Annotated in this window: 48 protein-coding genes and 3 pseudogenes (1 of these 51 cut by a window edge); 21 read left to right on the forward strand and 30 right to left on the reverse strand. The window is 62.2% G+C overall.

All coding sequences use genetic code 11. The features are described from left to right. Both B597_RS37685 and B597_RS37690 read left to right on the forward strand, forming a co-directional pair. Positions 1-629, forward strand: a 629-nt coding sequence (locus tag B597_RS37685; RefSeq protein WP_024162177.1) for a formylglycine-generating enzyme family protein, incomplete at its 5' end; no start/stop codon positions are given. A gap of 411 nt (positions 630-1,040) precedes the next feature. Next, positions 1,041-2,024: a formylglycine-generating enzyme family protein gene (locus B597_RS37690; protein ID WP_024162178.1), complete on the forward strand. Its 984-nt coding sequence runs from the start codon at positions 1,041-1,043 to the stop codon at positions 2,022-2,024. 45 nt (positions 2,025-2,069) lie between these two features. Here B597_RS37690 and B597_RS0223500 read toward each other — a convergent pair whose 3' ends face one another. The 4 genes from B597_RS0223500 to B597_RS37705 all read right to left on the reverse strand — a co-directional run bounded on the left by B597_RS0223500 (position 2,070) and on the right by B597_RS37705 (position 8,162). Beyond that, complete coding sequence (locus B597_RS0223500; RefSeq protein WP_003293787.1) at positions 2,070-4,658, reverse strand: LysM peptidoglycan-binding domain-containing protein; 2,589 nt, start codon at positions 4,656-4,658, stop codon at positions 2,070-2,072. A 12-nt stretch (positions 4,659-4,670) separates the two neighbouring features. Next, complete coding sequence (locus B597_RS37695) at positions 4,671-5,525, reverse strand: DUF4123 domain-containing protein (RefSeq protein ID WP_003293788.1); 855 nt, start codon at positions 5,523-5,525, stop codon at positions 4,671-4,673. After that, positions 5,518-7,572: a type VI secretion system Vgr family protein gene (tssI, locus tag B597_RS37700; RefSeq protein ID WP_024162179.1), complete on the reverse strand. Its 2,055-nt coding sequence runs from the start codon at positions 7,570-7,572 to the stop codon at positions 5,518-5,520. The genes B597_RS37695 and tssI overlap by 8 nt, the downstream gene beginning before the upstream one ends. A 161-nt stretch (positions 7,573-7,733) precedes the next feature. Continuing rightward, complete coding sequence (locus B597_RS37705) at positions 7,734-8,162, reverse strand: hypothetical protein (protein ID WP_003293790.1); 429 nt, start codon at positions 8,160-8,162, stop codon at positions 7,734-7,736. A gap of 147 nt (positions 8,163-8,309) precedes the next feature. On the opposite strand from B597_RS37705, the gene B597_RS47070 reads away from it, so the two are divergent. After that, entirely contained in the window at positions 8,310-8,507 is a 198-nt protein-coding gene (locus B597_RS47070) for a hypothetical protein (protein ID WP_003293791.1), read from the forward strand. A gap of 13 nt (positions 8,508-8,520) precedes the next feature. On the opposite strand, the gene B597_RS37710 is transcribed toward B597_RS47070, so the two are convergent. Then, the gene (locus B597_RS37710) at positions 8,521-8,871 is read right to left on the reverse strand and encodes a histone-like nucleoid-structuring protein, MvaT/MvaU family (RefSeq protein ID WP_003293792.1); all 351 of its coding nucleotides are present in this window, start codon (positions 8,869-8,871) and stop codon (positions 8,521-8,523) included. 301 nt (positions 8,872-9,172) lie between these two features. Between B597_RS37710 and B597_RS47380 the strand changes: the two are divergent. Beyond that, positions 9,173-9,265: pseudogene (locus tag B597_RS47380) on the forward strand (DNA-binding response regulator); the annotation flags it as partial. A gap of 611 nt (positions 9,266-9,876) precedes the next feature. On the opposite strand, the gene B597_RS37715 reads toward B597_RS47380, so the two are convergent. The 5 genes and pseudogenes from B597_RS37715 to B597_RS47080 all read right to left on the reverse strand — a co-directional run. Then, entirely contained in the window at positions 9,877-10,287 is a 411-nt protein-coding gene (locus B597_RS37715; RefSeq protein WP_003293793.1) for a VOC family protein, read from the reverse strand. A 342-nt stretch (positions 10,288-10,629) separates the two neighbouring features. Further along, on the reverse strand, positions 10,630-11,607 hold the full coding sequence (locus tag B597_RS37725) for a saccharopine dehydrogenase family protein (RefSeq protein WP_031323541.1): 978 nt from the start codon (positions 11,605-11,607) through the stop codon (positions 10,630-10,632). Beyond that, a complete protein-coding gene (locus B597_RS37730) occupies positions 11,604-12,005 on the reverse strand; it encodes a VOC family protein (protein ID WP_003293797.1) in 402 nt (133 codons plus the stop codon). Before B597_RS37730 ends, B597_RS37725 begins: the two co-directional genes overlap by 4 nt. An 18-nt stretch (positions 12,006-12,023) precedes the next feature. Continuing rightward, positions 12,024-12,291, reverse strand: a pseudogene (locus B597_RS0223515) (SDR family NAD(P)-dependent oxidoreductase); the annotation flags it as partial. Continuing rightward, positions 12,288-12,407, reverse strand: a pseudogene (locus B597_RS47080) (FAD-dependent oxidoreductase); the annotation flags it as partial. The pseudogenes B597_RS0223515 and B597_RS47080, both read right to left, overlap by 4 nt. 99 nt (positions 12,408-12,506) lie before the next feature. Between B597_RS47080 and B597_RS37735 the strand changes: the two are divergent. Continuing rightward, complete coding sequence (locus B597_RS37735; RefSeq protein WP_192939404.1) at positions 12,507-13,205, forward strand: GntR family transcriptional regulator; 699 nt, start codon at positions 12,507-12,509, stop codon at positions 13,203-13,205. A 51-nt stretch (positions 13,206-13,256) separates the two neighbouring features. On the opposite strand, the gene B597_RS47385 is transcribed toward B597_RS37735, so the two are convergent. Then, a complete protein-coding gene (locus B597_RS47385; protein WP_024162183.1) occupies positions 13,257-13,418 on the reverse strand; it encodes a hypothetical protein in 162 nt (53 codons plus the stop codon). A 152-nt stretch (positions 13,419-13,570) separates the two neighbouring features. Between B597_RS47385 and B597_RS37740 the strand changes: the two genes are divergently transcribed. Beyond that, positions 13,571-14,320, forward strand: coding sequence for a cyclic nucleotide-binding domain-containing protein (locus tag B597_RS37740; RefSeq protein ID WP_003293801.1), 750 nt, complete (start codon positions 13,571-13,573; stop codon positions 14,318-14,320). An 80-nt stretch (positions 14,321-14,400) separates the two neighbouring features. On the opposite strand, the gene groL is transcribed toward B597_RS37740, so the two are convergent. After that, the gene (gene groL, locus B597_RS37745; protein WP_003293802.1) at positions 14,401-16,014 is read right to left on the reverse strand and encodes a chaperonin GroEL; all 1,614 of its coding nucleotides are present in this window, start codon (positions 16,012-16,014) and stop codon (positions 14,401-14,403) included. A 156-nt stretch (positions 16,015-16,170) separates the two neighbouring features. On the opposite strand from groL, the gene B597_RS37750 reads away from it, so the two are divergent. Further along, on the forward strand, positions 16,171-16,671 hold the full coding sequence (locus tag B597_RS37750; RefSeq protein ID WP_003293804.1) for a copper chaperone PCu(A)C: 501 nt from the start codon (positions 16,171-16,173) through the stop codon (positions 16,669-16,671). A gap of 45 nt (positions 16,672-16,716) precedes the next feature. Here the strand turns inward: B597_RS37750 and gorA are convergent, their stop codons facing one another. Continuing rightward, entirely contained in the window at positions 16,717-18,075 is a 1,359-nt protein-coding gene (gorA, locus tag B597_RS37755) for a glutathione-disulfide reductase (RefSeq protein WP_003293805.1), read from the reverse strand. A 69-nt stretch (positions 18,076-18,144) separates the two neighbouring features. Here gorA and B597_RS37760 point away from each other — a divergent pair, with 69 nt between their 5' ends. Beyond that, positions 18,145-18,567: a VOC family protein gene (locus B597_RS37760; protein WP_003293807.1), complete on the forward strand. Its 423-nt coding sequence runs from the start codon at positions 18,145-18,147 to the stop codon at positions 18,565-18,567. A 34-nt stretch (positions 18,568-18,601) separates the two neighbouring features. Here B597_RS37760 and galU read toward each other — a convergent pair whose 3' ends face one another. Next, positions 18,602-19,441 carry a UTP--glucose-1-phosphate uridylyltransferase GalU gene (gene galU / locus B597_RS37765; protein ID WP_024162184.1) on the reverse strand — a complete coding sequence of 280 codons (840 nt, stop codon included), beginning with the start codon at positions 19,439-19,441 and terminating at the stop codon, positions 18,602-18,604. A 604-nt stretch (positions 19,442-20,045) separates the two neighbouring features. Between galU and B597_RS37770 the strand changes: the two genes are divergently transcribed. From B597_RS37770 to B597_RS37785, 4 genes are all read left to right on the forward strand, one after another. Next, the gene (locus B597_RS37770; RefSeq protein ID WP_003293808.1) at positions 20,046-21,668 is read left to right on the forward strand and encodes a methyl-accepting chemotaxis protein; all 1,623 of its coding nucleotides are present in this window, start codon (positions 20,046-20,048) and stop codon (positions 21,666-21,668) included. 220 nt (positions 21,669-21,888) lie between these two features. Beyond that, entirely contained in the window at positions 21,889-23,277 is a 1,389-nt protein-coding gene (hemN, locus tag B597_RS37775) for an oxygen-independent coproporphyrinogen III oxidase (RefSeq protein WP_003293809.1), read from the forward strand. Positions 23,278-23,429: 152 nt separating this feature from the next. Further along, a complete protein-coding gene (locus tag B597_RS37780) occupies positions 23,430-25,067 on the forward strand; it encodes a VRR-NUC domain-containing protein (RefSeq protein WP_003293811.1) in 1,638 nt (545 codons plus the stop codon). Continuing rightward, positions 25,064-27,343 carry an ATP-dependent DNA helicase gene (locus B597_RS37785; protein ID WP_003293812.1) on the forward strand — a complete coding sequence of 760 codons (2,280 nt, stop codon included), beginning with the start codon at positions 25,064-25,066 and terminating at the stop codon, positions 27,341-27,343. Before B597_RS37780 ends, B597_RS37785 begins: the two co-directional genes overlap by 4 nt. Before the next feature lie 664 nt (positions 27,344-28,007). Here B597_RS37785 and B597_RS37790 read toward each other — a convergent pair. Genes B597_RS37790 through B597_RS37850 form a run of 13 tightly spaced genes read right to left on the reverse strand, consistent with a single transcriptional unit; the run spans position 28,008 to position 40,319 of the window. Continuing rightward, positions 28,008-28,250 carry a DUF2274 domain-containing protein gene (locus B597_RS37790; RefSeq protein WP_003293813.1) on the reverse strand — a complete coding sequence of 81 codons (243 nt, stop codon included), beginning with the start codon at positions 28,248-28,250 and terminating at the stop codon, positions 28,008-28,010. Continuing rightward, positions 28,247-29,518 carry a TraB/TrbI/VirB10 family type IV secretion system protein gene (locus B597_RS37795; protein WP_024162187.1) on the reverse strand — a complete coding sequence of 424 codons (1,272 nt, stop codon included), beginning with the start codon at positions 29,516-29,518 and terminating at the stop codon, positions 28,247-28,249. Before B597_RS37795 ends, B597_RS37790 begins: the two co-directional genes overlap by 4 nt. 2 nt (positions 29,519-29,520) lie before the next feature. Further along, on the reverse strand, positions 29,521-30,513 hold the full coding sequence (gene trbG / locus B597_RS37800) for a P-type conjugative transfer protein TrbG (protein WP_024162188.1): 993 nt from the start codon (positions 30,511-30,513) through the stop codon (positions 29,521-29,523). Next, positions 30,510-31,214 carry a conjugal transfer protein TrbF gene (gene trbF, locus B597_RS37805; RefSeq protein ID WP_024162189.1) on the reverse strand — a complete coding sequence of 235 codons (705 nt, stop codon included), beginning with the start codon at positions 31,212-31,214 and terminating at the stop codon, positions 30,510-30,512. Before trbF ends, trbG begins: the two co-directional genes overlap by 4 nt. Positions 31,215-31,226: 12 nt before the next feature. Then, positions 31,227-32,612 carry a P-type conjugative transfer protein TrbL gene (gene trbL / locus B597_RS37810; protein WP_024162190.1) on the reverse strand — a complete coding sequence of 462 codons (1,386 nt, stop codon included), beginning with the start codon at positions 32,610-32,612 and terminating at the stop codon, positions 31,227-31,229. Further along, on the reverse strand, positions 32,609-32,929 hold the full coding sequence (locus B597_RS37815; protein WP_024162191.1) for a hypothetical protein: 321 nt from the start codon (positions 32,927-32,929) through the stop codon (positions 32,609-32,611). Before B597_RS37815 ends, trbL begins: the two co-directional genes overlap by 4 nt. 12 nt (positions 32,930-32,941) lie before the next feature. Next, entirely contained in the window at positions 32,942-33,667 is a 726-nt protein-coding gene (gene trbJ, locus B597_RS37820; protein WP_017677040.1) for a P-type conjugative transfer protein TrbJ, read from the reverse strand. Next, on the reverse strand, positions 33,664-36,117 hold the full coding sequence (trbE, locus tag B597_RS37825; protein ID WP_024162192.1) for a conjugal transfer protein TrbE: 2,454 nt from the start codon (positions 36,115-36,117) through the stop codon (positions 33,664-33,666). Before trbE ends, trbJ begins: the two co-directional genes overlap by 4 nt. Positions 36,118-36,132: 15 nt before the next feature. Then, complete coding sequence (locus B597_RS37830) at positions 36,133-36,405, reverse strand: VirB3 family type IV secretion system protein (protein WP_003291752.1); 273 nt, start codon at positions 36,403-36,405, stop codon at positions 36,133-36,135. Then, positions 36,402-36,785: a TrbC/VirB2 family type IV secretion system protein gene (locus B597_RS37835; protein ID WP_003291753.1), complete on the reverse strand. Its 384-nt coding sequence runs from the start codon at positions 36,783-36,785 to the stop codon at positions 36,402-36,404. The genes B597_RS37830 and B597_RS37835 overlap by 4 nt, the downstream gene beginning before the upstream one ends. After that, positions 36,782-37,858, reverse strand: a complete 1,077-nt coding sequence (gene trbB / locus B597_RS37840) for a P-type conjugative transfer ATPase TrbB (protein WP_003291754.1) — start codon at positions 37,856-37,858, stop codon at positions 36,782-36,784. The genes B597_RS37835 and trbB overlap by 4 nt, the downstream gene beginning before the upstream one ends. Then, on the reverse strand, positions 37,855-38,319 hold the full coding sequence (locus B597_RS37845; protein WP_003291756.1) for a ribbon-helix-helix protein, CopG family: 465 nt from the start codon (positions 38,317-38,319) through the stop codon (positions 37,855-37,857). The genes trbB and B597_RS37845 overlap by 4 nt, the downstream gene beginning before the upstream one ends. Further along, positions 38,316-40,319, reverse strand: coding sequence for a conjugal transfer protein TraG (locus tag B597_RS37850; protein ID WP_003291757.1), 2,004 nt, complete (start codon positions 40,317-40,319; stop codon positions 38,316-38,318). The genes B597_RS37845 and B597_RS37850 overlap by 4 nt, the downstream gene beginning before the upstream one ends. On the opposite strand from B597_RS37850, the gene B597_RS47085 reads away from it, so the two are divergent. Further along, the gene (locus B597_RS47085; protein ID WP_152028182.1) at positions 40,314-40,589 is read left to right on the forward strand and encodes a hypothetical protein; all 276 of its coding nucleotides are present in this window, start codon (positions 40,314-40,316) and stop codon (positions 40,587-40,589) included. The genes B597_RS37850 and B597_RS47085 overlap by 6 nt on opposite strands. Here B597_RS47085 and B597_RS37855 read toward each other — a convergent pair. Both B597_RS37855 and B597_RS0223520 read right to left on the reverse strand, forming a co-directional pair. Continuing rightward, the gene (locus B597_RS37855; protein ID WP_003291758.1) at positions 40,556-40,834 is read right to left on the reverse strand and encodes an EexN family lipoprotein; all 279 of its coding nucleotides are present in this window, start codon (positions 40,832-40,834) and stop codon (positions 40,556-40,558) included. The genes B597_RS47085 and B597_RS37855 overlap by 34 nt on opposite strands. Next, positions 40,831-41,775, reverse strand: a complete 945-nt coding sequence (locus B597_RS0223520; RefSeq protein ID WP_003291759.1) for a LysR family transcriptional regulator — start codon at positions 41,773-41,775, stop codon at positions 40,831-40,833. The genes B597_RS37855 and B597_RS0223520 overlap by 4 nt, the downstream gene beginning before the upstream one ends. Before the next feature lie 275 nt (positions 41,776-42,050). Here B597_RS0223520 and B597_RS0223525 point away from each other — a divergent pair, with 275 nt between their 5' ends. The 8 genes from B597_RS0223525 (at position 42,051) to B597_RS37890 (ending at position 56,282) form a co-directional block, all read left to right on the forward strand. Then, positions 42,051-42,305 carry a helix-turn-helix domain-containing protein gene (locus B597_RS0223525; protein WP_051519757.1) on the forward strand — a complete coding sequence of 85 codons (255 nt, stop codon included), beginning with the start codon at positions 42,051-42,053 and terminating at the stop codon, positions 42,303-42,305. Then, entirely contained in the window at positions 42,305-45,052 is a 2,748-nt protein-coding gene (locus B597_RS37860; protein ID WP_024162194.1) for a DUF499 domain-containing protein, read from the forward strand. The genes B597_RS0223525 and B597_RS37860 overlap by 1 nt, the downstream gene beginning before the upstream one ends. Next, on the forward strand, positions 45,052-46,071 hold the full coding sequence (locus B597_RS37865; RefSeq protein WP_003291762.1) for a hypothetical protein: 1,020 nt from the start codon (positions 45,052-45,054) through the stop codon (positions 46,069-46,071). Before B597_RS37860 ends, B597_RS37865 begins: the two co-directional genes overlap by 1 nt. A gap of 34 nt (positions 46,072-46,105) precedes the next feature. Beyond that, positions 46,106-47,134 carry an AAA family ATPase gene (locus tag B597_RS37870; protein ID WP_003291763.1) on the forward strand — a complete coding sequence of 343 codons (1,029 nt, stop codon included), beginning with the start codon at positions 46,106-46,108 and terminating at the stop codon, positions 47,132-47,134. A 125-nt stretch (positions 47,135-47,259) separates the two neighbouring features. Continuing rightward, positions 47,260-49,758 (forward strand): S8 family peptidase, encoded by a 2,499-nt coding sequence (locus B597_RS37875; RefSeq protein ID WP_226924993.1) that lies wholly within the window; start codon positions 47,260-47,262, stop codon positions 49,756-49,758. Continuing rightward, positions 49,759-52,977, forward strand: a complete 3,219-nt coding sequence (locus B597_RS37880; RefSeq protein ID WP_003291766.1) for a DUF1156 domain-containing protein — start codon at positions 49,759-49,761, stop codon at positions 52,975-52,977. Further along, positions 52,974-53,486, forward strand: coding sequence for a hypothetical protein (locus B597_RS37885; RefSeq protein WP_003291767.1), 513 nt, complete (start codon positions 52,974-52,976; stop codon positions 53,484-53,486). Before B597_RS37880 ends, B597_RS37885 begins: the two co-directional genes overlap by 4 nt. A 9-nt stretch (positions 53,487-53,495) precedes the next feature. Beyond that, the gene (locus B597_RS37890) at positions 53,496-56,282 is read left to right on the forward strand and encodes a DEAD/DEAH box helicase (RefSeq protein WP_003291768.1); all 2,787 of its coding nucleotides are present in this window, start codon (positions 53,496-53,498) and stop codon (positions 56,280-56,282) included. A gap of 77 nt (positions 56,283-56,359) precedes the next feature. On the opposite strand, the gene B597_RS37895 is transcribed toward B597_RS37890, so the two are convergent. After that, positions 56,360-57,671, reverse strand: partial view of a relaxase/mobilization nuclease domain-containing protein gene (locus tag B597_RS37895; RefSeq protein ID WP_024162195.1) — the 3' portion only. 671 nt of this gene lie beyond the right edge of the window; only the last 1,312 of its 1,983 coding nucleotides appear in the window; its start codon lies off the right edge, out of view — the gene reads right to left on this strand; the stop codon is at positions 56,360-56,362.

Below are 57,671 nucleotides of genomic sequence, written 5' to 3' on the forward strand. Positions count from 1 at the left end.
AGTATCCGGACCTATCCCAAGCCAGGCGCGACGATATCCTGCGCGTGGTGGTCCGCTCGATGGACGAGATGGTGTTCATCGAGGGTGGCACCTTCGAGATGGGTGACTTCGGATGGAAGTGCGATTTCGACCCCGCCGAGGTCTGTACCTGGCCATGCGGAGCGCCTGAAGACAGGTTATGTAACATAACCATGATGGGCGATGCGTCGCTGCATACCGTAGAGCTTTCCAGTTATTACCTCGCTGCGAAGAAGACTACGCTGGGTGATTTCGACTTGTATCGGTCCGTGAAGGGCCTGCCACCGGTTCGGAGCGACCTACGGGACCGAGAACGACTTAAACATTTATTCGACCCAATGAATCCGGCACCAATAAAGAAATGGCAGGAAGCCAAGGACTATTGCCAGTGGGTTGGAGAACTCAGTGGCTATCCTGTTGACTTGCCGACTGAAGCCCAGTGGGAGTATGCCGCGCGAAGCGGGGGCGAAAAGGTTCTGTACCCCACGAACGACGGAAGCTTGAAGCTCGGCGTAAACTACGCGAAGCCAGGCGGGAAAATGCTAACTGAGCGCGTCGACGCCTACTCCTCGGGCTCTATGCTATGTCGGGTATTGCCACGGAGGTGGTGAATGATTGGTACTCAAAGGATTATTTCCAACGGTCGCCGATCAAGGATCCTCAGGGCCCTGAAGCCGGATCGACAAAGGTGGCTCGAGGGACGAATTCCATAGAGGCCCCTTGGCTTTCAGCCAACACAGTGATCCGACGGAGTCGCCCGCTCGACATCGATAAGCATCTTTTTACTGAGAGCTTTCGGTGTGCGGTTCAGCGAAGCGAGCAGCTCTGACCTATTGTCTCCGTCGGAGATGACGAAGCCACGGACAGCCATAAGCACGTAGTAAGTTGCGCAATGAAACCGCGAGAGCTCCGAGTATGTTCCGTGTGAGTTGCTTCCGACTTTGAGCCATGCTGGCCCTTCCCCACCCTCGCTCCTTGCTAGACTACGCCCCTTGTGACGTGCCGTTTCAAGGACGAATGTGATGAACAAGCCCCGAATACTAGCCCTGTTTATAGGATGCGCTACGGCGGCATCCTGTAGCTCGGCGAACCTTCCCGAAAGCCAGAAGCTCTCCCCTTCGAAGGTCGGCGAAATCGCCGCTCGAATTGACTCACAGTATCCAGACCTATCCCAAGACAAGCAGGACGACGTGCTACGCACAGTGGTCCGCTCGCTCGACGAAATGGTGTTCATCGAGGGTGGCACCTTCGAGATGGGTGACTTCGGATGGAAGTGCGATTTCGACCCCGCCGAGGCCTGCACCTGGCCGTGCGGAGCGCCTGAAGACAATCTCTGCAACATCACCATGACGGGCGATGCGCCGCCGCATACGGTAGAGCTGTCTAGCTACCATTTGGCCGCGAAGAAAACGACGCTGAGCGACTTCGACGCCTATCGAGCCACCCAAAACAAAGAGCCAGTACTAGCCGAGCTGAGACAACGAGACCGTCTCAAATATCTATTTGATCCGAAGCATCCTGCTCCTATTAAGGAATGGCAAGAGGCCAAGGACTACTGTCAATGGCTCGGCAGCCTTAGTGGCTACCCAGTCGACTTGCCTACCGAGGCCCAATGGGAGTTTGCCGCAAGGAACCGCGGGGAGAAGATTCTTTATCCGACGGACGACGGAAGTCTGAAACTCGGGAAAAACTATCCTGACGACGATACCGAGACAATACGCGTCGACGCTTTTCCCCCTAACGCCCTAGGTTTGTACCTGATGACAGCTGGCGCAACCGAGGTAGTCAATGATTGGTATCAAGCGGATTACTTCAAACACTCTCCGTCCAAAAACCCCATCGGACCTAAATCAGGAGTTGGAAAGGTAGCACGCGGAACCAATTACGTGGAGACACCCTGGATCTCAGCTAATACCGTACTCAGAAGAAAGCAGGCTCTATCCATGAACACGCATTTATTCACTGATAGCTTCAGGTGCGCTGTTCACCTCAGTGAACGCATATAGCGAATAAATCAGGGTGGCGACGCCACCCTGACTACCATTGCCGCCTTAAGCGTATCGGCTATAAGACGCAGGTGACCTAGCTGCTGCAGCCAGTATTCGCACTTTATCTTCGCTAAACATGATGGACTGTCGTGTATCCCAAGCATACCTAGCAGCCGGAACGGCGGGCTTTCCATGCACAGCTAGACCATCTAAAAAGTTATTGAAGTCATCCTGTTGCTTATCCAACAGGAAACTGTTTATTCGATTTAGGCTATCTGTCGCTTCAACTTTCTTCCCATTTACCGACATATGCTCCAGCGTTTCGATCATATGCCGCCAACGGCGTATTCTAGATAGCAACTCGACGATCGCCTGCTCCTGTCGGGGGCTATGGGTTACCCCAATATAGCTTTCGGTCAAAATCCAAAGCATAGGACCCAAGGTCTCGGGAGGAAGCCTATCGATCGGCAGCATGCGTCCTTCAAGCAGTACGGCCTTATGCGACAGAATCGATATGGTGAGGGATTCTGCCTCAAGACGTCCCGCCTCTCTTCGCGCCCACCAAGTGCTCAACTCACGCGCACCATGCTCCATTAGTTGCCCGACGGTTTTCCCCGGTGAAAGCGCGGCCCTATAAAGCAACTGATTAATAGCGCTGAACGCATCTTTTTCGATGCCTAATATATGGCGATACTCGATCTCGTTCAGGGTCTGGCAGACCAGCACGACAAGATCCCATACCTTCTCTAGGTCAACGACGGTACCGAAGCCGCCACCAGCCCCCGGTCCGAAGACCAGGTTGGCTTTGCAATGAAGGGAGAACTGATCCAACGTCAGGCTGATTCCGAAGTCCGCTTCGGCGCCAATGCCGAACGCAACGTTTCCTTCCGCCTTGATCTGCGCCAGCGCGTTCCAGTTGGAGTTGCCACTGGTGAGTGCGCCGGGGTTGGTAGAGCCTTTTCCAAAATCGGCTGGCGGCAGCCATTCGACGGCACCACTCAGTGCACCGCCGGCCTCTGCGCCGGCAAACCCTTCGGCTTTTAGACCGGCGCGGCCGCCGGCCTTGCTTGCATCGATCGACGGTGTTCCCAGCAAGGCGAGCGCGCCTGAGGGGCCTTCGGCCGCACCCTTGCCGGTCTTTACGCCCGCCTCGACACCGCCCTTGACGCCCGCGAAGCAGGACAATTCCAGGCTGCCGTTCAGGCGGAAGCTGCCGAACGAGTGCCTTACAGGCTGGCCGACCGCATTGCGGTAGCTGATCTGCAGCGTGCTGCCGGCGCGGTTGGGAAAGTAGGTTGTCGTTGTGACCTTGCCTTCGGCGAGCGAGAAGGCCGCCTCGCATTTGACCCCGACGTCGATCTCGCCCTTCTTCGGATTGAAACTCCTGATGCCGGCACTGGCGCTGGCGGCAAAGCGAAGCGCGTGTGCCTCGGCAGACAGGGCGAACTGGTCATTGTCGCGCTGCGTGGACTCGTACTTGTAGAGCTCCTGGTGCAGCGTGTTGAGCAGGTTGTCGTCCTGGGATTTCCAGAGCGACAGCTTGCCTTCGAGCTTGCCCAGCGGCCCGGCCTTGGCGCTTTCACCAATCTGCTTCTTGATCTCGTCCATCAGCTCCCTGGCCAGCGCCGGACCGAAGGGCTTCTCGCGCATGACTTGGGTGTTGAGCTTGTAGTTCCACCTCGTCGTAACGCGCTCCATGAAACGGGCAGACACGTAGTAGCGGCGGTCCGGCCTGCTGAAGATGATGACTTCCCGGATGCCGTGGCGCGTGGCGCTCCCGCGGCCGGTCTCAACCGAACGGCTTCGCGAGTAGGCGCTGTTTGCATCCGGTTTGCCGCCGCCGGCAAAGGTCTCGGAATCTTTGGGCCCCGTGCTCGCGGGCAACTTTGCCTGCAGTGCTGCAATCTCCGCTTCGATCTGAGCGACCTTTCTTGCACACAGGGTGCGCCAGTTGTTCTCAACCGAGTTATGAATATGGCCGTGCCGGAGCGCCGCAAGCCTGCCGTACTCCTGGAAGAAGTCGCGGGCTTGCTGCAGCTCGGCAATCTGCGCCTGGATTGCTGCCTCCCTCGCATCCGGCACCGCTGGTGGCGGCAGGACCGGCTTTAGTTCGAGCAATCCGGCCTCCTCCGCCTTCTTGGCCCACTCCCGCTTCTTGCAGGCCGCACAGGAACAGGCAGCCTCGGGGTTGGCCGCCGTCTTCAGGCATTGCCCACCGGTGGCCGCGGCGACGATGCCGTGGAACTCGTCCATCAGCGCATGGACGCGATCGACCTCGGTTTTCAGTTCGCGCGATTGGGCTTCGGTGAGCACGAATAGCTGGTTGCCGTCTCCGGTGAAGTGCACCACATCCAGCACTTCGTCCGAACACGGCGGTGCGCCCTTGACCGACGAACTGCTGCAGTCGCCAGCATGTTGCGGTGGTGGCAGGTCGGTGGTCTTTTGCTCCTGGATGGGCGTTGCGGCAGTCATGTTCGCGGAGGCGGACGTTTGACCGGACCCCGGAATGCTCAACTTCCAGCCAGCCTGGATCCTGTCCCGGTCCTGGATAATGGGGTTGGCCGCCTGGATATCGGCGGGGCTCGTGCCGTGGGCCTTGGCGATCGAGCCGAGCGTGTCGCCCGCGCGGACGAGGTAGCTAGTGGTGGTCATGGTGCATGTTCCTTATGCAGTCGTGCGCTCGAGCTCGTCGAGCTTCTCGCCCTTGGCCAGGTCCGGGCGGGTAAGAATCTGTTGGGCGCGGTCCGAGGAAAGCGAGCCGGCCGGCGCCTGAAGCTCCAGTCTCAGCCATCGCTCCTGGGATGCCAGGTCGTCGTAGCCCCACGTGCTCGCCTGCAGCAGGGCCTCGAGCACGCGCTCCTCGGTGGCAGCGGGGTGATACGGCTGGTAGTCGCTTGCGAGCCGGGCGGCGATCAACGGCAAGCGCGCCTGGCCGAGCTGGGCCTGGCGCTCGCCGTCGAGCCAGAACCAGCCGTGCTCCTTGATCTCGCCGCTCCAGGTACCCGCGCGGGAAACCTGGCGCCAGCCGCGCTCGTTGCGCCAGGCAATGGCCGAGAATGGTCCCAGGAAATCGTGCGCCTCATCTTGCGATATGACCGAGAACATCGGCTCGAGCCAGCGCGGCTCATAGAAGCGGAACATGCGTTGCTGGTTGCGCTCGTCACGTGCACTGAGCAGGCTGCGGCAGTGCGCAGCCGCCTGATCGGGATGGATGCCCTCCTCCAGCCACAGCACACAGCCTGCGTCCAGCTGGCCAAGCATGGCCGACGCATAGTCCATCAGCGCCGGATGGTCTTCGCACAGGACGAGGCACGGGCTGGCCTTGTAGAGGTCGGCGTAGGGTGTGTCGATGACCAATGGGTGCCACGTCGGCAGGCCGTCATTGGCCTTGAGATAGATCTGCATGGCCAGATCCTCGTCGAACGCACCGTCGAGGATGGCGAACCGACGAGCGCCGGCAAGCGCCCCGGACTCATCGAACGGCATGGGGATCGGGCGGATCGGCGAGACGTCACGCATAGTGATGTACCTCGCAGGTGCCCTGCGTGCACAGGCTGCAGTTCTTTTCGACGAGCAGGTGGCCGGCCAGCGACTGGGTGCGATAGAAATCGACCGTCGTGCCGGGGCCGATGCCAGGGTCGACGGCCTCGCTGTTGCCCGGCCGGACGGGGTGGGCACCCGGCCCCCGCCCCGGGGCGCCGCCCGAGTTGATCTTGACCTGGGGGCCGACAATGGTGACGCCGCCCGGATCGAGCTTGATAAAGCTGCCGCCTGCCTGGATCGTCAGCTCCGCGCCGGCGTCGATCACGACCTTCTGCCCCGTCGAGAGATGAAACTCCTTGCCGACGCTGACGTACTGCCCGGTACCGATCCTGGTGTGCTGGGCCTTGGCCACCGTCAGGTGATCGTTGGCCTTGAGCTCGACCCTGCGATCCAGGAAGGTCGTACGGTGCTCTTCCTTGCGTAGCTCGGTGTAGCTGTTGGCTTCGACCGTATCGTGTCTCTCATTCCCGACGCGGACGTGCTGGTCGTGCTCGATGTTTTCGTCCCAGTCACGCTGGGCGTGGATGTAGATCTGCTCCTCGCCCTTGCGGTCCTCGATGCGCAGTTCGTTATAGCCGCCACCGCCTGGAGAACTCAGCGTCTTGAACACCGTGCGCGTCTTGTGGGCCGGCAGTTCATACGGCACCTCGTTGACCGCGTGGTACAGACAGCCGGTGATCAGCGGCTGATCCGGGTCACCTTCGAGGAAACTGACGAGCACCTCCATGCCCACCCGCGGTATGGCGATCCCGCCATAGCGCCCACCGGCCCAGCTGCTCGACACACGCAACCAGCAGCTGGTCTTGTCATCGCCCTGGCCCTGCCGATCCCAATGGAACTGGACACGAACCCTACCGTACTGATCGCAGTGGATCTCCTCGCCATGCGGACCGGTCACGACCGCGGTCTGGCTGCCGCTGATAACGCGCTTCGGATGGCGCAGCGCGGGGCGATGATTCACGCTCCAGGGCGTTGCGACGAAAAAGTTGCGGTAGCCCTGCTGGAAATCGGGGTCGCCCTCGTCGGCCGAGGTTATGGACTCCTCCAGGACCTGAGGCTGCCTGCCCTCATGGACCAGTTCGGTCAGCAGCCAGAGGTCGTTCCAGTCGGCCCGAGGATGTTCGGTGAGGGGCATGAAGTGGCCGCAGACCAGGCCGGTAATATCGCTCCGCCCGTCCGCCACATGGTGGTCTGCGCGGTGACGCTCGACGGCGCGGTGACTCAGGTGCTTGCCTCGGGCGCGATCGGCAAAGCGACCGGGATAGTCGTAATCCTCCAGATCGCGCGAAGCGTCGCCCTTGTGGGTGGCCTCCATCAGCAGGCGAGGCGTTTCGAAGTTGTAGTCTCGCCGCGTGACGCGCGAGGTGCGGGTGTTGGACTGGGCCGAGAACGCGCGAACCACACGGTGGTCGGCCACCATCCCGCTGTCCTGCTGGTAGGGCGCATCGGGCAGTCGGGCGAAGCTCGTCTGGTCGTCGCCAAACACCAGCACATGCTCGGTCGCGGCGTGCTCGAAGTGGTAATGGATCCCCTCTTCCTCGCACAGGCGATTAACGAAGTGCAGATCGCTCTCGTCGTACTGGACGCAGTACTCGCGCGGCTCATATGTGACCGAGAGTTTGAATCGGTACTGATCCGAGAGAATGCCGTGATCCTTGAGCACCGCGGCAATGATGTCCGGTACGTTCTGGTGCTGGAAGATGCGCTGATTGTGGCGGTGCGCCAGGTATTGCAGTTGCGGTACGAGCGTGACCCGATACCGTGTCATGCGGCGGCCGGATTCGCCCTGAGCCGCGCTATAGAGCAGCCCGTGGAACCCCGTCCCGCCCGAGTCGATCTCCAGGAATGCGGGCACGTCGCGCAGCGCAGGGTAGTCGAAGTCCGGACGATCGCTGATCAGCTCGATATCGAATGCGTAGGGGCTGTTGATGCCTTCGCGCCCCTTGAACGACAGGACTTGGAAGTCATGGCTGATGCCGAGAATCTTGAGCGCGAACTGTTTCTGGTTGGCCGATGAGAACATCCTGTTTCCTCTGCTTCCTTGCGTCGGGCGGCGAAGCGCCAGCCCGGCGTTCGTTCCAGGCGCGGAGGCTATCGGCAAAGCACTGGCGAATTCTTGCGCACCGCCGAACCAATTCACGTTTGGCGAGAAAACGTCCGAGAAATACGACCGGATTCAAAGTTTCAGGCAGGGGGTTGCGGGCACTTGCCAAGGGCGTCGGTGTCGAGACGTTCATCCGCGAGCAGCTGGGCATACTGACTCTGGTCCTCGCCGTAGCGATCGATTCGGAACGACTTCTTCAGGGGCTTGCCATCGCGCCGTTTGGTCTGGGCGACCCAATACCAATGCTTGCCGATTCGGTAGCGCGATACCCCGGCATGGCCACTCGTATTGGTCTGGCGCAACCGCTGCCTTACCTCTCGACTCAGCTGAGGTGGGTGGAGCAGCATTTGCTCATCTCTATAGGCTTGGGCCTTCGCCAGGGCCTGTAGCTCTCCGCCATGCGAAAGAAACGGGAATTCCTTCTCGACCTGCTTGGCGCCGGCGCGATAAAGCGTGACGCGCCACGCCTTGGCGCCGTTGTAATGCGTAATGGCGGTAATGCCGTACATCCTTACCTGCCCCTTTCTCGACATGAATGCATCGTTTAGTGCAATGCAGCCGATTCGTCAGCTCCCGGCTCCTTGGCCAGGCCAACGCTCCAGGGGCCGCCGCCCTCCTCGATCACTTGCAACAGGTCATAGGTTCTGGTGCAGACGATGATCAATGAGCTGATCAACATCGAGTACTCGTCGCGACAGCGTCGGGACGAGGCAACCATCAAGTTGCTCGGAATGAAGGACCAACTGCCGGCCGCGGAATTGACGGCTCTCGATAGGCTAATCGACTTTATCGCCAGCATGGCGGCGCAGGCCAAGCAAGTTGGCCTGCGTCAGGAGCAACTGTTGGCAAACTAGCAGGAAATTTCGTTCAGGCGACCCAGGACTTCACCGCCTCGGCGCCGTACTGCTTTTTCCAGGCACTGAGGACTTTGTGGTTACCTCCCTTGGTCTCGACCACCTCAGCGGTGTGCGGGTTGGTATAGGTCTTGGTTTCACGGGCACGGCGGCGGCTGACAGGCGCTACATCTTCGGCCGACGTTGGGTCGAGGATATCGAGGACGGTACGGGCATTGAAACCGTACTCGCTGATCAGGGCGTTGAGCTTGTCTTCAAACTCCATTTCCCGTTTCAGTTGGCCATCGATCTTGAGCTTGTCCAGCGCCGCGAGTTGCTCGGCAAGTTGGGCTTCAAGGCGTTTGTACTCGGCGATCTTGCTCATCATTTTCCTCTTCAAAGCCATAAGACATAATTGGCCAGGCGTTATACCGTCGGGCAAACTAACACGACCACGAGCGGATAACCAGAAGGCGCCACGGTAGATCAACTTCCCGCCTGTATTCAGACAAAAACGTAAAAGCGTATTTGCTTTTATCAGCACAATACACGAACGCACAGTTGCGGCTTTGTGCGTATACGAGTTCAGTAATTGCAGTTCTACTGAAATGCGCACTTTCGCTTCTGTTAAAAGTGCATGCGTCGCACCAGCTTGCAGAACATGCGAGCAACATCGATCAATATATCTGCCCGGTTGGCGCCTGGGCGCCGACGACTACGTGGTAAAACCCTTCAACCCGGCCGAGGTCGTGGCGCGGGTGCAGGCCGTATTGCGGCGTACACGGGCCAGTGCCCCCGCCGTCTCGCAGGTGCTGCGCGTCGGTGCATTCCAGATCGACCCTGGACAGCCACTCAGCCAGCGTGCAGGTCGCTGGTCAGGCGCAGAAGCTGGAGCTGACCCTGACTGAGTTCAAGCTCCTAGGTTCTGTACGAAAAGTCGTCGAGCGAAGGTCAGGCGAGGCAAAAACGGGTGAGGAAGCGGAGTTTACGTGCTGTAAATGAACATTCCGAACCGTTTTTAACGAAGCATCACCGAGCGCAGGCACTTTGCGTACAGAGCCTAAGCGTAAGATCCTGCCAGACAGGAAGGCCGTCTGGCCTACCTCGACACCGAACGCACCCTGGTCCCGAAGCCGAGCCGGCCACAGTTTATGAATGGTCGAGTAAATTCGACCCTACGGCTCAATTACTGACCTCGCAACCAAGCCCGGTTACCGATTCGGTAAGGGGTCGATGGTTGCTCTTTTGGCCCGTTCGATGCGTATGCCCTTTCGGCTACCTTCCTCGTTGGCGTCCTGTTTGAATCAAAGCACCCACCGGGTGCTCGTGGTGTGCCTCAACTTAGCTTGCCCAGCAATTGTACGAATGGTTCTGACACGCTCGGCGGTGCTCAGGCTGTCGCTTGGCAAACGGCTTCCAAATTCACCCCGTCAGGCGCCAGTACATAGGCCGCGTAATAACCGGAATGGTAACGAGGCCTGATGCCCGGCGCCCCGTTGTCCTGCCCGCCAGCGGCCATCGCAGCCGCATGGAACGCGTCGACCGCCTCATGACTTTGCGCGATCAGCGCTATATGCGCCCCGTGGCTGGGGACGGGAGCGGCATGCAGCCAGAGGAATGGCTTTCCTGCGGAACCGAACCCCAATCGCCGAGGCGTCGATCGAGGGGAATCGGCCTCAATGCTCATCATCAATGTGATCCCCAGCGGTTCAAGTGCCCGCTCGTAGAATGCGCGCGCATACAAAATGTCCGAAACACCGATGCCCACGTGATCAATTGCCGAACCAGCAAAGTTGCTCATCAGTAACTCCATAAAATGCCGGTCACCCGGCAAGTTCGTAAGGTCTCCATCAACACCGAGCGGCGGTGCCAACCGCGCCGCGTAGTCGTTTCAGGAGCCAGCCAGGTTAATGCGGAGACGACGAAATGAACGAAAAACCCGGCAGCGCCGCCCTGCCTTCGACCGCTAGCAAGGCATAGCCGTCGCACAGGCCCTGCTTCACCCGCATGGCTTCGATGCGATCGGGCTGTCCGATCTGGCCGAGGTCATGAACATCGAGCCGCCGAGCTTCTACGCCGTTCGAGGCAAGCGGCAGCGCTACGGACGCCTGAGCAAGCGCATTTCCGCTATCTCCCAAGCGACTCAGAGATCAGTAATGACCGTACCGGCGATGCTCTCGGCGAATCCGGCTCCCAACAGCTTTGCCGGCGTCTCGAACCCCGGCTGTCGCTCACCACTCGATACGCGGCGTGCGGCCTCCACGGCAGCAAGCGGCGTGTAACTGTAGCCGTTGACGGTCTCGATCACTGAACGCGCAACAGTGCCGTCAGCGCCGGTCACTTCGGCCACTGCTCGGGCGCGATGAGTTTCACGTTGGTGCGCGACCGGGCCCTCGAGAAGCTGTGAGAGGTCTCCTTGCGGGAAGGGATCGCCGGAGAAATGCACAAACATGGCAATGTTGGGAATGCCGGTGGAGTGCCAGCCGGTGACCAGATCGCCAAAAGACAGCGGTGCACACAGCTCCAGGCCGTCGCCAAAATCGAAGTGTCGCGGTTGCGCATCGGGCGTTGCCACAAGCTGCCCATCAATCCGAGCCAGCAGCCCTGCACCAATGATTTCGCCAACACTGCGGGCCGATCCACGCGACATGGAACCCGCGACCTGAAGCGCAATGCTAAGCGACTGCGGATTCTGCACACGGCGAGCAACATGCACCGCGAGGCAGTCTGTGGGCACCACGTCCCAGCCGACCCCAGGCAGCAGCATCACGCCTGAGTCGGCCGCCTCAGCGCCCAATCGCTCGGCCAGCCGGTACACATTGATCTCGGCCGTGATATCCAGATAGTCGACGCCAGCCTTGATACAGGCCTGCATCAAGGCTTCGGCGGTTTGCACGAAGGGTCCGGCGAAGTTCACCAGCACGCCGACCCCTTCAAGGGAATCTGCTGTCGGGGCATCAGGCGTGAACACGCGATAAGGAATGTCCAACTGGGCAGCCAGCACGCGCAGTTTGTCGTGATTGCGCCCGGCAATGACAATCTCCATTCCCTGCGCTACGGCATACTCGGCTGCCATGCGCCCCACGTAGCCGGTTGCGCCATAGATCATTAAGGTCTTCATTGGACGTGCTGCCAGTTCTTGTAGACGAATTCCAGGCTGTAGCCATCTGGATCCAGAACGTTAGCGGCGTAGTAGTTCGGGTCGTAGTGCAGGCGTGCGCCCGGTGCGCCATTATCGACCGCGCCATGGGCCAGCGCGGCCGCATAGGAGGCTTCGACCTGGGCTTTGCTGTTTGCGACAAAACCGACATGCACGGCGCGGCTATCAACGTCACCCTTGCGCAGCCAGAAAAACATGCGGCCGTTGGCGCCGAAGCCTTTCAGGTCTGGATGCCCAGGTGGGCCGTCCTTGCCGTCGTAATCCAGACGCGCGGTGATACCCAGCGGCACCAAGGCCGCTTCGTAGAAACGGATGGAGCGCTCGATGTCGCTCACAGACAGAAAAATGTGATCCAGCATGGCAAGTCCCTCGATTGATCAGATGATGTAGCCGCCCGCGACTTCAATGCTCTGCGCGTTGATCCACGCGCCCTCTTCCGCCAGCAGCATGACGATGATCCGAGCCACATCTTCGGGCTCACCGACCCTGCCCAGCGCCGTTTGCGCAGCCAGCATCGCCTCGAACTCATCATTGAGCCCGCCGCCCAACTCGGTTCGAATCGCTCCAGGGGAAACCGCATTGGCCCGTATACGTCGATCACCGAACTCCTTGGCCATATAGCGTGTAAGCAACCTCTAGCCCACCGTTACAACCCGACAGCCTTGTCGCGCTGCAGTAACCGCGGCGGCGAGACCTGCAGCTCCACCCCCCACAACCAGTACGTCGCAGGAAATGCGCTCTGCCGGACGATGATCTGTTATTTTTGTTTCCACTGTCGCCTCCTGATATGTCAGCTGCCGACAGTTATAATCGTCATAGAATCACTCGTCAAGAACGTAATGATCGGATGGATGCAATCGATGGATAGCAGCGAAGAGCAACAAACTGGCAGCACCACACCGCTAGACGTCCGCTTGGTTGATGTCGCCTTTGAACGGCTGGAGGAAATGATTGTTACTCGTCAACTACCGCCCAATACCATGGTTTCCGAGTTACAGCTGAGCGCCGAGCTGAAAATGGGGCGCACTCCAATTCGCGAAGCCTTGCAGCGACTTCGGCAGATTGGCTTTGTGGAGATGCAGCCTCGTCGAGGAACCATGGTTTGTGGGACGGATATTCGGCAACAGTTGGAACTATTGGAGGTTCGCCGTCCTCTTGAAGAGTTAGTTGCCCGCTGTGCAGCGCTACGCGCCTCCGACGAAGAACGCCGCGGCCTGAGCGAGCTGAGCAAGAACATTCGAAATGCGGCAGCGGAAGGTGATGTGATCAATTACCTGCGAATCAACAGACAGATCCATGAGAAGGAAGTACAAGCCGCACACAACGGAATGTTGACCAATGTCATGGCTGCGAGCCATGCGCAATCCAGGCGCTTCTGGTATCAGAACATCCAACAGAACAAAGCCTTCGATGAAGGCGCTGACTGCCATAGCCGGGTACTTGAAGCAATCATTGCTGGAAACGTAGAGCTCGCGATCGATTCGGTAAGAGATCTGATGCAATTTCTGGAGCGCTTGACGCGGTCAACCTTGGCGGAGTTTTCTAACTCGTCTTGGTAGCCGGCAGGTGTCTATAAAGCGGTCTAGCAGGCCGACCAGGGCGGGCAATCATTAGGTGAGGCGGGTCAGGCGCTCGGCCGATTCGCCGCGAGCGACACGGTGGAACAGGCCAATGAATACCTGAGCCATCCGGCGCAAACGCCACAAGTGCAGGACGATATGCAGGCTTTGCGGATTACGGCTGGGGCCGCAGAGGGTATCAGCTCGGAACAATAAGGCTGCTGATGGTCTCACGGCCGTTGAAGGCGAAGCCTTAAGGTCGTGCTTGAGGTCCTTAACGGACAATCTTCGCTTCGTCCTGGTATTTTTTTGACTACAGTCATGCGGTCAGTCAGGAAAATGCCATGCAACCGAGGGTTACTGTCATGGATGCAAAACCGAAGGTCTGCAGGACCGCTCCGCTGAAGTGCTGCGAATGCTCGCAGCGGCGAATCTGTCTGCCGGCGACGTTGCTGGACGACGAGCTGCGATACCTGCAAGGCAGCATCAGGCACAACCGGTGCCTGGCTAGACAGCAACATCTCTTCCGGGCCAATGAGCCGGCCACTCACGTTTATGCCCTGCGCAGCGGCTCGCTCAAGAGCTATCTGACCGGCATTGGCGGCAAGGAGCTGATAACCGGATTCGTCTTTCCTGGTGAGCTTGTTGGCCTGGATGTCTTCGCTGGCGAGCGGTCTGGCTGCCACGTCGTGGCACTGGAGTCTTCGACGGTATGCGCGATACCGGTCGACGCGCTCGAGGAGTTGCTGAGCAGCAGCGCGCAACTGCGCAGCAATCTGTTCAAATCGATCAGCCACCAATTGCAGGTCGAACAGGCACATCTGCGTCACAGCCGTGAGAGCGCCGACCAACGCTTCATCGCCTTCGTTCTCGACCTCTCCGCCCGCTTCGCTCGACGTGGGCTGTCCCCGACAAGGTTCACGCTACCGATGACCCGAGCCGAAATAGGCAGTTATCTGGGGCTTACCACGGAAACCGTCAGCCGCCTGTTCACCCGCTACCGTCGACTCGGCCTGATCGAAAGCAATGCGCGGGAAATCTGCCTGCTGGATGTCCGCTCGTTGTGGGATGCCCGCGAAGCCTTGCCGCAGCGAGCAGCCAGCCTGGCCGAGTGAAGCGCGCTCCCGCTCGCTGCCGAGCCAGCCATGCGCCTGGAAGATGATGATGGCCGGCCGGCTCCGGCTCGCTGCAGTGCTCAGCCCGGCAACGGCGCCTCACGGTCCTGCTTGTCCGGTATCTCGATCATGGTGGCCTCGGTCAGCAATAGCACGCCGGCAATCGAAACGGCATTCTCTAGCGCAATCCGCACGACCTTGGCGGGATCGATGATGCCCGCTTCGTACATATCGACGTAGCGGTTCGCAGCGGCATCGAAGCCGACGTTTCCTGACTCGGCCAATAGCCGAGCCACCACCACGCCGTCATCCACGGCCGAGTTGTCGGCAATGGTGCGTACCGGCGCTTCCAGTGCGCGGCGCAGGATCTGCAGTCCGGTCCGCTCATCCCCTTCAACGCTGGCTTCTTCGGCACCGATCGCCGCGACCCCACGCAGCAGGGCCAGCCCGCCTCCCGGCACGATACCTTCGGACATGGCAGCCTTGGTAGCGGCGATGGCATCATCGAAAGCATCCTTGCGCGCCTTCATCTCGGATTCGGTCGGGGCGCCGACACGAATGACCGCAACCCCACCGGATAGCTTGGCCAGCCGCTCCTGCAGCTTTTCGCGATCATAGTCACTGCTGCTCTTGTCGATCTGCGTGCGGATCTGCTGCATGCGTGCGTCGATCGCCGGGCGACCGCCGCTGCCTCCGACCAGCGTCGTGTGTTCGCGATCCGCCACCACCCGCTGAACGCGGCCAAGCTGCTCCAGTCCGACCTGTTCCAGCGCCGTGCCGAGGTCCGCCGATACCACCTGGGCACCGGTCAGCACGGCGATGTCCTGCATCATGTCCTTGCGCCGGTCGCCGAAGCCCGGCGCCTTGACCGCCACTACGCGCAGCACGCCGCGGATATGGTTGACGATCAGTGTTGCCAGCGCCTCGCCCTCGATTTCCTCGGCGATCAGCAGCAGCGGCCGGCCGCTCTTGGCGATGGTTTCCAGAACCGGAATCAGATCCTTGAGCAGCCCGACCTTCTGTTCGCAAAGCAGTACGAAGGCGTCCTCCAGCACGGCCTCCATCTTTTCGCTGTCGGTGATGAAGTACGGAGAGACGTAACCGCGGTCGAACTGCATCCCCTCCACGACATCGAGTACCGTTTCGGTCGTCTTGGATTCTTCCACGGTGATGACGCCGTCATCGCCCACCCGCTCCATCGCCTCGGCAACCAGTTCACCCGTGGCGGGATCGTTATGCGCCGAGATGCTGGCGATCTGGGCCTTTTCCTTGCGGCTGTTTATTGCACGCGATTGTTGATGCAGCGACTCGATGGCCACGCGTAGCCCCCTGTCGAGCCCCCTTTTGATATCGATGGCGCTGGCGCCGGCCACCACGTTGCGGATGCCCTCGGTCAGAATGGCGTGGGCCAGGATCGTCGCCGTGCTGGTACCGTCGCCGACGGCATCGCCGGTCCGTTCGGCCGCCTGCCGCAACATCTGCGCACCCAGATTTTCTTCAGGATCCTCGAGATTGACCTGCTTGGCGATCGTCACGCCGTCATTGCAGACCTTGGGCGCGCCATAGGCGCTCTGGATCAGCACCGATTTCGACTTGGGGCCAAGGGTGATTCGGATCGCATCGGCCAGCTGGTTGGCACCGTGCAGCACCTTTTCGCGTGCGGCACTGCGGAACAGAAGCTTGGTGTGGCTCATGAACGCATCCTCCTGTGCAGTCCATGGCAGCTTTGTTCAGGGTGGCGCCGACGTGTTTGATCGTAATCAACGTCCTGGCTGTCCGTGCACCCGAACCTGCCGGACGGCGCCAAGCGGCGTAATATGGCGCTATCCAACCGAAAACGGAGTCTTCACATGCTGCTTCGCTCATTGGCCGCAGGCGTTCTCGCCGCGCTCTGTCTGCCTGCCGTCGCGCAGGAACACAACCATCATGCTCCGGTGCAGGCGGCCGCCAGCGAGCTGGCAGTCAGCCACGCCTGGTCGCGCGCGATGCCGCCAAGCGCGCCGACCGGTGCGGTGTACTTCGTTCTGGAAAATCGCGGTCAACAGCCACAGCGTTTGATCGGCGCGCAAACCCCCAGGGCTGCGAAAGCCGAGCTGCATACGCACGTCCACCATGGCGACATGATGAAGATGCAGCAGGTCGAGGCGGTCGACGTGCCTGCCGCTGGCAAGGTGGAATTCAAGCCCGGCGGCAATCACGTGATGCTGTTCGGGCTCAAGCAGCCGCTGGTGGCGGGCGAAAGCTTCCCGCTCACGCTGCAATTCGAGAATGGAAGCGAGCTCACCTCCGAGGTGAGTATCGAAGAAGATGCCCCGGCCGCCGGTGGTTCGGCGCAAGGGCATCATCACTGACCGAACGCTATGGGCGTGCCGCCATGCGCACGCCCTGTTTTACGTTCAGATCGCCGCTGGCGTGCGCATGGTGACGAATTCTTCCGCCGCCGTAGGGTGGATGCCCAAGGTTTCGTCGAATACCTGCTTGGTCGCGCCGGCCTTCAGCGCCACGGCCAGCCCCTGCATGATTTCGCCGGCATCCGGCCCGGCCATGTGGCAACCCAGCACACGGTCGGTTTCGGCATCCACCACCAGCTTCATCAGGCTGCGCTCCAGGCTATCGGTCATGGTCAGCTTCATCGGCCGAAAACGGCTTTCGTAGACCCTGACCTTGTGGCCCTGCTCGCGTGCCTGTTCTTCGGTCAATCCGACTGTCGCCATGTTCGGCAGGCTGAATACCGCGGTGGGGATGGTCGTGTAGTCGACCTTGCGGTATTGCTCCGGCTTGAACAGACGCCGTGCGACGGCCATGCCTTCGGCGAGTGCGACAGGGGTCAGTTGCACCCGCCCGATCACGTCGCCAATGGCCAGAATCGATGGCACCGAGGCACGGTATTCATCATCGACGGAGATGTAGCCGCGCTTGTCCAGTTCAATGCCGACCTCTGCGAGCCCGAGGTTGTCGAGCATCGGACGGCGTCCGGTGGCGTAGAAAATGCAGTCTGCCTCCAGGGTACGACCGTCCGCCAGCGTCGCCAGCAGGCTGTCGTCGGCCTGCCTGTCGATACGGGCGATGTCGGCGTTGAACTGCAGGTCCACGCCCTTCTTGATCATTTCGTCCTTCAGGTGATCGCGCAGCGAACCGTCGAAACCGCGCAGGAACAGTTCGCCTCGATAGAGCAGCTTGGTATCCGCGCCGCAGCCGTGGAAGATCGAGGCGAACTCGACGGCGATATAGCCTCCGCCCACTACCAGCACCCGGCGCGGCAGCGCTTCGAGATAGAACGCTTCATTGGAGGTGGTAGCGTGCTCGCAACCGGGAATCTCCGGCACATGCGGCCAGCCGCCAGTGGCAATCAGGATATGTTCGGCACTGTAGTGCTTGCCCGCGACTTCGACGGTATGTGCGTCCACCAGCCTGGCATGCGCCTGCAACAGCGTCACGCCACTGTCCAGCAGAATGCTGCGATAGATTCCGTTCAGACGCTGGATTTCACGGTCCTTGTTGGCTATCAGCGTCTTCCAGTCGAAGGTCGCCCCGTCGATGGTCCAGCCGTAGCCCTGTGCCTGTCCGAGGTCTTCGGCGTAATGCGCGCCGTAGACCAGCAGCTTCTTCGGTACGCAACCCACGTTTACGCAGGTACCGCCCAGGTAACGGCTTTCCGCCACCGCTACTCTTGCACCGAAACCGGCCGCGAAGCGTGCCGCACGAACGCCACCGGAGCCTGCGCCGATGACGAATAGATCGAAGTCGTAAGCCATGTAGAGTTGTCTCCTTGTGTAGCGAACAGCATAACCCAGGCTTGCCCCGAATCACCGAAGGAGTGCCGCATGCGCCCCACCCTCACCCACCTGGCTCTGCACGTGCCCGATCTGGAAGCCTGCATCGCCTTCTATAGCGGCTTCTGCAACATGCACGTGTTCCACGAGCGACCCGGCAAGGGCTCGCGAATCGTCTGGATGGCCGAGCCCGGCAAGGAACGCGAATTCATCTTCGTGCTCATGCCTGGCGGCACGGCGCGATCACTGGCGGCGAACGACTACAGCCACTTTGGCTTCGCGCTGGCCAGTCGAGAGGAAGTGGATGCGATTGCCGAACGGGCACGTAACGACGGCTGCCTGATCTGGGAGCCGCGAGACGAACCGTATCCGGTGGGCTATTACTGCGGCTTGCGCGACCCGGCAGGCAACTACGTCGAATTCAGCTATGGACAGCCGCTTGGCCCCGGGGCTGAAGACCTGCCACTGCCTTGAAACGACTGGGCCACCCTGCGGTGGCCCAAGTGGTTCAGAACGCCTTGCCGGTGAGATAGAAGTTCTCGTAGCAGAAATTGGTTGCCTCGATGTAACCCTCGGCACTACCGCAGTCGAAGCGCTGACCCTTGAACTTGTAAGCCAGCACGCAGCCGTCACGCGCCTGCTTCATCAGGGCATCGGTGATCTGGATTTCACCGCCCTTGCCCGGCTCGGTCTGCTCGATCAGCTCGAAGATGTCCGGCGTCAGGATGTAGCGGCCGATGATCGCCAGATTCGAAGGGGCGTCTTCCGGCTTGGGCTTCTCGACCATGTGGCTGACACGGAAAATGTCGTCACGGATCATTTCACCGGCAATCACACCGTATTTGCTGGTTTCTTCCGGCGGCACTTCCTGAATGGCAACGATCGAGCAGCGGAACTGGTTGTACAGCTTGACCATCTGCGCCAGCACCGGATCGCCGTCCAGATTGATGCACAGGTCGTCAGCCAGTACTACTGCGAACGGCTCATCGCCGATCAGCGGACGACCGCTGAGGATGGCATGACCCAGACCCTTCATTTCCACCTGACGGGTATAGGAAAAGCTGCACTCTTCGATCAGGCGGCGGATGCCGACCAGGTACTTTTCCTTGTCGGTGTTGCGGATCTGGTGCTCGAGCTCGTAGCTGATATCGAAGTGGTCCTCCAGGGAGCGCTTGCCGCGACCGGTAACCATGGCGATCTGCGTCAGCCCTGCGGCCAGCGCTTCCTCTACCCCGTACTGGATCAGGGGCTTGTTCACCACCGGCAGCATTTCCTTGGGCATGGCCTTGGTTGCAGGGAGAAAACGCGTGCCATATCCGGCGGCAGGAAAAAGGCATTTCTTGATCATGTGAGTCCTTGAAATAAAGGTTCCAGTCGATGCACTGCCATCGAGAACAGCAGCTGCCTTGCGGTGTTGTCCGGCCTTGCCGGCGTAGAGCCTACGACCATCGTTTTCCGTTGGGGTTCGCAGTGAGCATCACGGCCAATGCAGATTATGTGCCTGCGGCTGGGGATGCTCGCTTCGATGTCCCGGCGGGCGGCAACGCTAATGGCGGTTTGACATTCTGTAAAGCCGTTGGCAGGTGTTTTTTTTCCGCGCCACGACAAGGGACAACAGGAAGCGCAGCGGCGCAAATATCCTTAGCGGTTGCTCATTACATTTTGTAGCAGCCAACTCCTCGGGCAAGCCTGTCGACCGATGATCTGAGTCAGGGAAATGTGCAATAGCAGGGGTGTTCGACAGATCGAGTCGCTCCCCCCGCGCTGAAAAGCAATACCATAGCGCCGCCCGATAATGGCGCATGGCTAGCAGCCGTCGCCAACTTCAAGTATCCACGCAGCGCGCCGATATGAGCACATGATTGCTCTGCTCAACGCTGCGCTGCGGGTACCGATAGAACAATAATGTGCAAGGGCGGCTGAGCCGCGCGGCAGTAGTACCGAGGAACAACATGAACGACAGCTCCGCCTCTCGACAAATGTCCGTACAGACAAAGATCAATTTGGCCCTGGTGCTGGTACTGGTGGCCATCATGTCAGCCTCGCTGTTCATCGCAGCCAGCACAGAGAAACGCCTGGTATTGCAGGTCGTCGAGCAGCAGACCAAGGATGCTGCCGACTCCTATTTCGACAGCATCAACACCATGATGCTCACCGGCACGATGGCGCAGCGTGATGTCCTGCGAAAGAAGATTCTTGCGCGCCCGGGAGTCATCGACGCCCGCATCATTCGCAGCGACGAGGTCACCAGGGTGTTCGGCCCCGGCTATGAGCACCAGGCCCCCGTCGACAGCCTGGATCGTCGCGCGCTGGGTGGCGAGGAGATCATCGAGGTAACCCATCAGGAGGGTGGCCGGGTGCTTACGGTGATCAACCCGATCCTGGCCCATTCCGACTATCGTGGAACCAATTGCCTGTCCTGCCACCAGGTTGCCGAAAACGCGATCATGGGGGCGGTTCGCATCACCTATGACCTCAAGGCGCTGGACCAGGAGGTCGACCGCAACATCCTGACCACTGCCGGTATCCAGCTGTTGCTGCTGGTCGTCGGCGTTGTGGTGATGTGCCTGACCGTGCGGCACGTCATCCTCCGCCGCATCAACGCCATGCGTCAAACCATGGACACCATGGCCGAAGACGAGGACCTGAGCCGTAATGTGACGGTCGGCGCGCAGGACGAGATCGGCGCCATGGGACATGCCTTCAACCGCATGATCGGCAAGTTCCGTCACAGCCTGGAAGCCGTTGCCGGCGTGACGCATCAGCTCACCGACGTTTCCGAGCGCGTTTCGCATGTTGCGGAGAAGACGCTCGCCGCCGTCAACGAACAGCGCAGTGAAACCGACATGGTTGCCTCGGCGATGAACGAGATGAGCGCGACCGTGCAGGAAGTGGCGCGCAACGCCAGCCAGACCGCCACCGCGTCCAGCGGCGCCGACAACGAGTCCAAGGCCGGTGTGAAGGTTGCTACCGAAGCGCTGGACGGCATCGAAGTGCTGATCGCCGAGATCGAGAAAGCGGCTCAGGTAATCCAGCGGGTCGAGACCGACAGCGCCAGCATCGACATGGTGCTTGGCGTGATCAACGGCATCGCCGAGCAGACCAACCTGCTCGCCCTCAACGCGGCGATCGAAGCGGCACGCGCTGGCGAGCAAGGCCGCGGCTTTGCGGTGGTGGCTGACGAGGTGCGCACCCTGGCGTCGCGCACGCAGAAATCCACCGAAGAAATCCAGGCGATGATCGAACAGCTGCAGAGCGGAGTACGCAACGCCGTGCAGGCGATGAACGAAGCGCAACTGCGTGCCCGCTCCGGCTCGCAATGCGTCGAGAAGGCGGCTCAAAGCCTGGGCCTGATCGCCGACGAGGTCGGTACCATCAACGAGATGAACACCCAGATTGCGACGGCCGCCGAACAGCAGAGTGCGGTCGCCGAGGAGATCAACCGCAACATCTCGACCATCAGCATGATCGCCGACACCACATCGGCCGACGCCACCCAGACTTCGCAGATCAGCGATGAGCTGGTACGCCTGGCAACCGAACTGAACCGCCTGGTCGGCCAGTTCAAGCTATAGGAGGCAGCTGCGAGGCCGGTCCGCCCCTCGCGGACCGACCCGCATCGCCCGACGGCGGCGTCCGTGGGCCTCCGGGCCACTATTCTTGATCTGAGACAGTCGGCGCGCAGGGGCTAATCGTCCATAATCCGCGCCCATGACTTGCCTGAGCCGGACACACCCGAGGGTGACGCCGCGTTCCGCACCCGACTCCGAATTCAACCCTTAGGTGAAAACGAACATGGACCAATTGCCGAGCTTCGACCGGGCCCTGGTCGAGAAATACGACCGCCCCGGTCCGCGCTACACCTCCTACCCCACTGCCCCGCAGTTCCACCAGGCCTTCGCCCAGGACGACTACCGCGCCGCCGCCGCGCGCAGCAACCAGGCGCAAACGCCCAAGCCGCTGTCGGTGTATATCCACATTCCGTTCTGCAAAAGCCTCTGCTACTACTGCGCCTGCAACAAGATCATCACCCACAAGACCGAACGTGCGGTCGAGTACCTCGAATACCTCAAGCGCGAGATCGCCATGCAGGGCGAGCTGTTCGATCGCTCGCGCAAGCTGACGCAACTGCATCTCGGCGGCGGCACGCCTACCTATTTCAGCAGCGAGCAGCTGGCCGACCTGATGGCGAGCCTGCATCAGGCGTTCAACATGGATGACAGCGACAACCACGAGTTCTCGCTGGAGGTCGACCCGCGCACCATTACGCCCGAGCAGATTCATGGCTTGCGCAAGCTGGGCTTCAATCGCCTCAGTTTCGGCGTGCAGGACTTCGACGAGCAGGTGCAGATCGCCGTCAACCGCATCCAGACCGAGGAGCAGACCCGCGAACTGGTCCAGGCTGCCCGTGACGCGCAATTCAAGTCCATCAGCGTCGATCTGATCTACGGCCTGCCGCTGCAGACGGTCGCCAGCTTCGACACCACGCTGGACAAGATCATCGACATTCGCCCGGACCGCATCGCGGCTTACAGCTATGCCCACCTGCCGGATCTGGTACGCGCACAGAAACTGATTCGCCCCGAGGACATGCCGCCGCCGGAGCGCAAGCTCGAACTGCTGGAACTGACCATCCGGCGCCTCACCGCCGCCGGTTACATCTATATCGGCATGGATCACTTCTCGTTGCCCGAGGATGAACTGGCCCTGGCCCGCGCCAACGGCACGTTGCAACGCAATTTCCAGGGATATTCCACGCATGCCGACTGCGACCTGATCGGCCTGGGCATTTCCTCCATCGGCAAGGTCGCCGACAGCTACAGCCAGAACGTCAAGGAGCTCTCGCAGTACTACGCGCGACTCAACGAGGGCATGCTGCCGGTACAGCGCGGCTACAGGCTGAGCGACGACGACTGCCTGCGCCGCGAGGTGATCGTGTCGTTGATGTGCCACAGCCGCATCGATTATTTGCAGATCGAGCGCAAGCACGGCATCAACTTCCGCGAGTACTTCGCCGAGTCGCTGGCAAAACTGGCCGAACCCGTCGCCGACGGGCTGGTCGAGCTGCACGACGATGCGCTGGTCCTGCTGCCTCAAGGACAGTTGATGATGCGCAATGTCGCCATGGCGTTCGATGCCTACCTCGGCGGCGAACAGCGCGGCCGCTTCTCGCGCACGGTCTGACGCCCCCTCCGGGGCGGTATTCCCACCGCCCCGTACAACCGGCCTCGATCCACTCCGCTGATCAGCCAGGGATTGCCAAAACCCGCTTCAGCTGTATAAATAGCCAGTCTTTGAGCGGGCCGTTCGCGCCCCCCGGCTGTAGCGGATGTGCGATGCGTCAGGCCCTGGAAAACCCCTTCTACTATCTCGAGAACTTTCGGCAGGTGCTGGGCTGGGTAGGCCAGCACCATGGCGATCTGCTCGACGAAACCGAGCGTGCATTCATCGACGGCTTCGCACAGCTGCCACAGGCGTCTCAGGCCCTTCTGGTACGCATGGTCATGCGCAAGGGCGAGCTGTTCCGCGCAAGCAAGCTGCGTTACCCGGAAATCGGCTGCCCGCATGGAGCGGCAAGTGCGCTGATCCAACACGGCTGGATCGAAGTCGACCGACCGCTCACGCTGGAGCAACTGTTCGGCCTGCTGACCAAGCGCGAACTGCTTCAGATCGTCGGCTCACCTGCATCGGCCAGCCTGCGCAAGGCCGAGCTCCTGGAGCGGTTGCATGAAGCTCAACATTCGGCGAAGCCGTTCAGCGAATGGTGCAAGGGTGTCGAGGATGCGGTGTTCGCCCTGTCTATCGACCAGCTCTGCGAGCGACTGCGACTGATGTTCTTCGGCAATATCCATCAGGACTGGTCGGAGTTCGTCCTCGCCGATCTTGGGGTCTATCGCTACGAACGGGTGCCCTTCTCACCCGCCTCCCGCGCGTTCGGCTGCCGCAGCGAACTGGATGCGTACCTGCACCTGCACCGCTGCCGCGAGCGCTTCGATGCCGGCGAGACGCAGGCCGAAATCCTGGCCGACGTGCCGGCGGTGCCTTTCACCAACACCTGGCTGGAAAGCCGCCGCGGCAAACTGCTGCTGCGCCTCGGCCAGCAGTTTGAGCGCCTCGGCGAACTCTCCGAGGCGCTGCGCGTGCATGCCGCCAATGCCTATCCCGGCGCGCGTGAGCGGGCGATTCGCGTGCTGGAGCGCTGCGGCCAACCAGAGGCAGCGCTGGAACTGCTGCTGCAGGCCCAGGCTGCGCCGGAAAGCGAGCATGAGTCGCAGCAGATCCAACGCATCCTGCCGCGCCTGCAGCGCAGCCTGGGTACCCCGACGGATCGCGCTCGCAGCCGCAAGCCGGAGCAGCTCGAGCTGGTTCTGCCCAGGTCCGGCTGTAACGTCGAACATGCGGTACGGGAGTTCCTGGCGACGCCGGAGGCTCCGGTTTATTACGTCGAGAACGCCTTGGTCGGTTCGCTGTTCGGCCTGCTCTGCTGGGACGCGATATTCGCACCATTGCCCGGCGCTTTCTTCCACCCGTTCCACTGGGCGCCGGCCGACCTCAACCGCGCGGATTTCCACCGGCGACGTGCCAACCTGTTCGCCACGTGCCTGGCCTGTCTCGACCGCGATGACTACCGCGACTGCATCTGGCGCACCTTCAAGGCGAAGTTCGGCATCCACAATGCGTTCGTCGCCTGGGGGCTGGTCGACGAGCAACTGCTTGCACAGGCGCTGGATTGCATTCCGGCGTCGCATCTGAAGCTGATGTTCCAGCGCATCCTGGTGGATGTCAGTGGCAATCGTACCGGTCTGCCGGATCTGGTCCAGCTGTGGCCGGGGCAAGGCCGTTATCGCATGATCGAGGTGAAAGGTCCGGGCGATCGCCTGCAGGACAACCAGAAGCGCTGGATCGACTATGCCCACCAGCACGGCCTGCCCATCGCGGTTTGCCATGTGCAATGGGCCGAGGTGGTGGCGTGAGCTATCGGGTCGCGGTGCGTGCGCTCTGTGAGTTCACCGCCAAGGTTGGCGATCTGGATCTGCGTTTCACGCCCTCGCCCAGCGCACTGGAAGGCATCGCCGGCCACGCTCAGGTCAGCGCAAGGCGCGGCGAGGGCTACGAGCGCGAAGTCGCGCTGGAAGGCCAATACGGGCAACTGAGCGTACGCGGCCGTGCCGACGGTTACGATCCGGCACGCAACCGCCTGGAAGAGATCAAGACCTTTCGCGGCGATCTGCAACGCCAGCCGGCCAATCATCGTCAGCTGCACTGGGCCCAGGCAAGGATCTATGGCTGGCTGCTGTGCCAGGCGCGCGGGCTCGATGATGTCGAACTGGCGCTGGTCTATTTCGATATCGTCAGTCACAAGGAAACGCTGTTCACCGAGCGCCACAATGCGCAGGAATTGCATGCGTTCTTTGAAACCCAATGCCGACGCTTCATCGATTGGGCCGAACAGCAGCAGGCGCACCGGGCCGCTCGTGACCAGGCGCTGGCTGCACTGCGTTTCCCCCATGCCGGCTTTCGCAGCGGCCAACGGCAAATGGCCGAAGCGGTATACAAGGCAGCCTGCACCGGCACCACGCTGATGGCCCAGGCTCCGACAGGCATCGGCAAGACGCTCGCCACGCTGTTCCCGCAGCTCAAGGCGTTTCAGGGCCAGCAGCTGGACAAGCTGTTCTTCCTCGCCGCCAAGACGTCGGGCCGCCGGCTGGCGCTCGACGCCCTGCAAATGCTGCAGCGCCACGGTGCGGGCGCCTTGCGCGTACTCGAGCTGGTGGCACGCGACAAGGCCTGCGAGTACCCGGACAAGGCCTGCCATGGTGAATCCTGCCCATTGGCCAGGGGCTTCCATGATCGCCTGCCGGCGGCACGTGCGGCCGCGCTGGAGTTACCGATGCTCGATCAGGCTGCCTTGCGCGAGGTGGCGCTCGCCCATCAGGTCTGCCCGTACTATCTCAGCCAGGAGCTGGCGCGCTGGGTGGATGCGGTGGTTGGCGACTACAACTACTACTTCGACATCAGCGCCCTGCTCTATGGCCTGACACTGAGCAATGACTGGCGCATCTGCGTGCTGGTCGACGAGGCGCACAACCTGCTCGAACGGGCGCGCGGCATGTACAGCGCCGAGCTCGACCAGCGCGCCTTTGCCGGCCTCGGCAGCAAGGCGCCCGCAGTGCTGAAGCGGCCGCTGGGTCGAATCCAGCGCAGCTGGAATGAGCTGCATCGCGAGCAGACCGCTGCCTACCGGGTCCACCGCGAATTGCCGCTCAAGCTGCTTGGCGCGTTGCAGCAGGCGGTCAGTGCCATCACCGACTATCTGGGCGAACAGCCCGACGGACTGGATGCGCAGCTGCAGCGGGCGTACTTCGATGCCATGCATTTCTGCCGGGTCGCCGAGCTTTTCGGCGAGCATTCGCTGTTCGACATCAGCCTGCTGCCGCCGAAGTCAGCAGGCGGCAGCAGACGATCATGCCTGTGCCTGCGCAACGTGGTGCCCGCTCCGTTTCTTGCGCCCAGGCTGAAGCAGGCCAGGTCGAGCGTGCTGTTCTCGGCGACGCTGAATCCACGGCAGTTCCATGCCGACATGCTGGGCTTGCCCGCTGGCAGCGCCTGGATAACGGTCGAGTCGCCGTTTCAGAGTCGGCAACTGCGGGTATGCCTGGCCGAACATATCTCGACCCGCTATCAGCATCGCGAAGCCTCGCTGGGTGCGGTCGTCGAGCTGATCGCCCGACAGTATGCCGAGCGCCCCGGTAACTACCTAGCCTTCTTCAGCAGCTTCGATTACCTGCAGCAGGTCACCGCGCGGCTGCGTCAGCTGCATCCGGACGTGCCCTTCTGGGAGCAGACCCGCGGCATGCAGGAGGCGGCACGCAACGCCTTTCTCGAGCGCTTTACGGAGCACAGCAAGGGCATCGGCTTCGCCGTGCTGGGCGGCGCCTTCGCGGAGGGCATCGACCTGCCGGGCCAGCGCTTGATCGGTGCCTTTATCGCCACCCTCGGCCTGCCGCAGGTCAATCCGATCAACGAACAGTTCAAGGTACGACTCGATGACCTGTTCGGACGCGGCCTTGGCTATGACTACACCTATCTCTACCCGGGCCTGCAGAAGGTCATCCAGGCTGCGGGACGGGTCATCCGCACGCAAAACGACGAAGGTGTCGTGCACCTGATCGATGATCGCTTCGGCCGCCCGCAGATCCGCCGCCTGCTGCCGAGCTGGTGGGCCCTTTCCGCCAGCACGGACCACTGAGCCGCTTGCCATTCTGGTTGCGTGGGCCACGGAGGCTCGTTATAGTCCTGCGCCGCCGATTCTCCATCGGCACAGTGCAACGCAACCTCCGCCCGGATGGCGAAATTGGTATACGCAAGGGACTTAAAACCTCCTTTGTCAAGTCTTTTTTTCGTAAGTGAGTGGCCCGCAAAGCTAGGAATGGCGCAGGTTTCCATGCCTTCTGGTATGCAGCCTGTGTTGGTCTCTTGAACGGCTAGGAGCCAGCTAGGGGCCAAGCGAGCGGTACAGTTAGAGCAAGCCCGGCGGTAGTCGGGCGAAAATGGACTCGGCAACGAGTCAAGCCAGCCCGAGTGGTGAAACTGGTAGACACAAGGGACTTGAAGCAATTTGAGCCCTCCGGAGGAAACTCCGAAGGTGAAGCCCGTCAAATTCGGTGAACGCCCTGAACGCGCAAGCGTCCGAGCCAACGCCGAGCCAAGCCCTGAATCGAAAGCTTCGTGGGAAGGTGTAGAGAGCAGACGGCGGGCACCTACGGCCGCAAGGCTATGGTGAAGGCGTGCTCCAGACCACGAACAGCGCATGCGCGCTGGCGGCGAAAGTCGAAGTGGTAAGAAAATCCCTCGACCTCACGGTCATGCCGGTTCGATTCCGGCCTCGGGCACCAATCCAGAGCCGCCCCTGTTCACGCAGGGGCGGCTTTTCCGTTTTTGGGCTGCGTGCGCTTGAAGCCCCGATCGCCCGCGATGAATGCCTCCAGCATGTGCGGGATCAGCCTCGTTGCATCGACAACTTCGCCATACGCCTGCGCGTGCAGCGCGGCGTAGCGGTCGAGGTCGGCTTTCAAGCTGGCCGGGCAGGCAAAGGTCAGTTTGACGCTTTCGGTCTTGGGCAGCGGCCCGAGCCGCATCTTCTTGGTCGTGCTCATTGCGAAGCTCCCCGATTGAAGAACAGCGGCTGGTACGGCCGCAGCACCAGATCCCGGTTGACGATGATTCGCACGGGCAGGCCAGGCCGCTCGGTCAGCGTCGGCTGGATGTTCATGTTGCGCCGGGTCATCTCCTGGCCGACCTGATTGATGCTGTCCTGCGCGCTGTCGCGTCCGGCGATGACGATGCGGTTGCCGTCTTGGCGGTTCTCCGGCGCGGCCAGCTCTGCGCCGACGCCCAGCAGCGTCGTCAGCACCGCACCGGCAAAGATGCGGTTCCAGTGCCAGTTCACGTCGTCCTCCAGACCCGCGTAGCCGGCGGGGTCGGTACCCACTAGGTTGTCGAGCGTCAGCGAGGACGTATCGGGCAAGATGATCCGGTTCCACGCCACCTGCACACGGCTCTGCCCGTAGCTGACCTGGCTGTTGTAGCGCCCGAGGATGCGCGATCCCTGCGGGATCAGCAGGAACTTGCCCGTGGCGGTGTCATAGACCGGCTCCGTTACCGTGGCGATCACGTCGCCCGGCAAGTCCGACTTGATGCCCGTCACCAAGGCGCCTGCGATCACCGTCCCGGCCATCACCTGATACGGCGACGCTGGCAGCGCCAGATTGCCGGAATTGCGGGTTTCCGTAGAGCCGGCTTTCAGGAACGTCTCCTTCTGGTCTTGCCGGTTCTGCACGGCGGTCGGGTCGGCAGGCTGGGCCGCCGTCGAAGCCGGCCCGGCAGCGAGCGGGTCGAAGGCCGCGAGCGTGCTTGCTGCACCCGGCGCCGCCTGCGCCACCGTGGCGGCGGCTTGGCCACCCGAGCGGAAGAACACCGACGAAGCCGCAGCGGCTTCTGCCTCTTTGTGCAAGCCGTCGTTGGGGTCGTGGCCGGGGGCTGCATAGGCGGCCACGGCCGGCTGCTGCGAGTTCACGATGGCTGGGCCGAGATCACCCGGCAGCGGCGGCCCCAGCTCGGGCACGGACGTCGGCAAAGGGGGTGGCAGTTTCGAGTAGTCGGCCGGCAGGCCATCCAGCCCTTCGGACTTCGACACGCGATCGACGTTGTAAAGCTCGGTCTGCTCGCTGGCCCCGCGCCGCTGCGGCTGCAATGACCAGATCGTGGCGCCGAGCACGGCAACCGATAGGCTACCGACGAGGATGGCCAGCGTGCGCCGGTTCAGGCGCGTGACCGGGCGCGGCTGGGCGCGCAGCGCCACCGCCTCGGGCGCGACCTTGCCCGCCTGCGGCGTGGCGAAATCGGGGTTGTCGTCCTGGCTCATGGTCAGTTCCTCCGTGCCATGCCATCCGTGCGCTCGATCCGCACCACGTTGCCCTTGTCACCGCCCAGGCGCAGTTCGGCCGCGCCGAACAGCCGATCCACGATGTAGTACGGCGAGCGGAAGCGGTAGTTCACCAGTTGCCCGTCCCCTTCCGGCCCAATCACGAACAGCGGCGGCAGCTCGCCTTGCGCGATGCCGGCGGGGAATTGGATATAGACCTTCTGCCCGTCGTCGAAGGCGCGCAGCGGCTTCCACGACGGATTGCTGCCGCTGATCGTGTAGCGGAAGCGCAGGTTCTCCAGTGCCAGCCCGGTATCGACAGGCGCGGCGGCATAGGCCGCATGCGCCTGACGCTGCAGCGCCAGCATCCGGTCGCGCGGATACTCCCAGGACACCGATGCCATCCACGTCTTTTCCGTCGAAGCCAGCTCCAGCAAGTACGTCCTGCGGCTGGTGGTGATGACGAGATTAGTCTTGAGGCCCGAGCGAATCGGCTTGACCAGCACGTTCACGCGCAGGTCGGCACCGCTGCCGCTGGAGGTGTCGCCCACGATCCAGCGCACGGTATCGCCGGCGGCCACCGTCACCAGTTCCTCGCCCGGCTGGAGCGAAACCACGGTCACGCGGCCCACGGCCGCATAGACCTGATAGAGCGCGCCATCCGTGAAGGGCCACACCTGAATCGCGTTGACGTAGCCCTCGCGCGTGGGCGCGACGCGGGCCTCGGCATTGGCGCGCGAGACACGCACCTTCTCGTCTGTCGGCTCCGGCACAGGCTTGGCGTCCTCGGCGCCTGGCAACGGCTTCAACTGCGCCGGCATCGGCAACACCTCGGGTACGGCCACCACCTCCACCGGTGCAACTGGTTCGGGCAGCGGCTGGGCCTGCACCAGCTCATCGAGCGAGATGGTCGGCGGTGGCTTGCCCTGCGTGGCGCAGCCCGCCAGGGCAAGCAGGATCACCGGCAAGGCGGATTTACGGAAAAGATCATTCATGGCTTGGCTCCTTCGGAAGAGTCCAGTTCGCGGCTCCACGACAGGCCGTTGACGTAGATGCCCAGGGGGTTCTTGCGCAGGCGTTCTTCGGTGCGCGGCGGCTGGAGCACGATGGACACCACAGCCGTCCACCGCTCCAGCCCAGCCGCGGCGCCATTTACGTAGCGGCGTTCGGTCCAGCGCACGTTGAACGACGTGTCGCTGGCGCGCACGACGCTGGTGATCTGCACCGTCACCGACTCCTTGCCGATGCGCGCGAACGGATCGTTCACACGCGCGTAGTCGTTGAGCACGGCTGCACCCTTGTCTGTGGTGTGGTCGTAGGCGTCCAGCCAGTTCTGCCGCACCACGATCGGGTCGATGGACAGCGACCGAACCAGCGTGACAAAGCGCGCGATGTGGTGCGCCGTCTGCGCATCGCTGGGCCGGTACGGCGTGGCGGCTTCGCCCACGGCGCGCACTTGGCCCGCGTTGTCCACCTCTACGACGTAGGGCGTCACGAAGGACTGCGCCGAGCGCCACACCAGGCCGCCGGCCATCAACAGCGCGAGCGTGAGGCAGCCGAAGGCCATCAGCCGCCAGTTCTTCGCCTGCACGCGCGGCGTTCCGATACGGTCGTCCCACACCTGGCCGGCAGCTTGGTACGGCGTGGCAGGCTGCGGCGTGTCGGCGTAGCGCACCTGCGGTTTCTTGAATCGCATGGTCGGTTCTCCTTATGAATCGGAATCGCGCAGGCTCGGCCCCTGGCCGGAGCCGCCGCCATCGCCACCGCGCAGCGCGTGGGCGGTGGTGGTCGCGGCATGGGTGAGTTGCTGGCGACGATGCAGGCGCTTGGCCCAAGCGGGCTGTTCCTGCGTCTGCGCGGTAGCGGCGCCGGATGCGGCCTCGCCTGCGGCGCCCTGACCGGATGCCGCGCCCGCGCCGCCATCGGCGGCAGCGCCATTCCAGCCAGCGCGGAAGGGAGCGGCCATGCGTTGCCCGGCAGCGGAGGCGCGGGATGCAGCCGCGCGTCCGGTGGACTGCGCGCCGGTCTTGGCGACGTTGCCTAGGCCCGCCATCGCGCCCTTTGCGCCGCCGCCAGCGGCGGCGGAACCGGCCTGGAACGCCGACTTCGCACTGCTGGCCGCCGACGTGGCGGCGCGCGCACCGCTACCGGCCAGCTTGGCGGCAGCCGGGGCCATGCGCGCGCCAGCAGCCACGGCGCCACCCACGCCCGTCGCGGCGGCGCCGATGGCGACGGCCGTGCCGGCAGCGCCGACAGCAGCACCGGCCATTGCGCCCGCGCCGAGCTGCGGCGCACCGGACACCAGGCCCGTGGCGATGCCGGGGCCGAAGATCCCGAGCGCCAGCAAGGTGAGCGAGGCCAGCATGATGACCAGCGCGTGGTCGATAGACGGCTCGGCGGGATGGACTTGGAACTGAGCGAACAAGCCCGAGCCGATACCGACGATCACGGCCAGCACCAGAACCTTGACGCCGGAGGCCACCACGTTGCCCAAGACCTTTTCGGCGAGGAACGCGGTCTTGTTCCAGAGCGCGAATGGCACCAGCACGAATCCGGCGAGCGTGGTCAGCTTGAACTCGATCAGCGTGATGAACAGTTGGATCGCCAGCACGAAGAAGCACAAGACCACGACCAGCCACGCGAGGAACATCACCACGATGGGGTCGAGGTTCACGAACACTTCGGGAAAGCCCGCCATCTCGCCGATCTGCTCCAGAATCGGCGCCCCGGCGTCGATGCCGGTTTTCGCCAGCCGGCCCGGCTGCAAGAAGTTCTCCATCGTGATGGCCGAGCCGGTTGCGGTGATGCCCAATCCCGCAAACGAGCGGAACACGATGCTGGCCAGCCAGTTGAAGTTATTGATGATGTAGGCGAAGGCACCGACGTAGAGCACCTTGCGCAGCAGCTTGGCGATCACGTCCTCGCCCTGGCCGGTGGCATGGCTCATGGCCCAATACAGGCCGGCGATCGTCATGTCGATGACGATCAGCGTGGCCGTGAGGAACGCCACTTCGCCCCGCAGCAGCCCGAAACCCGAGTCGATATAAGCGGCAAAGGTGTTGAGGAATTGGTCGATGATGGTCACGTCATTCATGGCGTGTCCTCCGGTTCGGCGGGAACGGCCGGCGCGATGCCATCGGCCGGTTCCTCGAAGCTCGGCGGGATCGGCGGCAGGTCGGCCAGCGTCTGGTATTCATCCGGCCCGGCCTGGCCGGAGAAGAAGCGCCGCCGGAAGGCTTCGGCGGCGGCACGGCAAGCGTCCTCGCCCGTGGCCTGCCGGTCGGCCGCGCATTGCGCGCGCAATGCCTTCAGCCGCACGGGATCGGCGGCCAGGGCATCGGCAAGGTGGTCGGCCGGCTGCTCGCCGCAAGCGGCCAGCAGCGCGACACACAGGACGAGGACGCATCGCATGGCGGCCTCCCGTCAGTTGCCGTAGAAGTTCACGGACTGCGGCGTGTACGGCGTGCCGTCGCCGAGGAAGCGCCGCCGCACCTCGCGGGCGCGCTCCGTGGCTGCCGCCTGCCGCGCCAGCTCCAGCGACGCCGCCCGGTCTTGCGTGATCTGGAGCCGCTGCGACTGGATCGACTGCTTGGCCTGCAAGGCCAGCAATTGATTCATGGCCTGCATCGCCTGCAACGCACCTTCGGCCGACTGGCTCTTGCCCACAAGATCGGCCAGCACGCTTTCGTCTTCGCCCAGGTTCTGCGACACCTGCGCCTGCATCTGCATGGTGGTCTGCAAGCCGTTGAGCGTGTTCCGCCAACGCTCCTGCGCGTCGCGGTACATCTGGTCGCCGCTGACGGTGGCGGCGTACTGCTCGGGATACAGGCGCGCGAACTCCCGATCCAGATTCGTCACGTCGTAGGCCAAGCCCCTGGCCTGGGCGATCAGCCGCTCGGTCGTTGCCAGATTGGCGCGCAACTGGTTCACCACGCTGGACGGCAGGCTGGCGAGGTTGCGCGCCTGGTTCATCAGCATCTGCGCTTCGTTCTGAAGCTGCTGGATCTGGTTGTTGATCTGCTCCAGCGTGCGGATCGCGGTTAGCGTGTTCTGCACGAGGTTCGTCGGATCGACCACGACCCATTGCGCATGAGCGGTGGCGGTGCAAAGCATGGCCGCGATGGCGGCGGCGATAAGGCGCTTTTTCATGACAGGTTCTCCAGGGGTTGGTCAGCGAGGGAGCCCGGCGCGAGGCCGGGGAACGAGGGCAGCAGGTCGGCCGCCCAATCGAGGCCGCGATGGCGCAGCCAGGCGCCCGCGAAGCCGGGCACGCCGGCGTCCAGCAGCACGCGGTCTATGTCGCGCTGGTCTTGCGGCGTGGAAGCGCCCGCAAACGCCAGAGCCGCCGGCCCCAGGTCGAGGTCGAACAGGCGGTTGCCGAGGCGGGATTGGTAGTAGTAGTCGCGCTTGGGCTGCGCGGTGGCGACGATTTCGATCTGCCGCCTGTTGAGGCCGAAGCCCTCGTAGATCGTGCGAATCTGCGGCTCGGTCGCCTGCGGGTTGGGCAAGAAAATCCGACTCGCGCAGCTCTCGATGATCGCGGGCGCGATGCTCGAATCCTTGATGTCGGCAAGGCTCTGCGTGGCGAAGATGACGCTGACGTTCTTCTTGCGCAGTGTCTTGAGCCACTGGCGGATACGCGCAGCAAACACCGGGTCATCGAGGAACAACCACGCTTCATCGAGGATCAGCAGCGTGGGCGCACCGTCGAAGCGTTCATCGAAGCGCGCAAAGAGGTAATGCAGCACGGCCATGACGGCGGCCTTGCTGTGCATCAGCTCCTCCATCTCGAAGCACTGCACGTCGGCCATGCCGAGGCGGTCATGGTCGGCGTCCAGCAGCTTGCCGTGCGCGCCACCGAGCACATAGGGCGACAGCGCCTGCCGCAGCGTGTTTGATTGCAGCAGCACGGAAAGTCCCGTCATCGTGCGCTGCTCCACCGGCGCACCGGCGAGACTTCCCAGCGCCGACCAGATAGCCGCCTTCTCGTCGGGGCCGACCGCCACGCCTTCGTGCAGCAAGCGGCCTTCGATCCATTCGGCGGCCCACGTGCGGTAGCCCTCACGGTCGATGCGCGCGAGTGGCTGGAAGGCGATTTCGCCATCCGTGCTCAGGTCGTAGTGTTCGCCGCCCAGGCCGAGGATCGCGGCCCGCATGGAGCGGCCCATGTCGAAGGCGAAGATGCGTGAACCGCGATAGCGGCGGAACTGCATCGCCAGCGTGGCGAGCAAGACCGACTTGCCCATGCCAGTCGGCCCCGCGACCAGCGTGTGGCCCACGTCGCCGATGTGCGTCACCAGCCGGAACGGCGTCGCGCCATCGGTGCGTGTGACGATCAGCGGCGGGCCGTCGAGGTGGTCGTTCTTCTCCGGCCCAGCCCATACCGCCGACACCGGCATCATGTGCGCCAAGTTCAGCGTCGAGACGATGGGCTGGCGCACGTTGGCGTAGGCGTTGCCGGGGAGCGAGGACAGCCAGGCATCCACGGCATTGAGCGTTTCAGGGATGGTGACGAAGCCCCGACCCTGGATGACGCGCTCCACCATGCGCAGCTTCTCGTCTGCGACGGCAGCGTCCTCGTCCATGACGGTGACGGTCGCCGTCAGATAGCCGAAGGCGACTTGATCGCCGCCCAGCTCCTGCAAGGCAGCGTCGGCATCGGCGGCTTTGTTGTTGGCGTCGGTATCGACCAGCGGGCTTTCCTGCTGGAAGATCGTTTCGCGCAGCAGCGCGATGACGTTCTTGCGCTTGGCGAACCACTGGCGGCGCAGGCGTCCCAACTCCCGTTCCGCTTCGGATTTGTCGAGGCAGAGAAAGCGCGTGCTCCAGCGGTACGCAAAACCGAGGCGGTTGAGGTCGTCCAGAATCCCCGGCCAAGTCGAGGTCGGGAAGCCGCGCACCGACACCACGCGCAGGTGCTGGTCGCCCAGCATGGGCGCCAGGCCGCCGACCAGCGCGGAGTCGGTCAGCAGTGCGTCGATGTGGAACGGCACTTCGGGCACGCCGACGCGGTAGCGCCGCGTCGAGATGGTCGCGTGCAGGTAGGTCAGCGTCTGGCTGTCGTCCAGCCAGGCGATTTCCGGCATCACGCCATCGAGCAGGTCAAAGACGCGATCAGTTTCCGCCACGAAGGCATCGAGTCGGCCGCGCCAGTCCACGCCTTCGGTGGGCCGGTTTTCGTACAGCATGCCCGCTGCGCGGGCGCGTGATTCTTCGGGCGGCAGATACACCAGCGTCAGGTGATAGCCGCTCTCGAAGTGGTTGCCCGAGTCCTCGAAGGTGGCGCGACGTTCCTCGTCCACCAGCCACGACAGCGGCTCAGGAAACTCCGAGTGCGGATAGTCGGCAGCGGGACGGCGTTCGGCTTCAATGAACAGCGCCCAGCCCGATCCCATTCGGCGCAGCGCGTTGTTCAACCGCGCCGACGTGGCTATCAGCTCGCCTTGCGTCGCGCTGTCGAGGTCAGGCCCGCGAAACCGGGCCGTGCGCTGGAAACTGCCATCCTTGTTCAAGACGACGCCCGGTGCGACCAGCCCGGCCCAGGGCAGCCAGTCGGCAAGCAAGGCCGGGCGCTGGCGATATTCGGCGAGATTCAGCATCGCGGCGTCCTCCCCTCACACGTCCAGCAGCGGGCGGTGCTTGATGTGCCGGGCGAAGACCTGCATGAACTGCGGATCAACGCGCGCACCCCACACCGCCAAAGAATGGCCGACGATCCAGAGCACCACGCCGGGAATCCACAGTTGAAGGCCCAGCCCGACGGCGGCGGCCAGCGTGCCGTTGGCAATTGCCACGGTGCGCGGCGCACCGCCCAGCAGGATCGGTTCCGTGAGCGACCGATGCAGCGGCACCTCGAAGCCGGCGGCGAAGGTGTCCGGGGCACTCATACGACGGCCCCGCCGGAGAAGCTGAAAAACGACAGGAAGAAGCTCGAAGCCGCAAACGCGATGGACAGACCGAACACGATCTGGATCAGCTTGCGGAATCCGCCCGACGTGTCGCCGAAGGCGAGCGCGAGGCCCGTGGCGATGATGATGATGACCGCGACGATGCGCGCCACCGGCCCCTGGATGGATTCGAGGATGGATTGCAGCGGGCCTTCCCACGGCATCGAGGAACCGGCGGCCTGCGCGGTTCCGGTCAGGAACAACAGCAGCGCGGCCAGCAGCAGCCCTTGCCCCGCAGGGCGGGCCAGGCAGCGCAGCCGCGCAAGACGCAATGCCGGATTTGCAGAAAAACGGAAAGCAGGAAAAGTCATCTGCGTCATGGCAGTTCTCCAAGTGAGTCAGGGGATGGGGAAGTCGCCGCAGCGGATGCGGCATCGGGGTTTGGCGACAACTCGGGAAACGGCGTGTCCAGCGCGTCCGCCTCCCAATTCGCCAATCGGTAGCCCACGCCGTCGAAGCCGACGACGCGGGCGATGCTCTCGATGCGGCGTTTGCGCCCACGCCCGGCAATGTGGATCACCACGTTGACCGCCTCGGCGATCAGCGCACGCGGCGGGTTCACGGCCACTTCGAGAATCAGTTGCTCCAGGCGCAGCAGCGCGCCCAGCGCGGAACCTGCGTGGATCGTGGCGATGCCGCCGGGGTGTCCCGTGCCCCACACCTTGATGAGATCCAGCGCCTCGGCGCCGCGCACTTCGCCGACGACGACGCGATCAGGCCGCAGGCGCATGGACGAGCGCACCAGCTCGGTCATCGACACCACGCCTGCGCGGGTGCGCAGGGGAACGTGGTCGCGGGCCGCGCATTGCAGCTCCACCGTGTCTTCGAGCACCAGCACGCGGTCGCCCGTGGCTGCGATCTCAGCCAGCAGCGCATTGGCGAGCGTGGTCTTGCCGCTGCTGGTGGCGCCGGCGATCAGCAAGTTCTGCCGCTCGCGCACGGCGCGAACGAGAAAGCCCGCCTGCGCGCTGGTCATCATCCCGTCAATGACGTACCGCTCCAGCGGAATCACGCCGATGGCGCGCTTGCGCAGCGCGAAGGCTGGCCCCGGCGCTGCCGGCGGCAAGATGCCCTCGAAGCGTTCGCCCGTTTCGGGCAACTCGGCGGACAGCAGCGGCTGGCCGCGATGGACTTCTGCGCCGACGTGGGCCGCGATCAGGCGGATGATTCGCTCGCCGTCCGCCTCGGGCAGTTCCACGCCCATCGGCGCGCGCCCACTGGAAAGCCGATCCACCCAAAGGGTGCGATCAGGATTCAGCATCACCTCCACCACGTCCGGGTCTTCGAGCGCGGCGGCGATCAGCGGCCCCATCGCTGTGCGCAGCATCTGGATGCGGCGGTCGAGCGACGTGGCGGTCATGGACTGCCCTTCAGTGGAAATACGGGCGCTCATGACGCACGCTCCCGCGCTTGCGCGGCTGCTTCCGCGTCTTCCATCCGCATTGGGTCGGGATGCAGTTCCTCCACCACGTCGCGCACCAGGCTGCGGCCCCGCAGCAGGTGGCGGCCAAGCTGCTCGGTAAACTGCTCGAAGCGCGCTTTGCCCTGCGCGCGTGCCGCGTCTTGGTGCGCCTCGGGAACCGGCGTGCTGACGGTCAGGTAGTAGCGGATGAATAGCGCCAGCGTTTCGATGGCGATGTTCTGGTCGCGCTCCATGCGCTCGGCCTGGCGCGACAAGCGATCAAGCCGCTTGGCAATGGCCGCCTCGCGCTGGTCAGCGGCATCGGGCGACAGCCACGATGCGAGCGCCGCCGCGACGATGGACGACTTGGACACGCCTTTCTTGGCGGCCAGCTCGTCCAGGCGCTTGGCGTGCTCCGGCTGGATGAACAGGTTGAGGCGGTAGTGGCTCATAGCTCGATTCCGTCGTTAGGGTCGAGGGAAGCCAGCCGGGCCGTGCGCTGCATGGCTGGATCGAGCTGGCGAGGAAGGGGAAGCGGCAAGTCGTCGTCGTCATCGAGCAGCGCAAGGTCGGCCGCGGGCGCGGCCAGCTCGGGGTCGTAGGCGACGGTTTCGGAGAGTTCGGGCTGACGGCGTGGGCCACCGTCGTCGGCCGAAGCGGCGAGGCCTTCGGCGGCATCGGTTGCAGGTGCGGTAGGCGTGGCGGGAATCGCCAGGCCGCTCCAGTCGTCCGGGCGAGTCGGCGGCGCGTCGGCGTATTGCCCGTCTGACAGCGGCGGTGGTGGCAGCACGCGCCGCTTGAAATTGCTGTCCGCGTAGTAGCGCAGCTTCTTCGCCTTGATCGGCGCCACGCTGGACACCATGACCACCGCCTCGTCGGGCGGAAGCTGCATGACTTCGCCGGGCGTCAGCAGCGGGCGTGCGGTTTCCTGGCGCGATACCATCAGATGCCCAAGCCACGGCGCGAGCCGGTGGCCCGCGTAGTTGCGCTGCGCGCGCAGCTCGGTCGCAGTGCCCAGCGTTTCGGAGATCCGTTTGGCCGTGCGCTCGTCGTTGGTGGCGAACGTCACGCGCACATGGCAGTTGTCGAGGATCGAATGGTTCTGCCCATACGCCTTGTCGATCTGGTTCAGGCTTTGGGCGATGAGGAAGCTGCGGATGCCGTAGCCGGCCATGAAGGCCAGCGCCGTCTCGAAGAAGTCCAGGCGCCCCAGCGCCGGGAACTCATCGAGCATCAGCAACAGCTTGTGGCGGCGCTCGATGCCGTCGGAGCCATCGAGCGATTCGGTGAGGCGCCGCCCGATCTGGTTGAGGATCAGACGAATGAGCGGCTTCGTCCGCGAAATGTCCGAAGGCGGAACCACCAGATACAGCGATACCGGGTGCTCGGCAGAAATCAGATCCGCAATGCGCCAGTCACAGCGCGAGGTGACTTCGGCCACCGTGGGGTCGCGGTACAGACCGAGGAACGACATGGCCGTGGACAGCACGCCGGAACGCTCGTTGTCCGACTTGTTGAGCACTTCGCGCGCAGCGGAGGCCACCACGGGATGCGGGCCATCGCCGAGATGCGGCGTGGTCATCATCCGGTGCAGGGTCAGCTCGAACGGGCTGGCCGGATCGGAGAGGAAGTTGGCGACGCCGCGCAGCGTCTTGTCCTCGCCCGCGTAGAGGACGTGCAGGATGGCGCCGACCAACAGCGCATGACTGGTCTTCTCCCAATGGTTGCGCTTCTCCAAGGCACCTTCGGGATCGACCAGAATGTCCGCGATGTTCTGCACGTCGCGCACTTCATGCGCGCCGCGGCGTACCTCCAGCAGCGGGTTGTAGGCCGCCGACTTCGCATCGGTCGGGTTGAATAGCAGGCAGTGGCTGAACCTGCTGCGCCAGCCGGCGGTGATGCTCCAGTTCTCACCCTTGATGTCATGGATGACGGCCGATGCTGGCCAGCTCAACAAAGTGGGCACCACCAGGCCCACGCCCTTGCCCGAGCGCGTGGGCGCGAAGGTCAGGACGTGTTCCGGGCCTTCATGCCGCAGGTACTGGTGCTCGTGCTGGCCGAGGAACACGCCGGCAGGCTGTGTGAGGCCAGCCTTGCGAATGTCCTGCGCGCTCGCCCAGCGCGCAGAGCCGTAGGTGGTGACGAGGCGTGCCTGCCGCGAGCGCCAGACCGACATGGCGATGGCAACGACCACGGCGACCATGCCGCTGATGCCAGCAATGGCACCGCCGGTGTCGAAGACCTCCGGCGCATAGGCGCCGAAGAAGAACCACCACTCAAACAGCTTCCACGGGTGGTAGATCGACGTGCCAAGAAAATCGAACCAGGGCGAGCCAAGGCGTACTTGATAGCCAAGAGCGGCGGCTGTCCATTGTGTGGCGCCCCACACGCCGGCGATCACGATGCCGAATACGACGGCGATCTGACCGAACAGCACGTTCGTCCCTTGCATGACCTGGCCTCCGATTTCTCCTGCGCTGATTCCTCTTGGAAGAAGCGGCACAACAACGTGCTGCAGGCGTCAGGATCGGTGCCGGGTCAGTGCCGGTCAAAGACCGTTTCAAGCAGAAAGGTCGAGCAAAAAGACAGAGTTCGCGCGACGGCGAGCCAAAGAAAAACGCCGCAAGCGATGGCGCATTACGGCGTGTCGGCCAGAAAGATGAAGGCGAGGCGGCGAGCCGCCAACGGTCAGAACTTCGGCGATTCTTTCGGCGGCGTGTAAGGTGTTTCGCCGTCACCATAGAACCGCTTGCGCGTGGCTTCTGCCACCCTGTTGCACAGCACGTCGCCGAGCTGGGAACGGTCGGTCTTGCATTGCTGGCGCAGTTTTTTGAGCCGTTCGGGGTTGGATGCCAGCTCCTCCACCGTCGGAATGCTCGCCTCTGAAACGGTGGGTCTTTGAGGTGCCTCGGATTGGCCGCAGGCAGCCAAGATTGCCACTAACAAGAACGGGATGATCTTCTTCATGGCGTAAGTTTCTCCGGCGGATCAGGATCGTCGCCCAGCTTGGGCCTATGGAAGTCCGGCAATTCGATGGCCTGCACGCGCTCAATGAAGTGCGCCAGCTCATCGGACGGCTCGCTGTCGGGGTACAACAGGTAGGTAGTCAGCGGCGGCACGCGCAACGCCAGCGGTCGGGCTACCACGCCCGAGTCAGGGTTGGCGGCAATGCGCGCGGCACCAGCCAACCCAAGCGCGAAGCCGGCTGATACCAGCGCTATCATCAGATCACACGTAGCAACTCGTTCTGCGACCAGTGGCTCCATGTCCGTCCGGCGTAGTATCCGATCGAAGTGTTTAGCAGGGCCTTCACACACTTGCGGATCACACAGGACAAGCGGATAGCGCAGCAGTTCTTCCAGGGGAATGCGCTTGTGGGCCAGCAGCGGATGCCGCGCAGGCACTGCCACCATGATCGCATCGCTCCAGACTGGTATGGAGGTGATGCCATCGCCCGTTTCATTGGACTGCGCGAACCCCACGTCATATAAGTCGTCATGCAGACCCTTGATCTGCTGAGACAGCGGCACCTCGAAGAAGCGGATTTCGACTTCAGGTTCTTCCTGTCGGCATAGCGCCAGCAAGGCCGCCAAACGCGAGGGTGTGATGCCGTCGGACAAGGCGACGCGCAATTGTCCATGAAAGCCATTCGCCGCCGCTTTCACACTGTCACGCGCTTGTTCCAAGGCAGCGAACACACGGCGCACGTGCTCCAAAAATAGCTTGCCTGCTCGTGTCAGTCGTGTACTGCGAGTGGTGCGGGCAAGTAGCACCACGCCAAGTTCTTCCTCCAATTCCTTTATTGCCCGCGAAAGAGGTGATTGTTCGATATGCAACCGCTCTGCTGCACGGGCGAAGTGCAATTCTTCTGCAACAGCGAGGAAACAGCGTAGATGTCGGAGTTCCATTGTTTTGCCTCCAATGCAACCGGCATGGAATTCATGTCCTGATTAGCGGAGGGCGAATTCCTTCAAAACCAGTGGGCACTTGTTACACGCAGATACGAGACTTTAGGCCGATCCCTTATTCGAGCATCTTGTCTCACCAACGCTACCTACTTGATCTTACGTATGTCTCTTGACCGGCAGCAGTTTGAAAAATCCGCTTCGGATGCACAATTATCACTCTGAACATGAAAATTTTGTACTATCCTGTCGTCGTTTGACATCAAATGGCCTCCACCATGCCCACAGACAGCAACGAAGGCGAAATCCTCACCATCAGGCAGGTAGCCGACTACCTGAAGGTCACGGAGCGAACGATCTACAGGTTGGCCGGAGTCAAGAAGATCCCAGCCTTCAAAGTTGGCGGGACGTGGCGGTTCTCGCGTGCAGACATTGATAGTTGGATCAAGCAGCAGTCATTGGAAGGACTCGACGCTGCGCGCGAGGGTGACCACACGGCCAATGGCCAAACGAACGATGGAGTGCGTAAGTAATGCTTGGATTGACTCTTCGGGATGAGTTTCGGGGCAAGCGCCTCAAGGGGACAGCCATTGAGCTTTCCAACGACTCGAACACTGGTGCTACCCAGATCGCCGCACAGGCGTTCTTGGAGATCACCTACCCCACCCACGATCTGCTGAAGGGCATCGAAGCCGTTGGCCCCAACCAGGGGCGGCCAGTGGTCGTGATCGGCGAGCGCGGCCTGGGTAAGTCGCACTTGATGGCAGCGCTCTACCACGCTGTCAACGATGCCGCATCGACGGGCGCGTGGCTCAACTCTTGGTCAAGCACGCTGGGTGATCCCGGTATCGGCAAGATCGCGCTGCGCGATGGCATGTTGGTCATTGGCGAGAGCCTGCACCGTCAACGCTACAAATTCCTGTGGGACCTGCTGTTCGAGCGCCATCCGCGCGGCGAATTCATCAAGGGCAAGTGGGAGGGTATGGGCGCGGCCAAGACCGACATCCCCTCGGACAAGCTCATCATCGAACTGCTGGAGCATCGGCCCACGATGCTGCTCCTCGACGAATTCCAGACTTGGTACGACGGCCTGACCAACACCAAGCAGTACCCATGGAAGCACTGGGCGTTCAATTTCATCCAGATCCTGTCGGAGATCGCCAAAGAGCGCCCCGACCTACTGGTGCTGGTGATCTCTGTGCGCAACGGCGGCAGCGACGCCTACCAGCAGGTGCACCGAGTCAACCCGGTGGCCATCGACTTCAAGGCGGGAGGCAATGCCGAGCGTATCCAACAGGATCGACGGCGGATGCTGTTGCATCGTTTGTTCGACAACCGCCTGCAGATTGCAGACGGCACCATCGAATCCCTGGTTGCGCAACACGTCTCCGAATATTTCCGACTGCTGGACGTGCCGCCCGCCGAGCAGGATCGCAAGCGCCGCGAATTCACCGAGTCCTGGCCCTACGCACCGCACTTGCTGCGTCTGCTTGAGGAACAGGTGCTGATCGCCACGGATGCGCAAGAAACGCGCGACATGATTCGCATCCTGGCCAACCTCTACAAGAGCCGGGGCGAAGCGGTGCCGGTGCTCACTGCTGCTGATTTCCGGCTGGATGACGATGCCTCGGGCATTGGAGCGCTGCTGGATTCAGTGTCCAACGAGCACCATCGCACCCTGCGCGAAAAAGCACAACACAACATCATTTCGGTCACCGAAGCGGTGTACGACCATGCCAACCTTGCGCCTCACCTACAAGAAATCATAGGTGCGTTGTGGCTGCGCTCCATCGCCGTCGGCAACCTCGCCGGCGCCGAGCCCGCTACGTTGCAAGTAGACATCACCCGCAACAAGCCGGTCGACAGCAACGCATTCCAGGTTGAGCTGGCGACCATCGTGGAAAACAGCTTCAACATCCATCAGGATGGCCCGCGCTTGGTCTTCCGCGAAGAAGAAAACCCTCGCGCCAAGCTGATGGCTTGCGCGCGCAACGATAAGCTGTTCACCGATGGTTCCGATCAGGCGCAGCTTGCCAAGCAGGTGCGCTATGTTATTGGAGGCAGCGACGAGGTCGCTAAAACCTTCCGCGTGATTGCGCTGCCGAAATCGTGGCAGAACGATCCGTGGGCCTCGCTCGACGAAGCCGAGCAGCCGGAGCGCTGGGATGACCGGCTTCCCATTCTGGTGCTGCCCGAAGAACCGGAAAAAGTTGACCAGACGCTGGGACGCTGGCTCAAGGATCACCTGCAAAAGCGCCGCAACACCATTCGTTTCTTGTTGCCCCGCGCCGGTTCCACCAATGCCTTTCAGGATCGCGACCTGCTCATCCTTGCCCGTGCCGAAATGAAGGCGCAGGAATGGAGTGGGCAGAACCCCGAATACAAGAAACTCCACAAAGAATTTGAAGGCACGCTGCGCGAGAACCTGAAGAAGCGCTTCGATCGGTTTGCCATCCTGCACCGCTACGACCACCAGAACCCGCAACAATCGCTGTTCAGTACGGAACATCTGAAAAAGCAAGGTGCACAAATCCCCGAGGGCATCGAGGAAACGCTGACCAACGACCTCTTTGTTCCCGAAGACTTCGAAGACCTCGTGCTTGAAGCTGCCTCGGAGAACGCCCCCCTCGGCAAGCTGCTGCGTGAATTGCAAGAGCCTCGCCCTGCGGGTCAGGATTGCATCCCCTGGCTGGGTGAAACCGCGATGAAGGAGCGCATCCTGCGCTTGTGCGCGCGCGGCAAGATCGCAATCAACCTGCGTAATCTGGAGCATCTGCAAACGCAGGCGGGCGAAGATGAGGACACCGCTTGGCGGCGCTTGCGGCCCAAGCTCTCCTACACCGGGCGTCAGCTCGATGAAGTGTTCCTGATGGAACCCTCGGCGGTGTCCGCCACCGGCGGCACAACTCCACCCGCTCCGCGGCCACCTGCTGGCGGCAATGGCGGATTGGGCGGCAATATCTTTGGCGGTAGCACAATCCCGGCCCCCGGTGTACAAGAGCCGCAGCCTGGTACTCCATCCACCCCAGCCTCTACGCCGGGCGGAATTTTCGGTGGCACAAACAGCACCACCAAACCGCGAATCCCTCTCTCTAACCCTCCAACCTCGCCGCTCAACCTGATCGGTAAGCTCGAAGGCTGGGGCATTGGCCCAGCCACACCGGTGGCCGAAATCTCCATCAAGGTATCTGCCGCCACCGGCGCGCAGCTCAAAGAACTGCTCAAGAAGCTGCCCGATGGCATGACTTTCGAGCTGAGCCTTGAGAAGGAGGACAACTGATGGCGTTGGATGCTCAAATCTTGCAGCGCCTAACCCAGGACAGCCCGAAAGAGGCGTGGCGCATCATTACCGAACGGGCGCTAGAGATTGCCTCCAAACCGCTGGCCGAAGGCAATGCCCCCGGCGAAGTGGTCAAGCGTGACCGCGAAATTGGCGAGCTCGATTTATTCCTTGCCTCTAGCGGCTGGGATCTGTGGCAGACCTTTGGTCAACCCGAAGTCAGTGGTGTGGAACGTACCTCAGACCGGCTTGCGTGCTGGTGGAACGAGCCTGGTTATGGCCATAGCGCCGCTCGCGCCGTACTGATTCTTGACGCCCTCTCGCTGCGTGAACTGCCCTGGCTGCTGCAAGGAGCCAAAGAGCGTGGATTCACCCTGCACACAGTGGCCGCTACTGCATCCGAGCTGCCTAGTGAGACCAACCCGTTTGCCCGCGCATTAGGGCTGGCCAGCCGCAGCCAACTGCAAGCCAACGGCGGCGGCTTGGCGCATAAGCTGCAACCGGCACAGACCGAAACCATCGATCTGCCGTGGAAGGACTGCGCGGGCTTGGTGGGCAACGCCTCGGGCGCGAAGAACTGGGTGTTCTGGCACCACTGGCCAGATGCCAAGCTGCACGATTACGGCGCAGGCCAGGGGCTGGAGCTCCTAACCAAAGATGCCGCGCAGCAACTTACCAGTGACGACTTTTGGGGCTTTGTTGAGCGCCTCGCCGCTGGGCGGCGCTTGGTCATCACATCGGATCACGGCTACGCTGCCACTGGCTATTTCCCTGATGCCGATGGCGAGGTTGCCGCTCACCTTAAACAAACTTTTTCAAGCGGACGCAGCAAGGCGGGGAATGGCGATGTAGGCCCCTTCGTTCCTCCGGTCGCATTGCAAATCGACAGCCCGCATGGTGCGCATCTGTTGGCCTTGGGCCGCAGGAAATGGCGCAGTCAAGGTGGCTATCCGACGTTGACGCATGGTGGCCTCTCGCTGCTGGAGGTGCTTTCGCCTTGGATTGAGATAAGCAAATGAGCAGGTTTGGGCACATATTTCGGAGCATAGGCTAATGGCGCAAGCTGATTTATTAGTTGATCTGGTCAAAACCGCGACCAGCGGGGATCAGCTTGCCTTTCGCAAAGCGGCTGAAGGGCTGATCCAGGAGGAGAAGCAGAAAGGGCACCGGCTGCTTGCAGAGCGGCTTGCCAAGGCATTGCAGCCCAGTGCCATTCAGGCCGCACGCCCGCCGGCTGGCAAGGCCGTGGGCAACAGTCCGCACAAAGACCTGTTCTACGAGATCACGCCTGAGCGCAACCTGCAAAGCTTGGTATTGCCAGAAAAGATCAGGGCACAGATACAAGAATTGGTGGAGGAACAGCATCGGGCAGAGTTGCTGCACGCCCACAATCTGCGCGCCAGAAACAGCGTCCTGCTCGCTGGCCCGCCAGGCAACGGAAAAACCACCTTGGCGGAAGCGCTGGCATTCGAGCTGATGTACCCGCTCATCGTCATTCGCTACGAAACCTTGGTTGGCAGCTATCTAGGTGAAACCTCCAGCCGGTTGAAGAGCGTAATGGAATACGCCAGAACGCAGCGTTGCGTTCTGTTCTTCGACGAATTTGAAACGCTTGGCAAGGAGCGTGGCGATACCCATGAAACGGGAGAAATAAAGCGCGTCGTCAGCACCTTGCTGATGCAACTGGATGAAATGCCTGACTATGTGGTGGTCGTTGCAGCCAGCAACCATCCAGAGCTTTTGGATAAGGCGGTCTGGCGGCGCTTTCAGTTGCGCATTGAATTGGCAACCCCGACCCGTGAGCAACTGACGCAATACATCGCCTCCATTGGCGAGCGATGCAGTGTGAAATTCGGCTATGAACCTGAAACATTGGCAAAGCATCTGCTGGGGCTGAATTTTGCAGAGACCGAAGAATTTTGCTTGGGCGTCGTTCGTCGTGCCGTGCTCGACATGAAAACGGATAACGCCCAACAAATTACCAAGCTGAAGCTGGAGCAATGGAAAGGCCGCCTGAAGCCAGCCGCAAAAAAGCACCCGAAAGCCGCTGGCGATGTGACTGAAGAGGGGACGAACCGCTGATGGCAACCTCTCTTCCGCTTCTGATGTTTCCGCAAGCAAGAACCATCCCCCCGCCCAAAGGACGGCCTATCGTAATCGGCCAACCCCATGTTCCCGGACATGGAAAGCAGGTGGAGCGCTTGGATGTGCAACTGACCACGTTGCAACAAGACTTCGAGCGCTACAAAGCCAGCGTCAGCGGCTCCGTGGCTGGCCTTGAGCCTGAAACGGTCTTGGTGATTGTGATTGCAGGTAGCGTCAATGAGTTTCGGCAGGCTGTCGAAGCCATTGGCCTAGAGTGGATGGGCGAATGGGATATTGATGACATTCCGCCCGATGAGGATTTTTTCGAGCGCAACACCAAAGGGGAGCGCACGAACAAGGCCATCAAAGGACGCATGTTCCTCTCGCTCGGCAACGAAGCAGGAATGCGGGAGCTTCTCTCGCTGTGGGAGAAGTGGCGGGACAACAAAACGCTGCCAAGCGGAAAAACAAAATGGCGCGATGTCTTCAACCAGACCGTGCAAATCCGCCGCTGGGGAATTGAAGAGGCGCTGCGCGAGACAGGCATGCTGGATCGCTGGCAGGATTTGCTGAACCCCATCAATCCTGCTGAAGCGATCCGCTTTCAGATCGAGCTGTTTTACCGCAGATCAGAAGACAGGCGCAGGCAGAGCGAACGCAACGTCGCCACTCTTCTGCAAGCTGCGGGCGGTAAAACTTTGGGCGGCTTCATCGACATGCCGGAAATTGCCTTTCACGCGGTGAAGGCTGAACTGCCCGCGGAGCGCATCCAGCAACTTTTGAACGACCTGGAATCCGAGAGCCACGACACTGACATCCAGCTCTTCAAATTTCATGGCGTCATGTATTTCCGCCCCACTGGGCAAAGCCTTGCAGTCACGGAAGATGGTGAGGGTGTCGATACGGAAATAGCCGAAGGGGTCGTTGACCTTCCTCCCATCGCGGCCATTCTCGACGGTGTGCCCAATGTGCAGCATCAAGCACTGAAGGGCCGCTTGCTGTTGGACGACCCGGACAATCTTTCCGCGCAGTACCAACCGGGCGACAGAAAGCACGGCACGGCAATGGCGTCTTTGGTGGTGCATGGAGAAATGGCTGACGGCCAAGCCGATCCGTTGCCGCGTCTGGTGTATGTGCTGCCCATCATGCAGCCAGACCCTCACTCCATGAACCGGAGCGAGCATGTCCCCGACGAAGTATTTTTCGAGGATCGCATCGCGCGAGCGGTTCGGCGGATGTTTGAAGGCGAAGGCGCGGCGCCTGCACAGGCTCCCACCATTTGCGTCATCAACCTCTCTATCGGCGACCCTTCACGCCCGTTCATTCACACACCCAGCCCTTGGGCAAGACTGCTGGATTGGCTGTCGTGGAAATACCGCGTGCTTTTCTGCGTCAGCGCCGGGAACTATCCCGAAGCCATCGACATTGCACTGTCTGGAACGGACTACTTGGCCTTGACCGACCCGAAGAAGGTCGAGCATGTGCTCAAGTGCATCCAGGCCCAGTTATCCGGACGGCGCATCCTGTCCCCGGCAGAAGCCATCAATGCCATCACTGTCGGCGCGACCCACGCTGACAATGGCGGAAACTACTATCAAGGGCAGCGTACAGACTTGCTGCCCGGCGCGCCGTTGTTCAGCCCTGCCGCACGGCTTGGGCATGGCTTCCGTCGCTCAGTCAAGCCGGAAATCCTGTTCCCCGGTGGTCGGCAGTTGTATCGCACGCCAGTGCTGGACAGCCAAACCGTCTATCAACCCGATGGTGGGCTTGCAGCGCCGGGGCAACAAGTCGCCTGGGACAGCAATCAGGCTGGCGCTTTGTCGAAAACCGTCCATACACGCGGCACCAGCAACGCCACCGCCCTTGCCACGCGCAGTGCGGCACGCATTTATGAAATGCTGGATGCGCTGCGCGGGGATCACGAAGACAGCATTCCGCAGGGGCTGATTTCCGTACTCATCAAGGCGCTACTGGTTCATGGTGCCAAGCAGGATGATGACGCTTGCGAGGCCATCGCTGCCGCGTTGAAAACGCGAGATAACTCGCGCCAATTCAAAGAGGTGATGTCGCGCTATCTTGGCTATGGCGCAGTGCAGATCGAACGTGTGTTGGCGTGTACCGAGCAGCGCGGCACGGTGCTGGGCTGCGGCGAAATCCGTGAGAACGAAATCCACGAATATCGCCTGCCGCTACCGCCCGGCCTGTCCAGCAGCCAGGAATGGCGTCGGATGGTGGTGACCTTGGCATGGTTCAGCGCAGTCAATCCTAACCACCGGAATTTCCGCGAGGCCAAGCTGGAAATGTCCCCAGCCAATAACTGGGGCACTTTGCCGCTGAAGCTTGCGCGTCAAGACGGGGATCACAATCAGGTGCTGCGCGGAACGGTGCAGCATGAGGTGCTCGAAGGCACAGACCAAATCGCGGCATTTCAGGACGGCGACAGCATCTTGCTGCACATCGCGTGCAAGAAGGATGCAACGGCACGTCTGGACGATGCCATTCCCTATGGCCTGGCTGTCACCCTGGAGGTGGCCGAAGGCATCCAGATTCCAATTTACGAACAACTGCGCACCCGGCTTCAGCCTCAAGTCGCTGTCAGTGCAGTTGGGGGTACACCTTAAATGGCCACCAAAAAAGAACTACTTCAACAAGCCGTCGCCAAAGCCGTCGGTGCGGGAAAGCCTGTCGCGCTGGAAACCGTCGATTTCAACGACCCCAACCGCCCCAAGACCTGCCTGGAGGTGGACTTCCCGATCCTGCCCGTCAATCAGGTGGCGATCATCGAAGGCAACGCGGGCAAGCCGATCTACCAGATGTCCAAGTGGTGGGCGCGGCGACGCTCCAGCGTATTCCGCTCAATGTTGATCGCGGCAGCCACCAAGGCCCCCGAAGATAAATCGCACGCGGCCAAGCTGGTGTGGGACAACTACTACGCCAATCACCAGAAGAAAGGCGCGTTCAAGCACCTGAAGGTGGCCGACATCTTCATGGGCGGCGGCACCACGCTGGTGGAAGGCTCGCGCCTGGGCATGCAGATGGTCGGCAACGACCTCAACCCGGTCGCGTGGTTCGTGGTCAAGCAGGAACTGGCCAACGTCGATCTGGAGGAAGTGAAGAAGCTGCTCGCCGAGATTGAGGCCGAGGTCAAGCCGCAGATCATGCCGTACTACTACTGCGACGGCCCGGAGGGTGAGAAAGGCACGTGGACACACTTGCCGTCCAACAAGGCGATGCCTTCCGATTTCGACCCGCTGACCATCCCGCGCGACGAGCGTAAGGACTACCGTTACGAAGGCCCGGAGGCGATCTATACCTTCTGGGCCAAGCACGGCCCTTGTCAGGTGACGGGTTGCGGCCACCGCACGCCGATCATGACCAGCCCGGTGATGGCCGTGAAGACCATCAGCGTGAAGCACTGGGAGCACACGTGCAGCAAATGCGGCGGCGAATTCCACGTTGAGGAGGAAGCCGCACGGATGGCGCCCGATTCGCCGCTGTATGTGGCGCCGGATGAATACCCGTTCTCCGTGCTCGATCGCAGGAAAGGCGTGATCTGCCCGCATTGCGACCATGCGGCAATGGTCAACCTGGGCAAGCCGAAAAAGCCGAACAAAAAGGTCGAGCTGAGCCTGCTGGTGCATCCGCAATGGCTGGCGGGCGAAGCCAAGCAGGACGCGAATGGCCAGCCCTACGGCGGCTCGGCGCAGGACGACGTGGCCGCGACAACGCGGTGGGACGGTGCGCGCGCATCCAAGATTCGCCTGCTAGAGGTGCGTGGTGCGCTGCCAGATGAGGTGACCTGCCCGGAAACGAAGATCACCTTTGCGCCGGAAAACGGCACGGTGCCGAAAAAATCCCACTACGCCTGCGCAGCTTGTGGCACGGTGCAGGATGTGTTGACGACCATCAAGGCGACGGGCAAGACCGGGCCGATGGCGGCGTATGCGGTGCAGGGCTATGCGCCCAAGCGCGATGCGGCAGGCAAACCCTATAGCGGCCGCTTCTTCGCAGCCTACGGCACGCCGCACGCGCGGCAATACGACACGGCGTTCGCTGAATGGGAAGCGCGCAAGGATGACGACCTCAAGGACTACTGGCCACGCTCTGAGCTTCCCTACGGCTTCATGACCCACCACCTACAAGGTGGCGTTCCGAACCACGGTTTCACGCACTGGTGGACGATGTTCAATCCCCGCCAGTTGCTGGTGCAAGCGCAATTGCTCAAGGCAGTAGTAGAGCTTGGCACCTACGGCTGGCAGGTGCGGGAGTATGTTCTTGGCGCCTTTCAGCAGTATTTGCGCAACGAGAACATGTTCTGCTTCTGGGACATCAGTAGAGACTGCCTTGCTCCCCATCTGAGCAATAACAACTATCACCCTAAGAACAATGTCGTCGAGAACTGTGTGTTCCCTTCGTTAGGCCGCGGTAACTGGGCTTCTTGCATCGAGGGGATCATTGAAGGCCGCGAATGGGCAACTCAGCCGTGGGACTCGCTGAGTATGGAGGGGCTGAAGCGCCGCGATCCCGTGTTGGCTGACCAACTGAGCGGCAAAAGCGAAAAGGTGTTTCCAGGCGATCCAGTGCTGGATGTGGCCGTGCATCAGGGCTCATCCACTGATCTGGCGCAGCTTGAAAGCGGCAGCCTCGATCTGGTCATCACCGATCCACCCTTTGGGGGCTTGCTGCACTACTCAGAACTATCCGACTTCTTCTACGTCTGGCTGCGCCTGGCGCTCAAGGGCAAGTACCCAGCGATCTTTGGCACGGAATACACGCCCAAGTCACTGGAGGCAGTGGCCAACCGCGCTCGCGAGCCGGAAGATCCAGATGGTTTCTACCAGCGCCTGCTCACGCAGTGCTGGCGCGAGGCACATCGCCTCTTGAAGCCCAGCGGCATCCTGGCTTTCACCTTCCACCACAGCGAGGACGAGCCGTGGGTGGCGGTACTGGAGTCGTTGTTCGACGCGGGCTACTACCTCGAAGCGACCTACCCGATCCGCTCTGATGAAACCAAGGGTGAAGGCGAATTCGGCTCCAAGACCATCGAGTACGACATCATCCACGTCTGCCGCAAGCGCACGGAAGAACCCAAGCCAGTGAGCTGGGGCCGGATGCGCCGCGAAGTGATGGCCGATGTGCGCCAACTACAAGCGATGCTGGAAAACCACGCCAAAGAGGGTCTGCCCGCCGCCGACATCCAGGTCATCCGGCGCGGCAAGGCGCTGGAATATTTCTCGCGCCACTACGGCAAGGTCTATGTGGACGAAGGCCGCACCATCTCCGTCCGCGACGCGCTGGTCGGTATCAACCAGCTCATCGACGAAGACGCCGACAAGGGAAAGGAACCGCCGCCGGTCAACGCCGAACCGATGTCACGCCAGTTTCTGCGCACCTTCGGGGCTGCGACTGAAATGAAGCGCGACCAGTTGCAAAAGTTTCTGCGCGGCACCATCACCACGCCGGATGACTTTGTACAGCGTGGCTGGTGCAGCGAAGAGAAGAAGGTATTTACACGCACCAATCCGCTCGATTTCGCCCGCGATTGGTCGGGTAAGCACAGGCGCAAGCTCACCTCTGATCTCGATCAGGCGATGGTGCTGATCGGTGCGTGCGTGGATGGCAGCGGCATCAATGCCTCGGACACGCTGACGAACGACAACTTCAAGCCGCACATCGCGCTCAAGCCGCTGCTGGAATGGCTGCAAAAGAACGGCTCGGATCAGACCACCCGCAACGCGGCGTCGCGCGCGGTGGCGATCTTCTCCACCTGGCAAGCCAGCCAGGCGCCCAAGCCGCAGCAGGTTTCGCTGTTCGATGACGATGGGGAGTACACGCAATGAGGCAGGTGCTCGATACGGTATGGCAACGGCGCGGCACCAGCTGGCTGTGGGATGAGGAGGCACGCAACACAGTGTGCGCGGCGGGCGAGGTTTGGAGCCTGCGGCAGTTTTTGCAGGCGGCTGCCCCCGGTGCGCAGGGCTGGCCGGATGACCTGCCCAGCAACGGCGGGCAGACGTTGCTGGTGGCTGGGCTGGAAGGCAGTCTGGACCTGCTGGCACCCGATCAAGGCGAAATCTGGCTGGGCGACACGATCAAACGCGCCATCCTGTCATTTCAGGATGAATACGCAGGCGAAGCCGCCTTGATTTTCTGGCTGCCGCAGGGCCAAGGCCGTTTGCGCGTGCAGGCTTCCACCGACGCAGTGAACTGGCTGTGTGAAGCGCCGCATCGGGGTCAACAGCTGGACTTTGGCCGCCTTCTGTGGGGTGAGGCCAACGAGTACCCGCAGGAAATTTTGCTGCGCGAGGGCGCGAAAGCGGCTGGCCTGTTCCACCTTCGGATTACTTGAGGCCAGCGCGTGCAAGCAGATGATTTTGAGGATTTATTCCAGCCCGGCGAGCGCATCACCCACACTGAATTCGGCTCAGGCGTGGTGCTCGAACCAGCGCACGATGGCTATCTGCGCGCGTTCTTCGGCGTGGGCGAGCGCCGCGTGCCGGTCAGTTCGGTGCGGCGCGAGCGCACCCGTACCGAGCGCATTCTGCAATCGGTGGCAGGCGGTTCAGACCGGGCACGAAAGGCATGGCTGTCTTACGAGGCGCACGCACTGCCGGTGATGGAAAGCGCCTCGGCGCTGACCTCGGCGCGCATTGATCTGCTGCCGCATCAGGTGGTGCTGACGCACCGCATAGCCACTGCGTCACCACGACGCTATCTGATCGCCGACGAGGTGGGTTTGGGCAAAACTATCGAAGCCGCGCTGATTCTGCGTGAACTGGCCAGCCGGGGCGAGTTGACGCGGGCGCTAATGGTGGTGCCCGCAGGCTTGGTGAACAACTGGCACCGCGAGCTGAACGAGGTGTTCAATCTCGACTTCGAGGTGTTTGGCTCCGAGGGCGACATCACCGACCGCAAGACCAATGCCTTCGCCAAACACGACCGGCTGATCGCCAGCATCGACACATTGAAGCGCCCGGCGCGCATCAAGCGTCTGCTGGACGCGCCTCGGTGGGATCTGGTGGTGTTCGACGAGGCGCATCACCTGACCGCCCACCGCACGGGCGGCAAGGTGCGCAAGACGGAAAACTACAAACTGGCCGAGGCATTGAAGGATCACGCGCGTGATCTCTTGCTCCTGTCTGCCACGCCGCACCAAGGCAATCACTTCCAGTTCTGGATGCTGGCGCAGCTCTTGAACCCCACGCTCTTTGGCAGTCCCGAGGACATGCTGGAAAACCGCCATCGCCTGAACACGGTGATGTTCCGCCGCACCAAGGCCGATGCCTGCCAACCCGATGGCTCACCGCTGTTTGCACGGCGCTGGGTGCATACCGAATCCTTCCTGATGAATCAGGAGGAGCGGCTGTTTTACGAGAAGCTGCGCGAATACCTTGAAGATGGGTTCGATCTGGCCCGCCGCCAGGGCAATCAAGGGCGCGCACTGGGCTTCTTGATGGCGATCTTCCAGAAGATCGCGGCATCGAGCTTTGCCGCCGTGCGCCGCACGCTCAAGCGCCGCTTGTTGATGCTGACGCTGCACGAGGCGCTGCTGCGTGACAAGGAACTGGACATCGAAGGCCGCGAGCGGCTGACGGAAGAAGCCCGCGAGCTGATCCACGCAGAATTTGGGCTGGCGAAGGACAGCATCGGTCGCAGCGAGGTAGACCGTGTGCTGGCTGATCTCAAATACCGGCTGGTGAAAAAGCTGGATGAAGAGGCGCTGGAAATGGCCTCCGACCCTTATGGCAACGAGTATTCGGCTACGCACGCCGAGGAGGCGGCTTCCGCGGTGGTCGATTTGCATCTGCCCGAGGAGCGCCTGCGCATTGGCGACTTGCTGCGCATCTTCCCGCAGCAGCGCGAGACCAAGGCGCAAAAGCTGCTCGATGGCTTGGGGCATCTGTGGCGGCAGAACGCCAACGAAAAGATCGTGATCTTCGCCACCTACCTCGGCACGGTCGATTTGATTGCCCGCGAGGTTGAACAGGCTTATCCCGGCCAGGGCGTGGTGGTGCTGCGTGGCGGCGACCACGGCGCCAAGCTGGCAGCAGAGCGGAAGTTCCGCCTGAAAGATGGGCCGCGTGTGCTGGTGTGCACAGCGGCTGGCCGCGAAGGCTTGAATCTGCAATTCGCGCGCATCCTGTTCAATTTCGACCTGCCGTGGAACCCGATGGACATGGAGCAGCGCATCGGGCGCATCCATCGCTACGGCCAGCGCGACACGGCACAGGTTTACAACTTGGTGCTGTCGGACACCATCGAGGGTCGCATCTTCCTGCTGCTGGATGAGAAGTTGACTGAAATTGCACGCACGGTCGGCAAGGTCGATGATCAGGGCAACGTGGCCGAAGACATGAGGGCGCAGATTCTGGGGCAGCTTTCCGAGCGGTTGAACTATGACCGCCTGTACCAGGAGGCGCTATCCGATCCCGAACTGAAACGCACCCAGGTGGAGCTGGAAGCGGCGCTGTCCAATTCCCGTGAGGCACGGCAGGTGGTGTTCGACCTGTTTCAAGACCTCGACGGTTTCAGTCTCGATGATTACCAGCCTTTCTCGGATGTGTCATCCAGCCTGGATCGGCTAGTGCGTTTCCTGTCAGCGGCGGTGGCAGATCGCCAGCAGAAGCTGCTGAAAGTGGACGAGGAAACCTACGACCTTGTAACAGTGGATGGCACGCGCCGTACACGTTTCACGCTAAACCGTAATACCGCCACCAGCAGGGACGATCTGGAACTGATGGGATTGGATCACCCCTTGGCACAGGAAGAGCTGGGCCGCTGGCGCAGCGTGATACCCGAAGACATCGGCATTGCGGTGGCCGGGGATGTTGACGAGCCGGTGCTGCTGTCCTTGTGGATGGTGGAGGCATCTGCGGGCAACGGTGAGCGCCGTGTGGTGGTGCAGCCCATCGCAGTCAAGCAGGACGGGACGCGGGTACCGGCGATTGAGCGGCAGTGCGAACGGTATCTGCAAGCGCCGACGATCTCGCCGAGCTTTACACCGGAGCAGCGGCTGGCGCTGTTTGCCCACACCGTGGAGCCGACCCTGCAACGCGAACTGAAGCACAAGGGCGCGGCAAATGGAGATGGCAGCTATTCGGCCGAATTGATTGGATATGTTGAGATACTGGAGACGTCCGCCTGAAGCAGAAGGATCACGCTGAATCGTGGATGAGTAGATGCTCTCCATTTCATCCAGGTATTGCGTGTCCGTAGAAGTCTTTAGATAGCGGGGTTGCGCTGTCTTCCAATCTCCCATGACACGCCACTGCCGCGTACCGTCGCGGCAAGCTGCTGTCCTAATCGCTGTTCCATCACAGGCCGCCAGGGCACGAGGCTGAACCCCATGCCGTCATCGAGCATCGCGTAGCGGCCACTGGCGAGCATGACGGAGCGCCGGTAGATACCGGCCACGCGCCGCCCGTCCTCCACGGGCCGATGCTCCAAGCCGGTGTCGGCGGCAATGTCCTTGGCGGCCTGCGCCAGCTCCCGATTGCGCAGGGTGCCCAGCAGGTTGCGCGCCAGGATCACGCGCTGCCCGCGCCGCTCGGCCAGCCCCTGTTCGGCCAGAAAGTCTGCGCGTTGCTGCATCGCCTGCTTGGCCTCGCCGCCAAAGCCCAGATCGCCCAGCCCCTTGCCACCGCCGATCAATTGCTGGTCGAGCCAGGTGGCCCCGATCACGCGAGCCTGCCGCTCGATGGGCAGGTGCGATTTCAGCTCTACGGCTACGCCGCCCAGGCGCTGCGCGTCGTACTGGCGGCCACGCTCGGTCAAGTCGTCCGGCACTTTCCATAGCCCCTGGGCCATGCGCTCCACGATGCCGGCGCGGCGCAGGGCTTCCAGCCGTCGAACGTGGGCGGCTACCACCTCTTGCGGATCGCGGCCCGGTACGGCCTGTCCCCGCACGATGGCAAGGTGATGGTCGGTGCGGTACAGGCCATCGCTCGCCAGCGCGGCGATGTTCTTGTCGGCCGCACGCACGTCGGCTGAACCCTTCACCTCCACCACGGCGCCGGTCGGATAGTTCGCCAACTCGTCGCGGGCGTTGAGCGCGACGTAGTGGGCCTTGCCGTCCACCCCGTCGATGACCAGATAGCCTCGGTCGCGCAGCTCGTCGGCCAGCCCCTTGGCAGCCACGCGGCCGATGATGGTTCGGCCATCGTCGCCCGGCTCGAACACCGCCAGCTCGCGCGGCTCGCCGCGCATGGCCCGCTGCATCGTGCGGATGATGTCGCCACGCTCGCCCAGGGTGCGCAGCGTTTTTTCGGCATCAGCATGGACGGCCCAGGTGCCGGACTGCATCTCGTCGGCCAGGCCCAGGCGCTGCAAGCGTTGTAGGCGGCCGATCAGCAGCAGGCGCTGGCGTTGCAGCCGAGGTTCGTTGAACCGTTCGATCTGCACCCGACCATCCTCGCCGGCCTCGCGTTGCAGGGTACGGTCGAGGCTCGTCCACCGCTCCTGCTCCACCTCGCGTTGCAAGGTCTGCTGGATCTCCAGTTCGGTGCGCGGCCCCAGCCATTCGGTCGCCAGCTCG

The organism is Stutzerimonas stutzeri KOS6 (assembly GCF_000307775.2).
Lineage (GTDB): Bacteria > Pseudomonadota > Gammaproteobacteria > Pseudomonadales > Pseudomonadaceae > Stutzerimonas > Stutzerimonas stutzeri_B.

Excerpts from the sequence above, each read along its gene's own strand:
- B597_RS37690 (WP_024162178.1), top strand. The coding sequence starts at position 1,041 with ATGAACAAGCCCCGAATACTAGCCCTGTTTATAGGATGCGCTACGGCG.
- B597_RS0223500 (WP_003293787.1), bottom strand. The coding sequence starts at position 4,658 with ATGACCACCACTAGCTACCTCGTCCGCGCGGGCGACACGCTCGGCTCG.
- B597_RS37695 (WP_003293788.1), bottom strand. The coding sequence starts at position 5,525 with ATGCGTGACGTCTCGCCGATCCGCCCGATCCCCATGCCGTTCGATGAG.
- tssI (WP_024162179.1), bottom strand. The coding sequence starts at position 7,572 with ATGTTCTCATCGGCCAACCAGAAACAGTTCGCGCTCAAGATTCTCGGC.
- B597_RS37705 (WP_003293790.1), bottom strand. The coding sequence starts at position 8,162 with ATGTACGGCATTACCGCCATTACGCATTACAACGGCGCCAAGGCGTGG.
- B597_RS47070 (WP_003293791.1), top strand. The coding sequence starts at position 8,310 with ATGATCAATGAGCTGATCAACATCGAGTACTCGTCGCGACAGCGTCGG.
- B597_RS37710 (WP_003293792.1), bottom strand. The coding sequence starts at position 8,871 with ATGAGCAAGATCGCCGAGTACAAACGCCTTGAAGCCCAACTTGCCGAG.
- B597_RS37715 (WP_003293793.1), bottom strand. The coding sequence starts at position 10,287 with ATGAGCAACTTTGCTGGTTCGGCAATTGATCACGTGGGCATCGGTGTT.
- B597_RS37725 (WP_031323541.1), bottom strand. The coding sequence starts at position 11,607 with ATGAAGACCTTAATGATCTATGGCGCAACCGGCTACGTGGGGCGCATG.
- B597_RS37730 (WP_003293797.1), bottom strand. The coding sequence starts at position 12,005 with ATGCTGGATCACATTTTTCTGTCTGTGAGCGACATCGAGCGCTCCATC.
- B597_RS37735 (WP_192939404.1), top strand. The coding sequence starts at position 12,507 with ATGGATAGCAGCGAAGAGCAACAAACTGGCAGCACCACACCGCTAGAC.
- B597_RS37740 (WP_003293801.1), top strand. The coding sequence starts at position 13,571 with ATGGATGCAAAACCGAAGGTCTGCAGGACCGCTCCGCTGAAGTGCTGC.
- groL (WP_003293802.1), bottom strand. The coding sequence starts at position 16,014 with ATGAGCCACACCAAGCTTCTGTTCCGCAGTGCCGCACGCGAAAAGGTG.
- B597_RS37750 (WP_003293804.1), top strand. The coding sequence starts at position 16,171 with ATGCTGCTTCGCTCATTGGCCGCAGGCGTTCTCGCCGCGCTCTGTCTG.
- gorA (WP_003293805.1), bottom strand. The coding sequence starts at position 18,075 with ATGGCTTACGACTTCGATCTATTCGTCATCGGCGCAGGCTCCGGTGGC.
- B597_RS37760 (WP_003293807.1), top strand. The coding sequence starts at position 18,145 with ATGCGCCCCACCCTCACCCACCTGGCTCTGCACGTGCCCGATCTGGAA.
- galU (WP_024162184.1), bottom strand. The coding sequence starts at position 19,441 with ATGATCAAGAAATGCCTTTTTCCTGCCGCCGGATATGGCACGCGTTTT.
- B597_RS37770 (WP_003293808.1), top strand. The coding sequence starts at position 20,046 with ATGAACGACAGCTCCGCCTCTCGACAAATGTCCGTACAGACAAAGATC.
- hemN (WP_003293809.1), top strand. The coding sequence starts at position 21,889 with ATGGACCAATTGCCGAGCTTCGACCGGGCCCTGGTCGAGAAATACGAC.
- B597_RS37780 (WP_003293811.1), top strand. The coding sequence starts at position 23,430 with ATGCGTCAGGCCCTGGAAAACCCCTTCTACTATCTCGAGAACTTTCGG.
- B597_RS37790 (WP_003293813.1), bottom strand. The coding sequence starts at position 28,250 with ATGAGCACGACCAAGAAGATGCGGCTCGGGCCGCTGCCCAAGACCGAA.
- B597_RS37795 (WP_024162187.1), bottom strand. The coding sequence starts at position 29,518 with ATGAGCCAGGACGACAACCCCGATTTCGCCACGCCGCAGGCGGGCAAG.
- trbG (WP_024162188.1), bottom strand. The coding sequence starts at position 30,513 with ATGAATGATCTTTTCCGTAAATCCGCCTTGCCGGTGATCCTGCTTGCC.
- trbF (WP_024162189.1), bottom strand. The coding sequence starts at position 31,214 with ATGCGATTCAAGAAACCGCAGGTGCGCTACGCCGACACGCCGCAGCCT.
- trbL (WP_024162190.1), bottom strand. The coding sequence starts at position 32,612 with ATGAATGACGTGACCATCATCGACCAATTCCTCAACACCTTTGCCGCT.
- B597_RS37815 (WP_024162191.1), bottom strand. The coding sequence starts at position 32,929 with ATGCGATGCGTCCTCGTCCTGTGTGTCGCGCTGCTGGCCGCTTGCGGC.
- trbJ (WP_017677040.1), bottom strand. The coding sequence starts at position 33,667 with ATGAAAAAGCGCCTTATCGCCGCCGCCATCGCGGCCATGCTTTGCACC.
- trbE (WP_024162192.1), bottom strand. The coding sequence starts at position 36,117 with ATGCTGAATCTCGCCGAATATCGCCAGCGCCCGGCCTTGCTTGCCGAC.
- B597_RS37830 (WP_003291752.1), bottom strand. The coding sequence starts at position 36,405 with ATGAGTGCCCCGGACACCTTCGCCGCCGGCTTCGAGGTGCCGCTGCAT.
- B597_RS37835 (WP_003291753.1), bottom strand. The coding sequence starts at position 36,785 with ATGACGCAGATGACTTTTCCTGCTTTCCGTTTTTCTGCAAATCCGGCA.
- trbB (WP_003291754.1), bottom strand. The coding sequence starts at position 37,858 with ATGAGCGCCCGTATTTCCACTGAAGGGCAGTCCATGACCGCCACGTCG.
- B597_RS37845 (WP_003291756.1), bottom strand. The coding sequence starts at position 38,319 with ATGAGCCACTACCGCCTCAACCTGTTCATCCAGCCGGAGCACGCCAAG.
- B597_RS37850 (WP_003291757.1), bottom strand. The coding sequence starts at position 40,319 with ATGCAAGGGACGAACGTGCTGTTCGGTCAGATCGCCGTCGTATTCGGC.
- B597_RS37855 (WP_003291758.1), bottom strand. The coding sequence starts at position 40,834 with ATGAAGAAGATCATCCCGTTCTTGTTAGTGGCAATCTTGGCTGCCTGC.
- B597_RS0223520 (WP_003291759.1), bottom strand. The coding sequence starts at position 41,775 with ATGGAACTCCGACATCTACGCTGTTTCCTCGCTGTTGCAGAAGAATTG.
- B597_RS0223525 (WP_051519757.1), top strand. The coding sequence starts at position 42,051 with ATGCCCACAGACAGCAACGAAGGCGAAATCCTCACCATCAGGCAGGTA.
- B597_RS37860 (WP_024162194.1), top strand. The coding sequence starts at position 42,305 with ATGCTTGGATTGACTCTTCGGGATGAGTTTCGGGGCAAGCGCCTCAAG.
- B597_RS37865 (WP_003291762.1), top strand. The coding sequence starts at position 45,052 with ATGGCGTTGGATGCTCAAATCTTGCAGCGCCTAACCCAGGACAGCCCG.
- B597_RS37870 (WP_003291763.1), top strand. The coding sequence starts at position 46,106 with ATGGCGCAAGCTGATTTATTAGTTGATCTGGTCAAAACCGCGACCAGC.
- B597_RS37880 (WP_003291766.1), top strand. The coding sequence starts at position 49,759 with ATGGCCACCAAAAAAGAACTACTTCAACAAGCCGTCGCCAAAGCCGTC.
- B597_RS37885 (WP_003291767.1), top strand. The coding sequence starts at position 52,974 with ATGAGGCAGGTGCTCGATACGGTATGGCAACGGCGCGGCACCAGCTGG.